Here is a 56,600-nt window from a genome sequence, read left to right on the forward strand (position 1 = left end):
CGGCGCCTGCGGGGCCGGCGCCGCGGGCGCCGCCGCTTCGAGCAGGCGCACCTTCACGCTCTGCACCGCCGCGGCCGGCCCCTGCGGGACCGTCGGCTCCCAGGGCACCGCCAGCAGCAACGCATGCGCGGCCACCACCACGGCCACGACCGGGCCCAGGCGACGCAGATCGTGCCTGCGCATGCCCACGCCGGGGAGGGCGGCGGCCACCCCGCTCACCGCCCTGCCCCGGAACTCAGTTGACCAGCTCTCGCCACGACGTCCGGCGTCCGGAAGCCGGTGGCGGCGGCGGCGGCGGCACGTCGTCCGTGCGCGGCACGCCGCGGTTGTCGATGATCACCGTGATGGTGCGGCCGGTGCCGGGGTCGGTGCTTCCGGGTTGCTGCAGGGTCAGGTAGCTCATGCCGACCACCAGCGTGCCGCCCAGCCACGTGCCGACCACGCTGTTGGTCGAGCCCTGCGGCGCCGAACCGGTGTTGAGGTCGAAGTAGTACAGGTACGAACTGCCGCCCGCCGTGCAGGCGTCGTTGTTGGGCGTGTTGGTGGCCACGGTCAGCGACTGGAAGATCAACTGCATGTCGACGTTGACCCGCTCGCCGGTGCCGATGAGGTCGACACGCCAGCCGTTGGCCGTGGTCCAGTCGACCGCGTTGTTGGTGATGGTCCGTGGCGAGGTCGGCGAGGTCTGCGACAGCGTCTGCGTAACGAAGGAACTGCTGGCACGCACGTCGCCCAGCGGCGTGTTGGTCAGCGGGTCCTTGATCGCGTAGACGGTCTGCAGCGCCGTGCTGCTCAGGTCGGACAAGCCCAGCATGCGCCCGGTGCCGACATAGACGACCGGGTACTGCGTCCCGCCATAGTCCACCAGGCCCAGGGCTGGCTGCGTGGTGATCGGCTGCGGCACGGACGGCGTGCCGGCCTGCAGATAGGCCAGGCGCAGCGCTGCGTTGTTCGGCGCCACCAGGTTGTCGATATCGAAGCGCCACAGATTGCCGAGCAGGTCGCCGGCGTAGTACCGCCGCGCGGTGTTGTCGATCGTCGACTCCACCCAGGCATTGAGCTTGCCCAGGCCGCTCGGCGTGCCGGTCGATCCGGCGGGCGTGGTGCCCGAGGTGTAGGTCTGGATCTCGGAGACGCGCTGGCCGGTGTTGGCATTGACCACGAAGAGCCGGCCGTTGCCGTCACCCGGCGACACGTTGTTGTAGCCCGAGGTGAAGGCCACCACCCAGGTACCGTCGGCGCGCTTGGTGATCACCGGGTTTCCGAAGCTCAAGCCCAGGTTGCCGTCGCCGCCGAGACTGTCGTTCCGGAACTCCCACAGGGCCTGGGGCGAATTCGGGTTGGTGATGTCCAGCGCGTAGTAGCCGCGACCACCCGCCCCCAGCCCGCCCACGAGGATGGTCTTCCACTGGCCCGGCGAGCCCGGCACCCAGATGTCGCCCACCACCGGCGCGCCGTTGACGAAGAACTCGTGCCGGTTGGCATAGTCGTTGTCAGCCAGGCGGTACATGCGGTCCATCACCATCGTCGGCACATAGGCCCACATCTCCTGCCCGGTGGCGCCGTCGAAGGCATGCAGCATGCCGTCGTTGGCGGCCACATACACGACACCGGTGCGCGAGGCGTTGTTGGTGACGAAGGTGGCGTAGTTGTTCTCGGTGTACTGGAAAGGCGGGCGCCGCACGTACACCGGGGCACCGCCGACGATGTCGCCGAGGATGTGCTGGCGGTTGCGGTAGATGGGGAAGTAGGTGCCGCGCAGGTAGTCCACCATGTTGGCGCCGCTGTTGGCGCCGGCCACGTCGTAGCCCGAGTCCGCGCACTGCGACAGCGGCACGGCCTTGGAGCAGGCATTCGAGAAGTTGCCGCCCAGCCCGTCGGCGTTCAGGTTGGAGTAGGTGAAAGAGCGCAGCGTGCCGGTGTTGGCGCTGCCCGACCGCTGCATGTAGTAGATGTTGCGCGGCGTGCCCGCAGCCACCCGGGCGTCGAGCAGCTGCTCGGCCGACCAGCTGTCGGTCGTGGAGATCGCGCCGGTCTGCGGGTCGATCGTGCGCGCCACCAGCTCGCCGGTCCAGTGCACGGTGGTGTACTTGGCGATGTACAGGAAGTTGTCGCCGGCCACCGGCTGCAGCGTCGACGCCGCCGCGCCCGAGCCGGAGCCCGTCTGCGCGTCGATCGCCGCCAGCGCCGTGGTCAGGCCGAGCGCCAGCGACGCCGGGTCGCGCGCGTTGAAGTACTGGCCGCGACCATTGACGGCGGCATGCCAGAGGTCGTCGATGTTGGCCGCCCCCCCGTTGGGCACCGGCCAGTCGCGGGTGCCCTGCAGGATGGCCTGGTAGTCGGCCGAGCCGCCCGATAGGTAGTTGTTGGCATAGGCCAGCGTGCCACTGACGCCCATGCCCACCGTGAACGTGGACATGTGCTGGTGCGTGGCGTTGTCGGTACCGCGCGGCGGCACGTTGTTGGTGCAGACGTTGGTGCCGCTGGCCAGCGTGCAGTTGCCCAGTGCCGTCGTGCGCAGGTCGGTCTCGTAGTAGTACATCGCCACGTCGGCCAGCGAGTTGCTGCTGCCGCCGCTGCTGCTCGACTGGCACTCGCGCGCCGTGCCCACGGTGAAGGGCGACGCGCTGGACCGGGGCTCAGCCGTGCAGGTCGCGACGTTGGACCAGGAGCTCCAGTTGGTGTACTGGCACTCGACGCCGGAACCGGTGGTGCAGGACGACACGTTGGTCCAGGCCGAGGTGTTCGTCACCGTCTGGCACAGCGTTGCGCTGGCCACGGTGTAGGGTGACGCCCCCGACGGCGGCGGCGAGGACGGCGTGCACGAGGCGACGTTGTTCCACACCGGAGTCGTGTACCGGCACTGGACGGCGTTCGTGATGGACCATGTGCCCGAGGTGCCGGTGTTGCCCGCCACGGTGCACGACGACGCATTGGACCAGGCACCGTAGTTGTAGCGGCACTGGCGCCGGCTGCTGCCGCCGTTGTCCCAGGTGCACGACGACGTGTTGGACCACGACGACCAGGTCGACCCGCTGTTGCTGCTGGTACGGGTCTGCAACACGCCGTTGCTCTGCTGCAGCTGCACGACGGCTTCCTGGGTCTGCGTCGTCGTGGTGCGCTGCTGGAGGTTGCTGGTCCGGGTGCTGACCGTGACGGTGGCCCCGTCATACATCGGTCGCGGCGCGAGGGCGTCCTGCTGGCCGACGTCGGTGCGGTCGAGACGGTCCGGCCCGTAGCTGGTCCAGGTCGTCGAGTTGACTTCCTCCTGGGTGTTCCAGTAGCCGTCCGTCGTCAGGATCGCGAAGTTCTTCTGACAGGAGAACTGCACCGGGTCGTAGGACTGCGCCGTGCCGTCGGACTGGAAGCCCATGCGGGCGTAGTAGCGGCCCGCCTTGGACAGCGCGCCCCGCAAGGGCGTGTAGCCCCCGGGCGCGGCCGAGTTCAGTGCCGTGTAGAAGCTGCCCTTCTGGGTGGCGTCGAAGTCGGTGATGTTGAGGAAGTCGCTTCCGTCGACGTAGTTCGAGCTGATCGTCGTGTAGCCGACGCGGAACCGGTCCCCGATGGTGCGGAAGGCGAGCGAGGTGGCCGACTTGGCCATCTGCATCCGCGTCCGGTAGTAGGTGTACCAGTTGCGGTAGTTCTGGGTGATGGTCGACGGCGTGACGACCACCCTCGTGAACACGGCGCTGCCGGGCAGGGAGCCGACCACGCTGTTGCACTGCTGGTAGAACGTCGTGGTGGTGATCACCCCGCTGGTCGAGTAGGTGTAGGACAGTGCGGGCTGCGTGCCCGAGTAGGTGTAGTAGAACGGCCGCACGTCGCCGTCGCCGATGCGAGGGCTGGCCATCGAACCGCTGCCATGGGTCTCGGTCACATTGACCGTGATGACGCGGGTGGTGCCGTTCCAGGCGGTGACGGTGCCCACCATGTACTGGCCGGTCTGATTGGTGTTGCTGTACAGCGTGACGACCATGCCGACCGTGTAGCTGCCAGCGGAGCCGCTGCTCAGCGTCAGCGTAAAGCTGCCGGTGCCGATCGTCGGCGCAGCCGACGAGATCGACCGGATGTTGTTCAGGGTGGCGGGCGAAGGAAAGTTGTAGGTGCCTGCGGGCCGATCGGCACCCGTCGCATCCACCGGCACCTGGTACGTGCTGTCCGGGTTGTAGGCCAGGCCATTGCACTGAGACGCGTTGCGGCCGTAGGAGCCACCGGCCAGGCCGGCGACGTCGTCGGGCATGTAGTCGCTGCCCATCGAGCCCGAATCATCCAGGATGAAGAGCAGATTCGGCTTGACCTGGTTCGGCGCCGACGTCGTCAGCGGGTTCGACGCGATGTCCGTGAGCTGGGCGAACGCGGCGGGCGCGATGGCCAGCAGGGCCAGCGTGGCCATCGCGGTGCGCGCGGCGCGGCCCCGGCCCGGGCGCGGAAAGAGTTGCGGCATGGACATGTTCGTTTTCTCCGTTCCCTGATCAGTACAGCACCGTCTCGGTGAAGCTGACCGTGTTGCGACCGCTGACGGTGCGCACGATCACGCGGTAGTAGGGCACCTGGACCGACTCGTCGGGCCGTTTCTCGGTGCCCACGCGGATCTCGCCGCGTGCCTTCGCCGAAGACAACGCGGACGAAGCGGGCTGTGCACAGGCGTTGAGCGCGTTCACCGCGCCGGTGGCCGGACACAGCCGCGTGATGATGTAGCGCGCGCGCACCGCACCGCCGTTCAGCGAGATCTCGTTGGACGGCATGCGGTTGCACGAAGAGCAGGTCTGCGGCGACGAGCTCAGGCAGGCGCAGCTGTCGGAGTCGCCCCAGTTGACCACCGCCATCAGGTTGCTGGCCGACGTGAGGCGGCCGGTCGGGTCGAGGTTGTCCTGCGCAGTGGCGTAGTAGCCCTCGCCGGCCGGAGAGTCGGCCAGCAGGTTGCGACCGGGCGCCATCAGCCAGACGCGCGCCATCTCGGCCGCACGGTCGGCCGCCGAGGTGGCGTCCTGTTTGAAGCTGAGGTTGCCGATGACCTGGGTGCCCGAATCGACCGAACGCACCAGGGCCACCGCGGCCAGCGAGATCGCGGCCAGGGCCAGCAGGGCGAACAGCAGCGAGACACCGCGCTGCGTGCGGATGAAGAGGCTGCGGCTCATCACGAACTCCAGAGCATGTTGCGCAACGGGATCACGGTGTCGAACACCTTGTAGCGGTGATGCTTGGCCTCGACGTCGCCCGATGCGCCGGCGCCGACGTCGATCGTGATGCACTCGCCGGTGCCCGACGAACAGGTGGTCGCACCGGCCACGGCGGGCTCGGTGCCCACCGACCACTCGGGATTGGCGGGCGTGACCTGCTCCTTCTCCCAGGTCGAGCTGCGGGCGACCAGGATCACGCGCACGGCCAGCACGCGCAGCCAGCCGTCGTTGGAGGTGGGCGTGGTGGTGTCGAACACGTCGATGATGCCGTCGGCCGGCACCGACGTGTCGCGCCCGTAGAACGCGCGCAGGTTGACGATGTCGGGCTGGATCTCGCGGTCGATGCGTGCACTCGGCGTCGCCACGTTGAAGCTCGACGCCCACAGGGTCGTGGTGCCGTTGCGGATCTCGTAGCGGTTGTCCACCAGCGTGCCCAGGTTCATCATCACCGCGCCATCGCCATAGGCCACGTCCGGCGTGTTCGACGGGTTCCAGGCCGCGGTCGCGTTGCCGCGCGGCAGGGAGCGGGCCCCGGGCGCGCCGGTCACCTGGAACACCCAGCACGGCGACGTGCCGTTGGTACCCACCAGCGCCAGGTCGCCCTGCGAGAAGCCGACCGACGCGCGCACCGGGAACTCGTTGCCGCCGACGGCGTAGCCCGGCGGGATCACCCGGGTAGGGACCGAGAACGAATCCTTGGAACTGGCCAGCATGCGCACCGAGTCGCCCACGCTGCCGGAAGGGCGCGAGGCCTCGGGCGTGATGACCACCGGCGCCAGCGTGGTGGCGAAGCCCGTGGGCGTGGCGCTGTTGAAGCGCGCGTTGAGGGGGCAGCCGATGACGTTCGGGCTGCTGGCGATGCCGTAGCCCGCCATCTGCAGGTCGCGCTGCAGCGTGTACAGCGCCAGCGCACCGTTGACCTGCGCGTCGGAGCCGCCGGTGGCGGTGCGCTTCTGGCCTTCGGAGGTCAGCAGCACCTGGCTGATGAACATCACGGCGAACAGGCCGACGACCATGCCGACCATCACTTCGACGAGCGTCACGCCGCGCTCAGCATGCCGCCGGGCGGCTGGGGTGGGAACCGGGGAGTGCGATGTCATGTCGGGCTCTTGCTGGAGACGGACGACGTGGTGGTGTAGTTGCGGGTCTCCTCGTTGGGAGGCGTCCACGTGATGGTCACGGTGACGTCGGCGGCCACCACGACGCCGCTGACGGTGCCATCGGCCAGCGGCGTGACGTCGACGGTGGCGGTGCCGCCGGGCAGCGCGCGCGCCACCTCGTCGAGCCACTCGCTGCAGCGGGTGTGGCCGGCGCAGTTGGCGCCGCCGTAGCTGGCCAGCCCGCTGCGGTCGGACCACATGCTGGCGATCAGCCGCTGGGCCAGGAAGGACGCATCGGCACGGAACTTCGAGCCGGTCTGGGCCTTGGTCATCGCGGCCTGCAGGCCGACGATGCCGAGCACGCCGATCGAGAAGATCAGCAGGGCCACCAGCACCTCCAGCAGCATGAAGCCGCGGACGGCCTTGCCTGCGCCACGGGCGCGACGGGGAAAGGAGCGGGTTGTCATGAACATGCCGTGGCTCGCGTGGGGCAGAAACGGGCGTCGGTGGTGGCGGTGACCGCCAGGTCGCACATGCGCAGCGAGCCCCCGGGCGACACCTCGATGCGGAAGCGCCGGTAGTCGTTGGACAGGGTCTCGTTGGTGACGTCGATGAAGCCGATCGGCGTGGCGTTCTCGACCCGGCCGAAGCCGTTAAAGATCACCGTGTCGGCAGTCGCGCTGCCGTCGAGCACGTTGGCGCAGGTCACGACGTTACGGCCTCCCTGGCCGCCGGCGTTCTTGTCCACGATCATCGGGTCGTTGGCATCCGTGGCGACGTTGGACGGGAGGTACTGGCACTGGCTCGACGGGTCGCGCACGCTGACCACCCAGGACACGCCCGTGCTCGACAGCGCGCAGGTGTTGTTCATCACCGCGGCATCGGTGAGCGACACGAGGGAGAAGCGGATCGCCGTGTTGCGCCGGATCGCCTCGTTGCGCGCCACCTGCAGCCCCGCATAGATGGACGACGCGGTGTTGCGCACCTGCGTGTTGCGGATCCACACGCCCACGCTGGGCAGCACCGCGAACATCAGCAGCGCCAGCACGGTGAGCGCCACCGCCAGCTCGATCAGGGTGACGCCGCGGGCGCGGCGGCGGCCGGTCAGCATTCGTCGCCCTTGGACAGCCAGCAGCCGCGCGTCACCCCCTGGCCCTTGAACTGCGTGGTGGCGCGCTGGTTAGCGTGGGTCAGCGTGTAGGTGTGGCCCGCGGCCCGGCCGGCAGTTCCGTTGGCCGTGAGGGTGTAGCCCTGCCCCGAATCGGTGACTTCGCAGGCGAAGGTGAAGAACTGGGCCCCCGGATAAAGAAGCGTGCCACCCGTGCCGCGCCATGCCGGCGGCGTGTCGTCAGCGCAATTGGGGCCATTGGCGGACCCGTACCTCCGACGATCCTGGTAGTACTGCTCCATCTTCACGCGCAGGTCCGCCATGCCGGAGAACGCTTCCGGCAACTGACCGCGGCGCACGTAGTCGCCATAGGCCGGCAGCGCCACGGCCGCCAGGATCCCGACGATGCCGATGACGATCAGCAGTTCGAGGATGGTGAAGCCCCGCGACAGTGCGCGGGCAGTGACGTGCGGCAGGCAGCGGGGCATCGGGCGGTACCGTCGATGGCGGGCGTGGTTTCGGGTGCTGCATGGTGCAGCCAGCGCCCTGGCGCGTGGTGTGAGTTACTGCACGCGCGCCCCCTGGCCCGACGGGCGGTCAACGCCCACCGACGAGTGGCGCGCCCCCGCGCCACACCGCCCCCGGATCGGGGGCTGCCACACGTAACCGGATGCAAGCGGCGGCCCGCGCGGAGCGGGCCGGGGCCCGGTCAGCGCGGCAGGTCGCTCTCGCCCATCAGGAACTCGTCGACCGCACGCGCGGCCTGGCGACCCTCCCGGATCGCCCAGACCACGAGACTCTGGCCGCGGCGCATGTCGCCCGCGGCGAACACCTTGTCGACACCGGTGCGGTAGCCGCCGGTGAAGTCGGTGCCGGCCTTGGCATTGCCGCGGTTGTCGCGCTCCACGCCGAAGGCGTCGAGCACCGACGCGACCGGGCTCACGAAGCCCATCGCCAGCAGCACCAGGTCGGCCTTCCATTCCTTCTCGGTGCCGGGCACCTCGACCATCTTGCCGCCCTGCCACTGCACGTGCACCGTCTTCAGGCCGACGACGCGGCCCTTGTCCTTGCCGGTGCCGGCCACGAACTCCTTGGTGGCGATGGCGAACTCGCGGCTGCAGCCTTCCTCGTGGCTGGAGCTGGTGCGCAGCTTGGTCGGCCAGTAGGGCCACACCAGCGGCTTGTTCTCCTGCTCGGGCGGCATCGGCATCAGCTCGAACTGCGTCACGCTGGCCGCGCCGTGGCGGTTGCTGGTGCCCACGCAGTCGCTGCCGGTGTCGCCGCCGCCGATCACGATCACGTGCTTGCCCGTGGCCATGATCTGGCCCTTGACCTTGTCGCCGGCCACCACCTTGTTCTGCTGCGGCAGGAACTCCATCGCGAAGTGCACGCCGTCGAGCTCGCGCCCGGGCACCGGCAGGTCGCGCGACTGCTCGGCACCACCGGTCAGCAGCACGGCGTCGAAGGCCGCCTTCAGTTCGGCCGCCGACACCGTCTCGCGCGCGTCGTTGGTGACCTTCGAGCCCTCGGGCATCGCGCCCACCAGCACGCCGGTGCGGAAGGTGACGCCCTCGGCCTTCATCTGCTCGACGCGGCGGTCGATGTGCGACTTCTCCATCTTGAAGTCGGGGATGCCGTAGCGCAGCAGGCCGCCGATGCGGCTGTTCTTCTCGAACACCGTCACGTCGTGGCCGGCGCGCGCGAGCTGCTGCGCCGCGGCCAGACCCGCCGGCCCCGAGCCGACGACGGCGACCTTGCGGCCCGTCTTCGCCTTGGGCGGCTGCGGCTTCACCCAGCCCTCGGCCCAGGCGCGGTCGATGATCGCGTGCTCGATCGACTTGATGCCCACCGCGTCGTCGTTGACGTTGAGCGTGCAGGCGGCCTCGCAGGGCGCCGGGCAGACGCGGCCGGTGAACTCGGGGAAGTTGTTGGTCGAGTGCAGCACGCGGATCGCGTCGGCCCAGTCCTGCGGGCGGCCGCGGTAGACGAGGTCGTTGAAGTCCGGGATCACGTTGTTGACCGGGCAGCCGCTGTTGCAGAACGGCGTGCCGCAGTCCATGCAGCGCGCGCCCTGCACCTTGGCCTGCTCGGTGCTCAGGCCGATGACGAATTCCTTCCAGGTCTTCAGCCGCTGGGGGACGGGCTCGTAGCCCTCTTCGAGTCGCTCGTGTTCGAGGAAGCCGGTGACTTTGCCCATGGTGATCTCGTCCTGTGCTTACTTCGCCGGCACCGCGGCCTTGGTCTTCGCCTTCGCGATGGTCGCGTCGGCGGTCTGCGTCGCGTTCATCTGCTTGAGCGCGCGCGCGTACTCGTGCGGGAACACCTTCACGAAGCGCCCGCGCGCCTCGGCCCAGGTGTCGAGGATGTGGCGCGCGCGCAGGCTGCCCGTCCAGCGGTGGTGGTCGTCGATCAGCTTGCGCAGCAGCGCCTCGTCGGCCTGGCCGCGGTGGAAGGTGGACGGGTCCTGCTCGTCGCGCGGCACCACCTTGTCCAGCGACACCATGCTGGTGTTGCAGCGCCGGGCGAACTGGCCGTCCTCGTCGTAGACGAAGGCCAGTCCGCCGGACATGCCGGCCGCGAAGTTGCGCCCGGTGCGGCCCAGCACGACCACCGTGCCGCCGGTCATGTACTCGCAGCCGTGGTCGCCCGTGCCTTCCACCACCGCGGTGGCGCCCGACAGGCGCACCGCGAAGCGCTCGCCGGCCACGCCGCGGAAGAAGGCTTCGCCGCTGGTGGCGCCGTACAGCGCGGTGTTGCCGATGATGATGTTGGCGGTGGCCTCGCCGCGGAAGTCGATGCTCGGCCGCACCACGATGCGTCCGCCCGACAGGCCCTTGCCGGTGTAGTCGTTGGCGTCGCCGATCAGGTACTGCGTGATGCCCGAGGCCAGGAACGCGCCGAAGCTCTGGCCGCCGGTGCCTTCCATCTGCATGAAGATGGTGTGGTCGGGCAGCCCCTCGGGGCGGTGCCGCACCAGCTCGCCCGACAGCATCGCGCCCACCGAGCGGTTGACGTTGCGCACGTCCTGCATGAACTGCACCTTCTCGCCGCGCTCGATCGCAGGCCGGCACTTCTCGATCAGCGTCACGTCGAGCGCGCGGTCGAGGCGGTGGTCCTGCTCGTCGACCTGGCGCCGCGGCACGTCGGCCGGCACGGCGGGCAGGTGGAACACGCGGCTGAAGTCCAGCCCGCGCGCCTTCCAGTGCGCGACGCCCTTGCGGGTGTCGAGCAGGTCGGCGCGGCCGATCAGGTCGTCGAAGCGGCGGATGCCCAGCTGCGCCATGATCTGGCGCGCCTCCTCGGCGACGAAGAAGAAGTAGTTGACGACGTGCTCGGGCTTGCCCGAGAACTTGGCGCGCAGCACCGGGTCCTGCGTGGCCACGCCCACCGGGCAGGTGTTCAGGTGGCACTTGCGCATCATGATGCAGCCCTCGGCCACCAGCGGCGCCGTGGCGAAGCCGAACTCGTCGGCGCCCAGCAGCGCGCCGATCACCACGTCGCGGCCGGTCTTCATCTGGCCGTCGGCCTGCACGCGGATGCGGCCGCGCAGGCGGTTCAGCACCAGGGTCTGCTGCGTCTCGGCCAGGCCCAGCTCCCAGGGCGTGCCGGCGTGCTTGATGCTGCTCCAGGGGCTGGCGCCGGTGCCGCCGTCATGGCCGGCAATCACCACATGGTCGGCCTTGCACTTGGCCACGCCCGCGGCCACCGTGCCCACGCCCACCTCGCTGACCAGCTTGACGCTGATCGACGCGCGCGGGTTGGCGTTCTTCAGGTCGTGGATCAGCTGCGCCAGGTCCTCGATGGAGTAGATGTCGTGGTGCGGCGGCGGGCTGATCAGGCCGACGCCCGGCACGCTGTAGCGCAGGAAGCCGATGTACTCGCTGACCTTGCCGCCGGGCAGCTGGCCGCCCTCGCCCGGCTTGGCGCCCTGGGCCATCTTGATCTGGATCTGGTCGGCGCTGACGAGGTACTCGGTGGTGACTCCGAAGCGCCCCGAGGCCACCTGCTTGATCTTGCTGCGCAGGCTGTCGCCGTCCTTCATCTCGTAGTCGGCCTCGATCACCTTGGCGCCGATGACGTCACTGACCTTGGTGCCGGCGGTGATGCGGATGCCCTTGAGCTCGTTGCGGTAGCGCGCCGGGTCCTCGCCGCCCTCGCCGGTGTTGCTCTTGCCGCCGATGCGGTTCATCGCGATGGCCAGCGTGGAGTGCGCCTCGGTGGAGATCGAGCCGAGCGACATCGCGCCGGTGGCGAAGCGCTTGACGATCTCGGCCGCGGGCTCCACCTCGTCGAGCGGAATCGCCTTCGACGGGTCGAGCCGGAACTCGAACAGGCCGCGCAGCGTCATGTGGCGGCGGCTCTGGTCGTTGATGATCTGCGCGAACTCCTTGTAGGTGTCGAACTTGCCCGCGCGCGCGCTGTGCTGCAGCTTGGCGATCGCGTCGGGCGTCCACATGTGCTCCTCGCCGCGCACGCGCCAGGCGTATTCGCCGCCGGCGTCGAGCATGCCCTCGAGCACCGGGTCGTCGCCGAACGCGGCGCGGTGCATGCGCAGCGCCTCCTCGGCCACCTCGAACACGCCGATGCCGCCCACCTGCGTGGCCGTGCCGCGGAAGTACTTCTCCACCAGCGCCTTGTCCAGGCCCACGGCCTCGAAGATCTGGGCGCCGCAGTACGACATGTACGTGCTGATGCCCATCTTGGACATGATCTTCGACAGGCCCTTGCCGATGGCCTTGACGTAGTTGTAGATCGCCTTGTCGGCCGACAGGTCACCCGGCAGTTCCCGGTGCATGTCGACCAGGGTCTCCATCGCCAGGTACGGATGCACCGCCTCGGCACCGTAGCCCGCGAGCACGGCGAAGTGGTGCACCTCGCGGGCGCTGGCGGTTTCCACCACCAGGCCGGCGGTGGTGCGAAGGCCCTCGCGCACCAGGTGGTGGTGCACGGCCGACAGCGCCAGCAGCGCGGGAATCGCCACCTGGGTGCGCGACATCGCGCGGTCGGTCACGATCAGGATGTTGTGGCCGCTGCGCAGCGCGTCCACGCTTTCGGCACACAGCGACGCCAGCTTGGCCTCGATGCCCTCCTTGCCCCAGGCCAGCGGGTAGGTGATGTCGAGCTCGTAGCTCTTGAACTTGCCGTTCGTGTGCTTCTCGATCGCGCGCAGGCGCGCCATGTCGTCGAAGTCCAGGACCGGCTGCGTCACCTCCAGGCGCATCGGCGGGTTCACCGCGTTGATGTCCAGCAGGTTCGGCTTGGGCCCGATGAAGCTGTTGAGCGACATCACGATGGCCTCGCGGATCGGGTCGATCGGCGGGTTCGTCACCTGGGCGAACAGCTGCTTGAAGTAGTTGTACAGCGGCTTGTTCTTGTCCGACAGCACCGCCAGCGGCGAGTCGTTGCCCATCGAGCCGATGCCCTCCTCGCCGTTGGCGGCCATCGGGCTGAGCAGGAACTTGATGTCCTCCTGCGTGTAGCCGAAGGCCTGCTGGCGGTCGAGAAGGCTCTCGGCGTGCGGCAGCGGCGCGGCAGGATCGATCTCGATCGCGTCGAGCTTGACGCGCACGTTCTCGATCCACTGGCGGTAGGGCTTGGCGAAGGCGAACTGGTTCTTCAGCTCCTCGTCGTCGACGATGCGGCCCTGCTCCAGGTCGATCAGGAACATCTTGCCCGGCTGCAGGCGCCACTTCTTGACGATGCTCGGCTCGGGGATCGGCAGCACGCCGGACTCGCTGGCCATCACCACGAGGTCGTCGTCGGTGACGATGTAGCGCGCCGGGCGCAGGCCGTTGCGGTCGAGCGTGGCACCGATCTGCTTGCCGTCGGTGAACACCATCGCCGCCGGGCCGTCCCACGGCTCCATCATCGCGGCGTGGTACTCGTAGAACGCGCGGCGCCGCACGTCCATGCCCTCGTGCTGCTCCCAGGCCTCGGGGATCATCATCATTGCCGCGTGCGCGAGCGGGTAGCCCGACATGGTCAGCAACTCGAGTGCGTTGTCGAAGGTGGCCGTGTCGCTCTGGTGCTCGAAGCTGATCGGGTAGAGCTTCTTCAGGTCGGCGCCCAGCACCGGCGACTGCATCACGCCCTCGCGCGCACGCATCCAGTTGAAGTTGCCCTTGACCGTGTTGATCTCGCCGTTGTGGGCGACCATGCGGTACGGGTGCGCGAGCGGCCACTCGGGGAAGGTGTTGGTGGAGAAGCGCTGATGCACCAGCGCCATTGCGCTGACCACGCGCGGGTCGGCCAGGTCGCGGTAGTACACGCCCACCTGGTCGGCCAGCAGCAGGCCCTTGTAGATGACCGTGCGGCAGCTCATGCTGGGCACGTAGTACTCGCGGCTGTGCGTCAGCTTGAGCGCCTGGATCGCTGCCGACGCCGTCTTGCGGATCACGTACAGCTTGCGCTCCAGCGCGTCGGGCACGATCACGTCGGGGCCGCGGCCGATGAAGATCTGGCGGATCACCGGCTCCTTGGCGCGCACGGCCGGGCTCATCGGCATGTCCCGGTCCACCGGCACGTCGCGCCAGCCCAGCAGCACCTGGCCCTCGGCCTTGACGGCGCGCGCCAGTTCCTGCTCGCAGGCCAGGCGCGAGGCGTGCTCCTTGGGCAGGAAGATCATGCCCACGCCGTACTCGCCGGGTGGCGGCAGTTCCACACCCTGGGCCGCCATCTCGGCGCGATAGAACTCGTCGGGCACCTGGATCAGGATGCCGGCGCCGTCGCCCATCAGCTTGTCGGCCCCGACCGCGCCGCGATGGTCCAGGTTCTCCAGGATCTTCAGGCCCTGCTCGACGATGTGGTGCGAGCGCTGGCCCTTGATGTGGGCCACGAAGCCCACGCCGCAAGCGTCATGCTCCTGACGGGGGTCGTACAGGCCCTCGGCGGCGGCGAGTTCTCGTTCTTGGTGGCTGGCGGTGCTCATGCGGCTCTCCAGGAGGACCGATTCGGGGACGGCGAGGTTACTGCAGTGCAGCAATCAAGCCAAGCTGAATTAAATGGGGTCAGACTCGGTAAACAGCCGCCCCGAAACGATGACCCAGTTAAATGGGGTCAGTCTTTACGAGGCGCGGTCGACCTCGGGGTCGTGCCGTCAGCGGCCGGTCCGTCTGTTCCGCCAGCCTTGCAAGAAAGGCGCCGTCGCCGAGGGCATGGCCGCGCCTCAACGCAGACTCCAGGGCGTCGGTGCTCGCCGCAGCCATGCCCTCTTCCAGCAGGCGAGCGTGCGCCAACTCCCGGTCGAACGGCGTGTTGCCAAGGCTCCAGTACCGGGGATGCTCGGTCACCAACGGGTCGCGGCGCGCGCCGACATGGTGCATCGCGCTCGACCAGGGCCAGTCGGCCGGCGCCGCCGCCAGGCCAGCCGCCACCGGCAGGCTTTCCAGCCGCACCGTGGCGGGCATCAGCCAGGCCGGCGCGTCGACCACGCAGGACCTGAACCGGCCTTCCCACAAGGTGCCGCGCCGGCTGTGCCGCCGGTTGTAGGCCAGCACGTAGCGTCGACCCAGGGCCTGAACCAGCCGGCCGAGCGCTTCGGCCCGGGCCGGCGTGGCCAGCAGACGCACCTCGGCGTCGAGCAACACGTAGGCATGGATCGCCACCCCGTGATCGCTAGCCGCCTGGCGCAGCATCGACATGAAGGTGTCGCGATCGGCGTCGTCGACGAACACCGGTGCGCCGTTGTGGCCCGTCAGTGCCAGCAGGTGCAACTCGCCATCCAGCGCCAGTCGGGTCAGGCGCGCCATGGCTCAGTCCCGGTCGAACGCGCGCTCGCCGGTCAGGCGGCGGTACTCGCGCGCGGCGAAGCGGTCGGTCATGCCCGCCACGTAGTCCGCCAGCGCGCGATGGCCGTCGCGCTCGAAGGCGGCGCGGTGCTCGTCGGGCAGTTCGGCCGGGCGCTGCGCGTAGGCTGCGAACACGGTGCGCAGCACCTCGCGGGCGCGGGCGGTGGTGCGCTCCACCTGCGGATGCCGGTACAGCGCCGCGAACAGGAAGCGCTTGAGCACGGTGGCCTGCTCGCGCATCCCCGGCGAGAACCGCACCAGTGGCGGCGCCGCGCGCACCGCGTCCACCGAGTCCGGCGCCTGCGCGGCGAGCAGGCCGCGCGTCGTCTCGATGATGTCGCCCACCTGCGCCGACAGCAGCCGGCGCAGCGTCTCGGCGAGCAGGCGCCGCTCGGCCGCGCCGGCCAGCGACGGGTGCTGCGCCAAGGCCTCGGCCCGGTGGCGGGCCACCAGCGGCACCTCCTCCAGCTGGGCCAGCGTGAGCAGCCCCGAGCGCACGCCATCGTCCAGGTCGTGCGCGGCGTAGGCGATCTCGTCGGCCAGGTTGCACAGCTGCGCCTCCAGGCTCGGCTGTCCGCCGTCGAGGAAGCGTCGTGCCACGCCCTGCGGGTCGTCGGCCTCGATCCGCGCCGCGGCGCTGCGCGTGCAGTGCTTCAGGATCCCCTCGCGCGACTCGAAGGTGAGGTTCAGGCCGTCGAAGGCGGCATAGCGCTGCTCGAGGCGGTCCACCACGCGCAGGCTCTGCAGGTTGTGCTCGAAGCCACCGTGGTCGCGCATGCAGTCGTCGAGCGCGTCCTGCCCCGCATGGCCGAAGGGCGTGTGGCCGAGGTCGTGCGCCAGGGCCACGGCCTCGACCAGGTCCTCGTTGAGCTGCAGCGCGCGGGCGATCGAGCGGCCGATCTGCGCCACCTCCAGCGAGTGCGTCAGCCGCGTGCGGAACAGGTCGCCCTCGTGGTTGACGAACACCTGGGTCTTGTAGACGAGACGGCGGAAGGCCGTGCTGTGCACGACGCGGTCGCGGTCGCGCTGGTGCTCGTTGCGCGGCGGTGCCGCCGCTTCGGCCACGCGGCGCCCGCGCGTGCGCGCGGGGTCGCACGCATACGGCGCCAGCGCGCTCACGGGCCGGGCTCGCAGCAGGCGGCCAGGGTTTCGCGCAGCACCGCTTCGGGCACCGGCCGCAGCGTCGCGCGGCCCAGGCCGTCGATCAGCACGAAGCGCAGCTCGCCGCCCTCGGCCTTCTTGTCCACGCTCATCAGATCGATCCAGCGCCCGGCGCCGCCCAGGTGCGGCGCCTGCACAGGCAGGCCGCAGCGCTGGCACAGGGCGCGCAGCCGCTGCACGAAGCCGGGCGGCACGAGGCCGAGGCGGGCCGACAGGTCGGCCGCCATCACCATGCCGCAGCCCACGGCCTCGCCGTGCAGCCAGGTGCCGTAGCCCAGGCCGGCCTCGATGGCGTGGCCGAAGGTGTGGCCGAAGTTAAGGATCGCGCGCAGCCCGGCCTCGCGCTCGTCGGCGCCGACCACGCCGGCCTTGATCTCGCACGAGCGCCGCACCGCATGGGCCAGCGCGTCGCGGTCGCGCGCCATCAGCGCGTCGGCGTTCGCCTCGATCCAGTCGAGGAACGCCGGGTCGGCGATCGGGCCGTACTTCACCACCTCGGCCAGCCCCGCCGACAGCTCCCGCTGCGGCAGGGTGTCCAGCAGCGCCAGGTCGCACACCACGCGCAGCGGCTGGTAGAACGCGCCGATCATGTTCTTGCCGCGCGGGTGGTTGATCGCGGTCTTGCCGCCCACCGACGAGTCCACCTGCGCCAGCAGCGTGGTGGGCACCTGCACGAAGGGCACGCCGCGCATGTAGCAGGCGGCCGCGAAGCCGGTCATGTCGCCGACGACGCCGCCGCCCAGCGCGAACAGCGTGGTGCGGCGGTCGCAGGCCTGCGCGAGCAGACGGTCGAACAGCCTGTCGAGCGAGGCCCACTCCTTGTGGCTCTCGCCGTCGGGCAGGTCGACGCCGATCACCTGGGCGTACAGGCCGCCCAGCGCCGCATGCAGCGCCGCACCGTGCAGCGCGGAGACGGTCGGGTTGCTCACCACGACCGCCGCGCGGGCGGCCGGCAGGCCCTGCCAGGTGGACGCATCGCCGATCAGCCCGTCGCCGATCAGGATGTCGTAGCTGCGCTCGCCGAGCGAGATCGGCACGCGGCAACGCAGGTGGGCGCGGCTTGGCGCGCTGACGAGGGACGGTCCCGGCATGCGCCGAGTTTAAGGTCGGGCCGTCGCGTCGCCGGAGGCCCGGCCCAGGCCCGCCAGCTCCACCTGCATCAGCACCATGTTGACCAGCGCATGGACCGACGGACGCTGGGCCTCGATCACGAAGTGCGCGGCGCGGCGGTACAGCGGGTCGCGCTCCTGGAACAGCTGGCGCAGCCGCTTGGCCGCGTCGCCCGCGCCCTGCAGCAGCGGCCGGTGCGTGTCATTGCGCAGGCGCCGCGCCAGGTCGTCGGGTGTCGTGCGCAGGTACATCACGGTGGTCCGCGCCCGCAGCAGATCGCGATTGGCCTCGCGCAGCACCACGCCCCCGCCGGTGGCCACGACGCCGACATGCGGCATGGCCGTGGCCTCGGCCACCACCTCCTGCTCCACGTCGCGGAAGGCGGGCTCGCCGTGCAGTTCGAAGTACTCGCGGATCGAGCAGCCGATGCGCTGCTCGATCAGGTGGTCGGTGTCGACGAACTCCAGGCCCAGCTGCCGGGCGACATGGCGCCCGACCGTGGACTTGCCGCTGCCCGGCATGCCCACGAGGGAGATCACGACGAGGCCTCTCGTGCCGGGCTAGTTCGGCGTGCACTCCGCGGCAGTGCCGCCGGCGTTGGGGTTCTGGGGTTCATCGGCACGCCAGCGGTTATACCTGTACAGCGTCATCGTACAGTCGGCGCCGATCTGCAGGTCGAACACGTGCCACCACAGGGACGAGCCTTCGCCGGGCGGCGGGGAGAACACCACCGTGCGGCCCGCGTAGTTCAGTTCCAGGCGGGTCGGCGAGCCGGTCATGCCGGGGCTGAAGGTGCGCGAGAAGTTGTGCAGGTAGAAGCGGTAGATGCCGACCTTGGGACGACGGATCGTGGTCACCTCGGGGCCGAATCCGGTGACGTCGTCGACGTCGAGACTGGCATACGGCTCGCCCGCGAGCGAACCCTGGTTCACGTAGTAGACGTGCGTGCCGCCCGGCGTGCGCAGGTGCGAGTCGATGTCGCTCGGGTTCGCGCCCCAGGTCAGCCGCATCGTGGCCGCATTCGACGTGGGGATGGTCAGGCAGTTCGTGAAGGTCACCGGCGATGCGCCCACGCTCACCGAGCGCGCATTGGTGAGGAACGCGCCGCGGCGGCCCTGGATCGCGACCTGGCTGTTGGGCAGGGCACGGATCGTGAACTGGCCCGCGCCGTCCGTGGTGGCCGAGTCGACGCTCGAATACGACACGCCGTCGCCCGCCATTCGCACGTTGGCCGCGGGCGCGCCGCTGTCGTCGATGACGCAACCGGTGACCGTGATGGGCGAGTTGACCGCGGAGCCGACCATCCACTGCGCGAAGCGCGTGACGGCGACCTCGTAGTAGGGCGTCGCCCCGCTGACGAGCGTGGCGGCACCGTCGGCCACCCAGCGGCCGGTGGCCGTGTCGAAGTAGTAGGCGGTGGCACTGGCCGGCGTGGTGGCACTGCGGGTGCTCACCGGCACGCGTAGCGTCAGGCTCTGGCCGCTGACCACTTCCACGTCGACGGAGGGCGTGATGGTCACGGCGCCATAGGACTGCAGCAGTGTCCCGCCCGCCTCGGTGTAGTCGCCCGACAGCAGGTTGCTGTCGCTGCCGACGTCGACCGGCGACACGCGCACGTCGAGCGTGACAGGCGCCGCGCCGCCGCCGGAAGACAGCAGGGCCGACGCCGGCACGGCCACCGACGCGCCGGACGCGGTATCGCTGACGGTGCCGCCGCTGGCCACGGTCAGCGCCGAGGTGATGCCGTAGGGCGTGAGCCGCAGCACGCTGACGGACGGCACGGTGCCCAGCACCTGGGTCACGCCATAGAGAGGTTCGAAATTGGCCGCGGCCGCTTCGATGACCAGGCGGGGGATCGGCGCCGAGTTGGCCTGCGCGAACAGGCCCTGGGCATCGGTGGTGAGCGAGGCTCCCGTGAACACGACCGACGCGCCGGAAATGGGGTTGCCGTTGGCGCCGCTGAGCACGGAGCCCTGGATCGCGTCGTTGCTGACGACCACCGGTGGATCGGCCGCGGGACGCGGGCCGTCGCCGACCGCCCCCGTGCCGCCCCCGGAACCACTGCCTCCGAACGGAGGCGAGCCCGAGCCGCCGCTGTTGAAGCCGCCGCTGCCCGAGCCGCCGCTGTTGAAGCCGCTGCTGCCCGAGCCGTCGCTGGCAAAGCCACCGGTTCCGCCGCCACCGCCGCCACAGGCGACGAGCAGGGCCAGACCTGCCGCGGGCCAGAGGCCGCGCCAGGCGGCCCTGCGTGTTCGCGCGCCCATGATCAGCGGACCGCGGCCTTCTCGGTGACGACCTTGGGCGTCAGGAACACCAGCAACTCGGTGCGGGTGGAGTCCTGCGTCTTGGTCTTGAACAGGTTGCCCAGGTAGGGCACGTCGCCCAGCAGGGGCACCTTGCTGACCGAGTCGGAGGACTGCTGTTCGTAGATGCCGCCGATGACCACCGTACCGCCGTTCTCGACCAGCACCTGCGTCTTGACTTCCTTGATGTTGATCTCGCGGCCCAGCGCGGTCAGCGTGCCCAGGCTGTCCTTGTTGATCTTCACGTCCATGATGATGTTGCCTTCCGGCGTGATCTGGGGCGTGACTTCGAGCTTCAGGCTGGCCTCGATGAATTCCACCGCGGTGGCACCGGAACTGGTGGCGCGCTGGAACGGCACCCGCGTGCCCTGGCTGATGAAGGCCTTGACCTGGTCGGCCGTGACGATTCGCGGGCTCGACACGATCTTGCCGCGGCCGTCGGCTTCGAGGGCCGAGATCTCCAGGTTCAGGAACCGGTTGGAAGAGGCACCGAAGATCGACAGCGCGAACGACGCCGGGTCGTAGCCGCCCTGGCCGACGGCCGGCAGGTTCACGAACTGCTGGTTGGTGAACGCATTGCCGGTATCGGGCGTCTGCAGCGTGATCTGGCCGGCGCCGACATAGTTGCCGCCCACCGCCACGCGGTTGTTGCCGCCCACGCTCCAGCCCGGCGTGCCGCCGCGCACACCGCGCAGGTCGACGAAGCCGAGCTTGGCGCCAAGCGACTTGCCGAAGGTGTCGCTGGCCTCGACGATGCGGGCCTCGATCAGCACCTGGCGCACCGGGATGTCGATGCGCGCCACCAGCGTCTGCACCTCTTCCAGCTTGGACGGGATGTCGGTCACGAAGAGCTGGTTGGTGCGCTGGTCGGAGATGACGCTGCCGCGAGACGACAGGATCCGCGTGGCCGCGCCGCCACCGGCACTGCCCTGCCCCGCGAGGCCCTTGGCCACGTCCTCGGCCTTGGTGTAGTTGAGCTGGAACGACTGCGTGCGCAGCGGCTCGAGTTCGGTCTTCTTTTTGCCCGCCTCGAGGTCGGCCTGCTCCTTGATGGCGAGCTCGTCCTTCGGCGCGATCCAGATCACGTTGCCGCTCTTGCGCAGCCCGAGGCCCTTGGCCTGCAGGATGATGTCCAGCGCCTGGTCCCAGGGCACGTCCTTCAGGCGCAACGTGAGGTTGCCGGTGACCGTGTCGCTGGTGACGACGTTGAAGTTGGTGAAGTCGGCGATGACCTGCAGCAGCGAGCGGACCTCGATGTTCTGGAAGTTCAGGCTCAGCTTCTCGCCCTGGTAGCCGGGGCCCTGCGTCAGCTTGTTCGGGTCGACGCGGACCGGGCGCACCTCGACGACGAACTGCGTGTCGCTCTGGTAGGCGCTGTGCTCCCAGTTGCCGCGCGGCTCGATCACCATGCGCACGCGGTCGCCGCTCTGCGACACGGTGACGGTCTGCACCGGGGTGCCGAAGTCGGTGACGTCCAGGCGCCTGCGCAGGTTGTCGGGCACCGTCGAGCGCGGGAACTCGACCAGCAGACCCGTGCCCTGCTGGCGGATGTCCACGCCGACCTGGCTGCTCGGCAGCGTGACGATCACGCGGCCGGCGCCATCGACGCCTCGGCGGAAGTCGATCTCGCGCAACGACTGCGTCTCGCGGTTCTGGCTCGGCGCAAAGGTGGCCGGCGCCGCGGCGGGAGCCGCCGCCGTGGCCGCGGCCGCCGGGGCCGCCGAGGCGGCTGCCGGACCGGCGCTGTCCACGACGATCAGCAGGGCCTTGCCTTCGATCTGGGCGCGGTAGGTGGCGGCCTGCTTCAGGTTGAGCACCAGGCGCGTGCGGTCACCGGCCTGCGCGACGTTCACCGAGCGCAGGTTGCCCTGGTTGACGTCCACACTGGGGCGCGGCAGCGCACTGCCCACGCCCGGCAGGTCGATCGCGATGCGCGGCGGCTGCTGGATCGCGAAACCCGCCGGCACCGCCGACAGCGCTTCGCTCAGCTCGATGCGCACGACGTCCGCGCCCGCTTGCTGCGTGCTCGTGATCGACTGGATCACGCCCTGCGCCAGCGCAGCCGGCGCGCACACGGCCAGCATGGCGGCCATCCCCCACGTACGCCACATCGTCATGATGCGTATCTCCTTCGGATTCTTCATCGTCCCGCCCGTTGTTCGACCAGTTGCAGCGACGTGTTGCGCTCGATCCACTCGCCGGCGGCATCCTGCACCACTTCGCGCAGGACCAGCTCGGTCTCGGACACCTTGAGGATCCGGCCGTAGTTCTGGCCGATGTATTCGCCTGCCCTGACCTGGTACAGCAGACCCTCGACGCGCAGCAGCGCGTAGGGCTGGCCCAGGCGGTTCATGCTGCCCACCATCGTCATGCTGTCCAGCGGGTAGGCCTCCAGCGGCTCCTTCCGGCGCTTGAGCTCGGCGGCCAGCAGCGAACTGGGGGCGCGCTCGTCGCGCTTGAGCGCCACGGCGAGCTTCTGGTTGCTGAACGGGTCCACGGAGTCGGCTGCCGCATAGGGCTGCGGATCGAACTTCTTGGGCGGCGTCAGCGGCGGCACATTGGGCTTGACCTCGCGCTTTTGCTGGTCCATCCAGGCCTGCAGCTCGTCGAGCTCGGCGCCGCAGCCCGACAGCGCGAGCGCGGCCACGGCCGCACCCAGCATGCCCGGCACGCGACGAAGGAAGGTCTGGGCGTGCATCATTTCTTCGCTCCCACGGCCTTCTTCTTCTGGCCGGCCTGCGCCGCCACCTCGCCCGCGTCGAGATAGCGGTAGGTGCGGGCGGTGGCTTCCATCGACAGCAGGCCGCTGTCCTTCTGGCCGGCCGGCGGCGCCACCGTCAGGTCGTGCAGGGTCACGATGCGTGACAGGTTGGCCACGTCGGCGGCAAAGGCCCCGATGTCGTGATAGCGGCCGGTGACGCGCACCGAGATCGGCAGCTCGGCGTAGTAGTCCTTCACCGACACCGAGCCGGGGCGGAACAGTTCGAACTGCAGGCCGCGGCCGATGCCCGCCTGGTTGATGTCCGACAGCAGTGCGTCCATCTCGGCCTTGCCGGGGAGCTGCTTCTCGAGCTGGGTCACGTACTCCTCGACCTGCTGCTTCTGCTTGCGCAGTTCGGGCAGGTTGACCGCCTGGCCCAGCTTGCCGCGGTAGTCGGACTTGAGCGTCGGCTCCTTGCTGCGCTCGGCCTCGAGCTCGTCGTTCTTGGCCGACAGCATCAGGAACCAGCTCAGCAGCACGACCACCGCCGCCAGCAGGACCCAGGAGCCGATCTTGGGCAGCAACGGCCACTGGCCGGGCTGCCGCGTGTCCAGACCGCGGAACTGGGCCGCGGCCTGCTCGAACATGGTGCTCAGCTCGAAGCTGCGCGAGTTGGGGCTTTGCGTGGCCATGTGGGCTACCTCAGGAGGCCTTCGCACCGGCGGGCGCGGCCTTCGCGCCCGGAGGGCTGGCACCGTCGACGGGCGCCTGCGGGCGCTTGATCGACACGCGCATCGAGAAGTCGAACAGGCGGCTGGTGGAAGCGCGGTCGCGCGGGGCCACCGCCGCCTTGATCTCGATGAGCTCCGGCTTTTCGAGCCAGGGCGAGTTGTACAGCGTGTTGCGCAGGAACTCGGACACGCGCTCGTTGGTCTGGGCCACGCCGGTCACGGTGACCACCTGACCGGCCTGCTTGATGCTGACCAGGTAGACGCCCTCGGGGGTCTGCTTGACCAGTTCGTTGAGCAGGTGCACGGGGACGTTGCGGTCTGCCTGCAGGTCCTCGACGGCCTTCTGGCGCGCCTTCAGCGCGTCGATCTCGGCGCGCAGGTTGGCGATGTCCTTGATCTGCGCCTCGAGCTTCTTGATCTCGGTGCCCAGGTAGGCGTTGCGCTCCTCCTGGGCCGACTTCATGCGGTCGAGCACCGCGAACCACAGCGCGGCGATCACCACGCCCGCCACGGCCGACAGCGCCAGACCGGTGAAGTAGGCCGTGCGGCGGCGCTTGCGCTTTTCTTCCCGGTGGGGAAGCAGGTTGATGAGGATCACTGCAGGAACCTCCGCATCGCGAGGCCGGTGGCGGTGAGGTACGAGGGCGCTTCACGTCGCACCTTGCTCTCGCGCACCGAGCCGCCGAGCTTCATGTGTTCGAACGGGTTCACGACCATCGACGCGAAGCCGGTGAGGTCGGTGACACGCTCCTTCAGGCCGGCCAGCGTGGCCGTGCCGCCAGCCAGCATCACGTAGTGCACCTTGTGGTGCGGCGTGCTGGTGAAGAAGTACTGCAGCGCGCGGCCGATCTCCTGCGACAGGCTGTCGACGAAGGGGGTGAGGATCGCGGACTCGTAGTCCTCGGGCAGGTCGCCGCCGAGCTTCTTGGCCTCGGCCTCCTCGAAGGAGAAGCCGTACTGGCGAGAGATCAGCTGGGTCAGCTGCGAGCCGCCGAAGGCCTGGTCGCGGTCGTAGAGCAGTTCCTCGTCGCGCAGCACCTTCAGGCTGGTGGTGTCGGCACCGATCTCGAACAGCGCCACCAGCGCGTCACGGCCCTCGTTGGGCAGGGTCTTGACGATGCGGCTCATCGCCAGGCGCGAGGCGTGGCTCTCGATGTCGAGCACCATCGGCTTCAGGCCGGCGGCCTCGGCCAGGCCCTGGCGGTCCTGGACGCGATCCTTGCGCGACGCCGCGATCAGCACTTCGACGTCGCCCACCGACGTGGCGCTGGGGCCGACGACGCAGAAGTCCAGGCTCACCTCGTCGAGCGAGAACGGGATGTACTGGTTGGCCTCGCTCTCGACCTGCAGTTCGAGTTCCTCCTCGCGCAGGCCGGCCGGCAGCATGATCTTCTTGGTGATCACGGCCGACTGGGGCATGGCCATGGCCACATGCTTGGTGCGCGTGCCGCTCTTGGACACCACGCGGCGCACGGCCTCGGCCACCTCGTCGAACTTCTCGATCTGGCCGTCGGTGATCCAGCCCTTCTCGAAGGGCTCGGAGGCGAAACGCTCGACGATGTACTCGCCGGATGCACTCTGGCCCAACTCCACCAGCTTGACGCTCGAGGTGCTGATGTCCAGACCGATCATCGACGCATGTTTGCGGCCGAGCAGAGCGTCCAGAAAGCTCACGTCGTTACCCCCCGGGCGCCTTGCAGCAGGTGTGTCAGATGGCGCACTGGATAGTTAAGAAGTTACTTGAATGCTAGCAGTAAAGCCATTGAGCGCCCAAGGTTTGCGAGCGCTGCGATGGCGGGTCGCGTTGTGTAACACCGACGCGACCGGGACCCGATGCACAGCACCATACGGCATTGCCGACGCCACCGTTAGAACGCATCGCGGGCAGCTTGAGCATGAGTTCACACTTGGTCGCGTCGGGTGACACCGCATTCCTATAATCCGACGCGACCGCCGAGCCGGCGCGGTCCCGCGGCCATCGAACGCGATCCGGCGCGTTTACAACTTCATTGAGCCCGACGACCCGACTACCACCGTGGGCCCCCTGGGTCTTGAGGCCCCTGGCCTGGCTGGCCGCCGGCGTGCTGGCACTGGCCGCGACCGCCGGCACGCTGCTGGCCGTGGCGCTGGCCGTGGCCTGGCCCAACCTGCCCTCGATCGACAGCCTGACCGAGTACCGCCCGAAGCTGCCGCTGAAGGTGATCTCGTCGGACGGCGTGCTACTGGGCGAGTTCGGCGAGGAGCGGCGCAGCTTCACGCCGATTGCCCAGGTGCCGAAGGTGATGCGCGACGCGGTGCTCGCGATCGAGGACGCGCGTTTCTACGACCATGGCGGCGTGGACCTGGTGGGCATCGCGCGGGCCGCGCTGGCCCAGCTGTCCGAGGCCCGCAGCCAGGGTGCGTCCACGATCACGATGCAGGTGGCGCGCAACTTCTACCTGTCGTCCGAGAAGACGATCACGCGCAAGATCTACGAGATCCTGCTCACGTGGAAGATCGAGAGCCAGCTCAGCAAGGACCAGATCCTCGAGGCCTACATGAACCAGATCTTCCTCGGACAGCGGGCCTACGGCTTCGCCGCCGCCTCGGAGATCTACTTCGGCAAGCCGCTCAAGGACGTGACCATCGCCGAGGCCGCGATGCTGGCCGGCCTGCCCAAGGCGCCGTCGATCTACAACCCGATCGTCAACCCGAAGCGGGCGACGACGCGCCAGCAGTACATCATCGACCGCATGGTCGACAACCGCTTCATCACCGCCGAGCAGGCGGCGGCCGCCAAGGCCGAGAAGCTGCGCTACCGCACCCAGGCCGACCAGTCGGTGCATGCCGAGTTCGTCGCCGAGACGGCGCGCCAGCTGGTGTTCAGCCAGTACGGCGAGGAGGCCTACACGCGAGGGCTCAACGTCACGGTGTCGGTCAACGCGGCCGACCAGATGGTGGCCTACCGCGCGCTGCGGCGCGGCCTGCTCGACTACGAGCTGCGTCAGGTCTACCGCGGGCCGGAAGCCTTCGTCGACCTGCCCAGCGAACCCGCGGCGCTGGACGCACGCATCGCCGACGTCCTGGCCGACCACCCAGACAACGACGACCTGCGCGCCGCGGTGGTGCTGGAGGCGTCGCCGCGCAAGGTGGTGGCGGTGCTGTCCGACGGCGAGTCGATCACCGTCACCGGTGACGGCCTGCGCCCGGTGACCTCCGGCCTGGCCGAGAAGGCCCCGGCCCAGAAGAAGCTGCGCCGAGGCGCGGTGGTCCGGGCCACGCAGAACGCCAAGGGCCAGTGGTCGCTGACCCAGCAGCCCGAGGTCGAAGGCGCCTTCGTCGCGCTCGACCCGCGCACCGGCGCGATCCGCGCCCTGGTGGGCGGCTTCGACTACCGCAAGAGCAAGTTCAACCACGTGACCCAGGCCTGGCGGCAGCCGGGCTCGAGCTTCAAGCCCTTCATCTATTCCGCCGCCCTCGAGAAGGGCTTCACCTCGGGCTCCGTGATCAATGACGCGCCGCTGTTCTTCGACGCCGGCACCACCGGCAGCCAGCCCTGGGAGCCGAAGAACTACGACGGCACCTTCGAAGGCCCGATGCCGCTCAAGCGCGCCCTGGCCCGGTCGAAGAACATGGTGTCGATCCAGGTGCTGCAGGCGGTCGGTCCGGCCGAGGCACAGCAGTGGGTGTCACGCTTCGGGTTCGAAGCCGACAAGCACCCGCCCTACCTGACCATGGCCCTCGGGGCCGGCTCGGTGACGCCGCTGCAGATGGCCAGCGCCTACGCCGTGTTCGCCAACGGCGGCTATCTGGTGGCGCCGCGTCTGATCGAGCGCGTGACCGACCAGAAGGGACGCGTGCTGATCGAGGCGCCCAAGGCGCAGCTCGACGAGTCGATGCGCGCGATCGACGCCCGCAACGCCTTCGTGATGACGGACCTGCTGCAGGAGGTGACGCGCTCGGGCACCGCGGCCAAGGCGCAGGGCACGCTCAAGCGGCCGGACCTCTACGGCAAGACCGGCACCACCAACGACTCGATGGACGCCTGGTTTGCCGGCTGGCAGCCGAGCCTGGTGGCCGTGGTGTGGATCGGCTACGACAACCCGCGCAAGCTGGGCGACCGCGAGACCGGTGGCGGGCTGTCGCTGCCGGTGTGGATCGAGTACATGGCCCATGCACTGAAGGGCGTGCCGGTGGCGGAGGCCCGCGCGCCCGATGGCGTCGTCAACGTCGGCGGCGACTGGACCTACGAGGAGTACGCGCAGGGCCGGGGCGTGACCAGCCTGGGCGTGGACGCGGCGCCCCCGCCGGAACCGCCGACCGAGGCCGAGAAGAAAAGCATCCTCGACCTGTTCAAGAACTGAAGTCGAGCGCCTTGCCGGCCTGCGCGCTGGCCTCGCGCGACAGGCGCGCGAAGAACTCGGTGCCGTCGCGCGTGTCGCGCCAGGCGCCGTCCGCCCAGCGGAAGTGATAGCCGCCCGCCCGCGCCGCGAGCCACAGCTCGTGCAGCGGCGGCTGCGTGTTCAGCACGATCTTGCTGCCGCCGGGAAACGACAGTTCCAGCAGGCCGCCAGTGCGCTGCGAGTCGATGTCGATGACATCGTCCTGCAGCCAGCGGTCGAGCATCGACTCCACCTGCGACAGTGCGGCGCTGGCGCGCTGGTGGTACTCGGCGTCGGAGAGCGTGTCGGTGGGCATCGCTGGCTAGAATCGATCGCATGAAAGGCATGCGGCGGTTCAGTGTAGCGGCGGCGCTGGCGGCACTGGCCGCATCGCACCTTGGTGCTTGTGGGCAAAAGGGCCCGCTCAAGCTGCCGGCCCCGGCGTCGACGCCGGCACCCGCGTCACCCGCGTCGGCTCCGCGATGACGGCACCCACGCTTCCCGGCGCGCCCTTCCTGGCGTGGCGCGGCACCGAACTCACCCTCGACGGCCATGCGCTCGACGCGCTGGCGCGCGAGTTCGGCACGCCGCTGTACGTGTACTCGCGCGCCGCGATGCGCCATGCGCTGGCGTCGTACGCCCGCGCCCTGGCCGGGCGCGACCACCTGATCTGCTATGCGATGAAGGCCAATTCGTCGCTCGCGGTGCTGCAGACCTTCGCCCAGGCCGGCTGCGGTTTCGACATCGTGTCGGTCGGCGAGCTCGAGCGGGTGCTGGCCGCCGGCGGCCTGGCCTCGCGCGTGGTGTTCTCGGGCGTGGGCAAGCGCCCGGACGAGATGCGCCGCGCGCTCGCCGAGGGCGTGCGCTGCTTCAACGTGGAGAGCCTGCCCGAGCTGCGCACGCTGTCCGAGGTGGCCGTCTCGATGGGCCTGCGCGCGCCGGTGAGCCTGCGCATCAATCCGGACGTCGACGCCGGCACGCACCCCTACATCTCCACCGGCCTGAAGGGCAACAAGTTCGGCATCGCCCACGACGAGGCCCTGGCGGCGTACCGCCTCGCGGCGAGCCTGCCGGGCCTGCACGTGACCGGCATCGACTGCCACATCGGTTCTCAGATCACCGAGGTGGCGCCCTACCTCGACGCGCTCGACCGCCTGCTCGACCTGGTGCAGGCGATCGAGGCCGAGGGCACCCGCATCGAGCACATCGACGTCGGCGGCGGCCTGGGCATCACCTACACCGACGAGGCGCCGCCGGACGCCGGCGTGCTGGTGGCGCGCCTGCTCGAGCGCATCGACGCGCGCGGCCACGGACATCGGTCGATCCTGCTCGAGCCCGGGCGCTCGCTGGTGGGCAATGCCGGCGTGCTGCTGGCCGAGGTGCTGGTGCTCAAGCCCGGCGCCGAAAAGAACTTCTGCATCGTCGACGCGGCGATGAACGACCTGGTTCGCCCGGCGATGTACGGCGCCACGATGGGCATCGTGCCCTGCACGCTGCGCGACCTGCCGCCGCAGGTGTACGACGTGGTGGGCCCGGTGTGCGAGTCGGGCGACTGGCTCGGCCGCGACCGCGCGCTGGCGGTGCAGCCGGGCGACCACCTGGCGGTGCTGTCGGCCGGCGCCTACGCCATGGCGATGGCGAGCAACTACAACAGCCGCCCGCGCGCCGCCGAGGTGATGCTCGACGGCAGCCGTGCGCACCTGATCCGCGAGCGCGAGACGCTGCGCGAACTGTTCGCCAACGAGCACCTGATCGGCTGACGGGCGCGCGGCGCGCGCCGGGGCCCGCCGCTCAGGCGCGCCCCTCCTCCACCGCGTGGCAGGCCACCTGGATGCCCTTGAAGGCCTTGAGCACCGGCCGCTCGGTCGAGCAGCGCGCATTGGCCAGCGGGCAGCGCGGGTGGAAGGCGCAGCCGGTGGGCGGCTGCAGCGGGTTGGGCACCTCGCCCTGCACCGGCGTGCGCTGCCGGCCCGACATCCGGATGTCCGGGATCGCGTCGAGCAGCATGCGCGTGTAGGGGTGGCGCGGCTGCGAGAACAGGTCGGCCTTGTCGGCCAGCTCGACCAGCCGGCCGAGGTACATCACGCCGACCTGGTCGGACACGTGGCGCACCACGGCCAGGTTGTGCGAGATGAACAGGTAGGTCAGCCCGCGCTGGCGCTGCAGGTCCTTCATGATGTTGAGGACCTGCGCCTGCACGCTGACGTCGAGCGCGGACGTGGGCTCGTCGCAGACCAGGAACTCGGGCTGCGTGGCCAGCGCGCGCGCGATCGAGATGCGCTGGCGCTGGCCGCCCGAGAACTGGTGCGGGAACTTCTCCGCGTCGGCGGCGGCCAGCCCCACCGAGGCGAGCAGCTCGCCCACCTTGGCGCGCTGTTCGTCGGCGTCGGTCACGAGGCCGTGCTCGCGGATCGGCTCGGCCACGATGTCGAGCACCTTCCAGCGCGGGTTCAGGCTCGCGAACGGGTCCTGGAAGATCATCTGCATGCGCCGGCGCAGCGTGCGCAGCTGCGCCGGGTCGAGGCTGCGCACGTCGACGCCGTCGAAGCGGACCGTGCCCCGCGTGGGCGCGTACAGGCCCACCAGCAGGCGCGCCACGGTGCTCTTGCCGCAGCCCGACTCGCCCACCAGCGCCAGCGTGCGGCCCTTGCGGATCTCGAAGCTCACGCCGTCGACGGCATGCACGAACTGGCGCGGCTTGCGATCGATGACGCGGTTGAGCCAGGGGGCCGACACGTCGAAGATCTTGGCCAGGTCGTCGACCTGCACCAGGGGCGCGCCCGGGGTCTGCTGCTGCGTGCTCATCGCGGCTCCACGCGCCAGCAGGCCGCACGCGTGGCCCCGGCGTCGATCAGGTCGGGGCGTTCGCTGCGGCAGCGGTCGAACACGTTGGGGCAGCGCGGGTTGAAGGCGCAGCCCTTCGGGATCGCGTTCAGGCGCGGCATCGCGCCGTCGATCTGGGCCAGGCGCTCACGCTCGGCGTCCATCGACGGGATCGATCCCATCAGGCCCACCGTGTAGGGATGCGACGGCCGGTGGATCACGTCGGCCACCGGGCCGATCTCGGCCACGCGGCCGGCGTACATCACGGCCACGCGATCGCAGGTCTCGGCGATCACGCCCATGTCGTGCGTGACCAGCATCACCGCCGCGCCGTGCTCGCGGCACAGGCGCCGCAGCAGCGAGATGATCTGGGCCTGGATCGACACGTCCAGCGCCGTGGTGGGCTCGTCGGCCACGATCAGCTTCGGCTCGGCGGCCAGCGCCAGGGCGATCACCACGCGCTGGCGCATGCCGCCGGAGAACTGATGCGGGTAGTGGTCGATGCGCGCCTCGGCCGCCGGGATGCCGGTTTCCTGCAGCAGCCGGATCGCGCGCTGCCGCGCCTCGTCCTCGCTCACCGGCAGGTGGGTGCGGATCGTCTCGATCAGCTGGCGCCCCACGGTGTAGAGCGGATTCAGCGAGGTCAGCGGGTCCTGGAAGATGGCGCCGATCTGGCGCCCGCGGATCTTGCGCATCGCCTCGTAGGGCAGGTTGTCGATGCGCTGGCCCGCCAGCAGCACCTGCCCGCCGGCGATTCGCCCGGGCGGCTCGAGCAGGCCGATGATGGCCGCGCCGGTGAGCGACTTGCCGGCGCCCGACTCGCCCACCACGCCGAGGATCTCCCCCGGCGCGATGGAGAACGACACGTCGTCCAGCGCAAGCAGCGTGCCGCGACGCGACGGGAACTCCACCCGCAGGTTGCGGACTTCGAGCAGCGGTGTGGCGTCCATCAGCGCAGCCTCGGGTTCAGCGCGTCGCGCAGCCAGTCGCCCAGCAGGTTGACCGACAGCGCGATCAGCACCAGCGCCAGCCCCGGATAGACGGTGATCCAGGTCTCGCCGGAGAACAGGAAGTCGTTGCCGACGCGGATCAGCGTGCCCAGCGAGGGCTGCGTGGGCGGCACGCCCACGCCGAGGAACGACAGCGTGGCCTCGGTGAGGATGGCGGTGGCGACCTGGATCGTGGCCAGCACCAGCACCGGGCCGAGCACGTTGGGCAGCACGTGGCGCGCCATGATGCGCAGCGGCGCGACGCCGGTCACGCGGGCGGCCTGCACGTACTCCTTGTTGCGCTCCACCAGCGTGGAGCCGCGCACGGTGCGCGCGTACTGCACCCACCCGGGCAGCGCGATGGCCAGCACCAGCACCGCGAAGGCCAGGGTGTCGTGCGCGTCGGGGAACATGGCGCGCCCCACACCGTCGATCAGCAGTGCGATCAGGATCGACGGGAAGGACAGCATCACGTCGCACACACGCATGATGAAGGCGTCGGTCTTGCCGCCGACGAAGCCCGACAGCAGGCCCAGCGACACGCCCACCAGCACCGACAGCACCACCGACGCGAAGCCCACCAGCAGGGACACGCGCGCGCCATACATGATGGCCGACAGCACGTCGCGCCCCTGGTCGTCGGTGCCCAGCAGGTACTTCGTCGACCCGCCCTCGTTCCAGGCTGGCGGCGTACGCGCGTCGGCCAGCTCGAGCGAGGCCAGGTCGAACGGGTTGTGTGGTGCCACCCAGGGCGCGAACAGGGCGCAGAACACGCACAGGAAGGCCACCGCGGCCGCCCCCATGGCGACCGGCGAACTGGTGAAGCTGAACCAGACGTCGCCGTCGAAGAAGCGCCGCAGTGCGCCCGGCGCCTGGGGAGTCGCAGTGGTCATCGGCTCACTTGCCCTTGACGCTGATGTACTTGAAGGGCATGAAGTTGTCCGCCAGCTGCACCAGGGACACGTTCTTCTTCATCGCCCAGGCCAGCGCCTGCTGATGCAGCGGGATGTGGCCGATGTCGTCGGCGTGCAGCTTGAACGCCTCGGCGATCATCGCGTTGCGCTTGGCCTGGTCGGTCTCGCCCTGGATCTTCAGCGTCAGCTCGTCCACCTTGGCGTTGCTGTAGCTGCCGAGGTTGAACTGGCCCTGGCCCTTGTCGGTGGGCGTGGCGATCAGGTTGGACAGCGCGTTGTGCGAGTCGTAGGTGCCCGGCGTCCAGCCCAGCAGGTAGAAGCTGGTGTCGCGGCGCAGGATCTTGGGGAAGTAGGTCGCCTTGCTCTCGGCCTGCAGGTTGACCTTGACGCCCACGCGCGCCAGGTTGGCGGCCACCGCCTGGCAAATCTCGCCGTCGTTGACGTAGCGGTCGTTCGGGCAGTTCATGCCGACCTCGAAACCGTTGGGGTAGCCGGCGTCGGCCAGCAGCTTGCGCGCCGCGTCCGGGTCGTAGGGCAGGCGCTTGTTCATGTCGGCCACAAAGCCCTTGATGCCGGGCGCCACCATCAGCGCGGTGGGCGTGGCGGCATTGCGCATCACGCGGGTCTTGATGGTCTCGATGTCGATGGCCTGGTAGAAGGCCTGGCGCACGCGCTTGTCCTTGAACGGGTTCTTGCCCTTCACGTTGGAGAACTGCAGCTCGTCGCGCTTCTGGTCCATGCCCAGGAAGATGGTGCGCAGCTCGGGGCCCTGCATCACGGTGATGTTGGCGTTGGACTTCAGGCGCTCGACGTCCTGCAGCGGCACCGGCTCCATCATGTCGACCTCGCCCGACAGCATCGCGGCCACGCGGGTGGCGTCGTTGCCGATCGGCGTGAAGATCACCTCGTCGACGTTGCCGTCGACCTTGCCCCAGTAGGTCGGGTTGCGCACGAAGGTCGTGCGGGTGGTGGGCTGGCGTTCGCGCACGCGGTAGGGACCGGTGCCGTTGGTGCGGAAGGACGCCGTGTTCTCGATGCCCTTGCGGCGGTCCACCGGCTTCTCGGCCTTGTTGTCCTCGCACCATTTCTTGCTCATGATGTACACGAGCGAGATCACGTCGGGAAGGATCGGGAACGGCGCGGTGGTCTCGATCTCCACGGTGTGGTCGTCGACCTTGCGCACCTGCTTGATCGACGAGGTGTAGCCCTTCATGTCGGAGCCGTCGCCGGCGGCGCGGCCGAAGCTGAAGACCACGTCGTCGGCCGTGAAGGGCGTGCCATCGTGGAAGCGCACGTTGCGGCGCAGGTCGAAGCGCCACACGGTGGGCGAGGTCTGGGCCCACTTGGTGGCCAGGGCCGGCTCGAGCGCGAGCTTGCGGTCGCGCCCCACCAGCGGCTCGTACACGTTGCCGGTGATCGACAGCTGCAGCGACTCGTTCAGCGAGTGCGGGTCGAGCGAGGTGGCATCGCCCTGGTTGGCCACGCGCAGCGTGGCGGCCGAGGCCAGGCCGCAGGCCAGGGCCAGGGCGGCAGCGAGAAGGGTGGGACGGAAGCGCGTCATGGTGTGGCTCCTCAGGAAGTGCGGGGGCTTGGGGGCGTGGGCGGCAGGGACCGCTCCACCAGGCCGGCGAAGAGCGCCGCCCCGAGCGGCAGCACTTCGTCGTTGAAGTCGTATCGGGTGTTGTGCAGGAAGGCGCCGCCGCCCTGCCCCAGCCGCAGGTACGCACCCGGCTTGACCTGCAGCATGAAGGAGAAGTCCTCGGCGCCCATCGACGGCGGCAGGTCGCGCGTGACCTTGTCGCCGCCGACGAGGTCGGTGGCCACGCCGGCCGCGAACTCGGCATGGCGCGGGCTGTTGATCGTGGCCGGGTAGGTGCGCTGGTAGTGCAGCGTGGCCGTGGCGCCGAAGGCCACCGCCACGGAATCGACCAGGCGGGCTAGGCGCTCCTCGACCATGTCCTGCACCTCGGGGCGGAAGGTGCGCACGGTGCCCACCAGCCGCGCCTCGCGCGGGATCACGCTGAACGCGCCCGGGTCGCCGGCCTGCATCGAGCACAGGCTGATCACGGCGCTGTCCACCGGGCTGACGTTGCGCGCGACGATGCTCTGCGCCGCGGTGATGATGTGCGCCGCCACCAGCACCGGGTCGACCGCGAGATACGGATGGGCACCATGGCCGCCCTTGCCGTGGACCACGATCTCGATGCGGTCGGCCGCGGCCATCATCGGCCCCGGGTTGACGCCGATGTGTCCCGGCGGCAGCGACGGCCAGTTGTGCATGGCGTAGATCGCCTCGACCGGGAAGCGGTCGAACAGGCCGTCGTCGATCATGGCCTTGGCCCCGGCGAAGCCTTCCTCGCCGGGCTGGAACACCAGCACCGCGGTGCCATCGAAGCGGCGCGTCTCGGCCAGGTAGCGCGCAGCGCCGACCAGCATCGTGGTGTGGCCGTCGTGGCCGCAGCCATGCATCAGGCCGCGCGAGCACGAACGCCAGGCGAAGTCGTTTTCCTCGGTCATCGGCAGCGCGTCCATGTCGGCGCGCAGGCCGATCAGGCGCCCGCTGGCGCGCGTGGCGCCGTGCACCAGCGCCACGACGCCGGTGCGGCCGATGCCCTCGTGGACCTCGTCCACGCCGGCCGCCCGCAGCGCGGCCACCACGCGCCCGGCGGTGCGCCGCTCCTCGAAGCCGAGTTCGGGATGGGCGTGCAGGTCACGCCGGAACGCCGTGAGTTCGTCGTGCCAGCCGGCAAGACGCCGGTAGGCCCCGTTGTCGTTGCGTGCAACGGCCGACAGCATCGCCGCCCCCTCAGTGCCCCGCCGCCGAGCGCTCGATGCGCAGGCGCGGGTCGACCGCGAAGTAAAGCAGGTCCACCACGAGGTTGATGACGACGAAGATCAGCGCGATCAGGCACAGGTAGGCCGCCATCACCGGGATGTCGGCGAACTGCACCGCCTGGATGAACAGCAGCCCCATGCCGGGCCACTGGAACACGGTCTCGGTGATGATCGCGAAGGCGATCAGCGCGCCGAGCTGAAGGCCGGTGATGGTGATCACCGGCACCAGCGTGTTCTTCAGCGCATGGCCGAAGTAGACGCTGCGGTCGGACAGGCCCCGCGCACGCGCGAACTTGATGTAGTCCGTGCGCAGCACCTCGAGCATCTCGGCGCGGACCAGCCGCATGATCAGCGTGAGCTGGAAGATGCACAGCGTGACCGACGGCAGGATCAGGTGCTTCCAGCCGTCGGCCGTCAGCAGCCCGGTGGTCCATGCACCGATGGCCACCGTCTCGCCGCGACCGAAGCTGGGCAGCACCTTGAAGGTGACCGCGAACACCAGGATCAGCAGGATGCCGATCAGGAAGGTGGGCAGCGACACCCCGAGCAGCGAGAACATCATCAGCGCCTGGGACAGGAAGTTGCCCCGTTTCAGCGCCGCATACACGCCCATCGGAATGCCGAACACCAGCGCCAGCAGGGCCGCGCCGAAGGCCAGCTCAAGCGTGGCCGGGAAGCGCTCGACGATCAGCGACGACACCTTGCGCCCCTGGCGCAGCGACAGGCCGAACTCGCCCTGCACGGCGTTGCCGACGAAGGCGGCGAACTGCACCGGGAAGGGCTTGTCCAGGCCAAGGTCGGCCCGCAGTTCGCGGCGCTGCTCGGGCGTGGCGTCCTGGCCCAGCAGGTTGGTCACCGGGTCGCCCACGTACTGGAACAGCATGAAGGCGATGAACGCCACCGTGAGCATCACCATCACGGCCTGCAGGAGGCGGCGGAGAATGAACGCAAGCATCCCGGGTCAGCCGAGCGGTCGAAGGAAGAGGTGCCGGGACAGGATCAGTTCACCTTCACGCTGCGCATGTCGATGCGGTTGTCCGCACGGTGATACATGTCGATGTTCTTCTTCATCGCCCAGGGGATCACCTGGTTGTGCAGCGGGATGTGGGACACGTCCTGGTGCGACAGCAGGAGCGCCTGCTCGATCAGCGCATTGCGGTTCTTCTGGTCGACTTCCTTCTTGACGCGCTCGACCAGGGCGTCCATCTGCGGGTTGCTGTAGCGGCCGACGTTGTAGTTGCCGTCGCCCTGCGCGCCCACGGTGCGCACCAGGGACTGCAGCGAATACAGCGCGTCGAAGGTCGGCACGCCCCAGCCCAGCATGTAGATGCTGGCCTCGTAGCGCTGGATCATCGGGAAGTAGGTCGTCAGCGGCAGCGTGCGCAGCTTGGCCTTCACGCCCACCTTGGCCCACATCGCAGTCACCGACTGGCAGATCTCCTCGTCGTTGATGTAGCGGTTGTTGGGGCAGGCGAAGTCGACCTCGAAGCCCTGCGGATAGCCCGCCTCGGCGAGCAGCTTCTTGGACGCCTCGACGTCGTAGGGCCAGCGCGCATCGGCCTTCTTGGTCCAGCCGTTGACCTGGGGTGCGATCAGCGTGCCGGTGGGCTGGGACAAGCCGCGCATCGTCACGCGGTTGATCGTCTGGATGTCGATGGCCTGGTAGAGCGCCTTGCGCACGCGCACGTCCTTGAGCGGGTTCTTGCCCTTGACGTTGCTGCCGGGCAGTTCGTCGCGGAACTGGTCCATGCCGAAGAAGATGGTCCGGTTCTCGGCGCCGTCGAGCACCTTCAGCGCCGGCGCCGAGCGCAGCCGGGCCAGGTCGGCCGGCGACGGGTCGAGCACCATGTCCACCTCGCCCGACAGAAGCGCGGCGATGCGCGTGGCCTCGGACTTGATCGGCGAGTAGACGATCTCGGTGACGTTGCCTTCCAACTTGCCCCACCAGTTGGGGTTGCGCGTGAGCACCAGCTTGACGTCCTGCTCCCAGCTCTTGAGCATGAACGGGCCGGTGCCGTTGGCATTGCGGTGGGCGAAGTTCTCGTCCTTCGTCTTGATGTCCTTCGGCTCGACCGACTTGTTCTTCTCGGCCCAGCCCTGGTCCATCATGCGCAGCTCGGTCATCTGGCGCAGCAGCACCGGATTCGGGCCCTTGGTGAAGATGTCGATGGTGTAGTCGTCCACCTTGACGACACGGTCGATGCCCTGCGTGTAGACGCCGTAGTTGGACGTCTTGGACATGGCGCGCTCGATCGAGAACTTGGCGTCGTCGGCGTTGAACACCGCACCATCATGGAACTTCACGCCCTGGCGCAGCGTCATGCGCACTTGGGTGGGGCTCACCTGCTTCCAGCCGGTGGCCAGCACCGGCTCGAGCTCGAACTTCTTGTTGTAGTAGATCAGCGACTCGTAGACGGACGCGTGAACGCCGTTGCCCAGCGCGTTGTTCTGCGAGTGGATGTCCCAGGTGGGGATGTCGCTGGCGCTGGACCACTTGAACGTCTTGGCAAAGGCGGGTGCCGCCGCCAGCGAGGCGGCCAGGACGATCAGAGCGAACGGGCGATGGGTTTTCAGCATGGAAGGCAGGCTCCAGGGGAATGTGAACTCTTCGTCATCATGCGCACGACGCGTGCCCGGTGCCAACAGGGGAAGCCCGGGCGCAGCGGCCGGGGCCGCATGTCAACGAAACTCGATGTCGCTGTATCGCGTGACGAGCCGTGACTGGGTGTTGTCGCCGTCGGTCATCACCGCCACCGCCATCAGTGGCCCCGGCGGCTCGCCGAAGGCCAGGTGGTAGTCGGCCGCCAGCGAGCGGCGGTAGCGCCGCCACTGCTTCAGGCCCCCGTGGCCGGACTCGACGACGATCTTGCGGATGCGGTCGTTGCGGGGATGCGTGATCACGGTGCCCACCGGCGCCGTGGCGTCCCACACGTAGACCAGGGTGGCATAGGGCAGCGCCTCGCCGGTGAGCATGCGGGCCAGGTCGGACTGCGCCCGCGTGCGCGCCGGCAGCCGCGACATGTCGCCGTCGAACGCGAACATGACGCGGGCCGCGGCGTCGGTCCTGCCGGGCTCGGACAGGTCGGCGCCCGCGGGCAGGGCCTGGGCCCACCAGCCGAACTCGACGTCGCCCAGTTGCTCCGCCGGGCGGCGCACGTGACGGCGAAATGCTGAAGCCGACCCGTCGGCCTTGGCCACGAGCTCACGCTGACCGGCACGCCCCTCCCAGCGGTACTGGGTACGCACCTTGCCCGGTAGCGGCACGTCGTGCCAGGCCGCCGCGTCCGCCTGTGGCGCGGGCGGCTGCACGCCGGCGCAGGCCGCGAGCAGGCCGGCCAGGGCCAGAAGGGCGGTGCGGCGGGGCCAGTGACGCGGGTTCATGGAAAAGGTTGACGGATCGATCGGCGGTCGCCACAACGGACAAGGGCCGCGCAAGGCGGCCCCTGGTTCGGGCGGTGGAGGTCAGAAGCGGTGACGGACACCCAGGGCGAGACTGTTCGAGTCCGTGCCGGCGCTGCGGGTGAAGCCCCCCAGGAAACCGGCCTGGCCCGGTGCCGCCTGCGCCAGGTTCTTGTTGTCGAAGTGGGTCAGCACCGCATTCAGGTCGGTGCGGCTCGACAGCGCGTAGGTGTAGGCCACGCCATAGGAGGCCACGTCCGCGTTCGGCGCACGCTTGTCGTTGAAGGCGCTGTAGGCGACGTAGAGCGTGTTCTTGCCCACGGGCATCTTGTAGCCCAGGTGCATCAGGGTGCCGTCCTGGCGCAGCGCGTTCGTGAAGGCACCCTGGACCAGGGTGGCGCCGGCGGAACCCACCAGCGGCGTCAGGCCGGAGGCGATGGCCGACACGCCCGACGGGTTGTCGTCCTCGATCGTGCCATAGATGCCGCTCAGCGTGCCGGGGCCCAGGTTCGCGGAGGCGCCCACGATGGTGGACTTGAGCGACTTCTGGCCGATGTCGTTGTTGCGCTGGTTCATGCCCAGGCCCACCGCGAACTGCGGCGTCTTGTACATGACCATCGCGCCGCCGAAGCGGTTGGCCTTGCTGTTGGCGGTGTTGCCGCCGAAGGCGTACATCGCCGACGCGGTCAGGCCGCCCAGCACGATGCGGTACTGCACCGCATTGCTGACCCGGATGTCGACGCTCGACGGCACCGACGCCACCTGGCCGGCGGACAAGCTGGACTGGGTGCCGAGGGTGTCGAACGTGGCGTTGATCTCGTAGGCCGGCGTGTACTGCCGGCCCGCGAGGATGGCGCCCACGGGAGTGACCAGGCCGACGAAGGCCTGGCGATCCCAGAAGGCATTGCTGAGGTTGACGCCCAGCGTCTGGGCGATGCTGCCGGACACGCCGGTGACCGCCGGCTGCAGGGCCGTCGGCAGACCCAGCAGAGCCGCCTGACCCAGGCGATCGGGCACCTGCAGGCCGGACGGCGGGCGGTTGGCGACCGTGCCGTTATTCAGTTCCAGCCGGTGCTCCAGCGTGAAGATCGCGCGGAAGCCACGGCCGATGTCCTCGTTGCCGCGAAGGCCGAAGCGCGAGCCTTCCATGATGCCGCTCACCAGCTGGTGCTTGCCGGCGGCTACCCCGGTGGTGTGGGTCACGCCCGCGTCCAGGATGCCGTAGACGGTCACGCTCGGGGGGGTGGACTGGGCCAGGGCCCCGCCGCAGACAGCCGCCAGCGCGGCCAGGACGATCGAATTTCTTTTCATGGATGTCTCCAAGGCACGGTCTCTAACCCCGTGATCTTGAACGAAGGCCAGCACCCCGGCGGCCCCTGTTGCACCGCGCCAACGCTGTGTTTTCCCTTACCTCCCCCTGGCCGAGTGGACAAAAAAAAGCCGCCCCGAAGGGCGGCTCTTGCTGATGCGGCAGACGCCGATCAGAACTTGTGCCAGACGCCCACGTCGAACTGGGCCTTCTTGGCGTTCGAGTTCGTGGTCGCGTTGGAGCTGAAGGTGCCGCTCTGCTTGGCCACGTCGGCGTACACGATGGTGCGCTTGGACAGGTTGTAGTCGAGGCCCAGACCGAACTTCTTCTGGTCAACAGCGCCGACACCAGCCACGATCGCATCGCTCTGATTGCGATAGCCAACCTTGATCACCGAAGCGCCCATCGGAATGCGCGCGCCGATCGAGTAGACGGTCGAATCAGCGGTGGCGTTGAGATCGCCGTTCTCGTATTGGCCCATCACTTCCGCGACGCCCAGGTTGTAGGCGGCGTAGATGCCCTTGGTCTTTTCGTCGCGGGCGTTGCGGTCATAGGCCACGGCAAAGCGCAGCGGGCCGGCGGCGTAGATCGCGCCCAGGCCGATCGGACGCTCGTTGCTCGGGTTGAACGACGTGCCGGTCAGGATCTGGCTGTCGCCAGCAGCGATGTTGGCGTGCACTTGCAGGCCGCCGAGGCGGGGCGAACGGTAGTAGATGGCGTTGTTGAGGCGCGCGCTACCGGCGATACCGGCGTTCAGGCCGCCCGAGTGGGTGCTACCCACGGTCTCGGTGCCGAACGGGTCGAAGCCGCCGTTGAACTCTTGCAGCACCGGCAGCATGCGGCCGAGGCGCACGTCACCGAAGCCGCCGCCCAGACCCACCCAGCTCTGACGCCAGAAGCTGCTGGACGTGTAGGCCGAGGTGCCCTGGCCCGTGCCCGCGTTGAAGCGGTAGTTCAGGGCGAAGAAGGCGTTCATGCCGCCACCCAGGTCCTCGCGGCCCGACAGCGTGAAGGCGCTGCGGCCGGAGTTGCCGGTGGACATGTTCCACTGACCGTTCGTGCGCTGGACGGCCATGTCGATGCCGCCCGACAGGGTGACCGACGACTGCGCCGACGCGGCACCGGCGAACGCGCTCAGCACGGCGAGAGCGAGCAGAGATTTTTTCATTGCCAATATCTCCAAGGTTGAGATTTAAGGGGTCCCGATCTGGTAACCGACGGTACCGACCCGAGGGCCGAGGCCTTGCAGTCGATCAGGCCAACCTCCTTACGCGGAAGTTGCACGTATTCCACCAGAGGGCCCGCAGGGGTGCAAAGGCTTCACGGACAATTCGAACCCGCATGTTGTCCGGGCACAACGAAGACAAATGCGTTGTCAGTGACAACTTCGCCGATGAATCAACCCAGCACACGATCACGACCTGACATGATCGATCCCTTCGACAGGTTTCTGGGCTCCCTGGATGCCGCGCTGCGGACCCTTTCGGGCCAGACACGGGCCCGCCGGCCCGCGCCCACGGTCCCCGACGCCGGACCGTTGGCGGCGCCGGACCGGGCGTTGTCCGGCGCGCTGATGCGGGTCAATCACGTCGGGGAGGTGTGCGCCCAGGCGCTGTACCAGGCCCAGGCGCTCACCGCGAGGACACCGGCGCTGCGCGAACAGATGACGGAGGCCGCGCACGAGGAACTCGACCACCTGGCCTGGACCGAGCAGCGCCTGCGCGAGCTCGATGCGCGGCCCAGCCTGCTCAATCCGCTCTGGTTTGGGGGCGCGTTCGCGCTCGGCCTGCTGGCCGGGCGCGCCGGTGACCGCTGGAGCCTCGGCTTCGTGGTCGAGACCGAGCGCCAGGTCGAGGAGCACCTGGCCGGCCACCTGGAGCGCCTGCCCGCCGCCGACCATGCCTCGCGCGAGATCGTCGCGCGCATGAAGGAGGAGGAGGCCCGGCACGGCCGCCACGCGCAGGAGGCCGGCGCCGCGGCGCTGCCCGCGCCGGTGCGCTGGGCCATGCGGGGCGCGGCGAAGGTGATGACGCGCACCGCGCATCACCTCTGAGCGGGATGGCGCCGGCCGGCACAGCCGCCAGACCGGTGCCGGCAGGCCGGCGCCCGCTCAGCCCTCGACGATCTCGTGGCTGATCTGGATGTCGGCCGTCTTGCCGAGCATGGCTGTCGCGGAGCAGTACTTCTCGTGCGACAGCGCCACCGCGCGGGCCACCGCGTCCGCGTTGAGCTGCCGCCCGGTGACGACGAAGTGCATGCCGATGCGGGTGAAGACCTTGGGGTCGGTGGCGGCGCGGTCGGCCGTGAGCTTGACCCGGCAACCGGTGACCGTGTGGCGCCCACGCTTGAGGATCAGCACCACGTCGTAGGCCGTGCAGGCGCCGGTGCCGGCCAGCACCGTCTCCATCGGGCGCGGTGCCAGGTTGCGGCCGCCGCCGTCGGGCGCGCCGTCCATCGCGATCAGGTGACCGCTGCCCGTCTCCGCCACGAACGCCATGCCGCTGGCGCCCATCCAATCCACCGTGCACTCCATCGCGCTGCCTCCTTGCCTGAGCCGGCCGTGATTGTGCCGGCGGCCCGCCTATCATCCGGCGCGACGGGACAAGCACGGGACGGAGCCCAGGACCCATGACCGACAAGGCCGGCCGCCGCAGGCGAGCGCCGAACGACTATCTGCAGCGCATCCTCACCGCGCGCGTCTACGACGTGGCGGTGGAATCGGCGCTGGAACCCGCGCGCACGCTGTCGCGCCGCATCGGCAACCAGGTGCTGCTCAAGCGCGAGGACCAGCAGCCGGTGTTCAGCTTCAAGCTGCGCGGTGCCTACAACAAGATGGCGCGGCTGGCGCAGGCCGACCGTGACCGCGGGGTGATCTGCGCGTCGGCCGGCAACCATGCGCAGGGCGTGGCGCTGGCCGCACGCCGCCTGGGCTGCAGCGCCACGATCGTGATGCCGGTGACCACACCGCGGCTGAAGATCGACGCCGTCAAGGCGCTCGGCGGCGACGTGGTGCTGCACGGCGACAGCTACTCCGACGCCTACGGCCACGCCAAGACGCTGGAAGCCGAGCGCGGGCTGACCTTCGTGCACCCCTTCGACGACCCGGACGTCATCGCCGGCCAGGGCACGGTGGCGATGGAGATCCTGCGCCAGCACCAGGGGCCGCTGGACGCGGTGTTCGTCGCCATCGGCGGCGGCGGCCTGATCGCGGGCGTGGCCAGCTACATCAAGGCGCTGCGGCCCGAGGTGAAGGTGATCGGCGTGCAGATGAACGACTCCGACGCGATGCTGCGCTCGGTGCGCGCCGGCAAGCGCGTCACGCTGCCCGACGTGGGCCTGTTCTCCGACGGCACGGCAGTCAAGCTGGTGGGCGAGGAGACCTTCCGCCTCGTGCGCGACCTGGTCGACGACTTCGTCGTGGTCGACACCGACGAGGTGTGCGCCGCCATCAAGGACGTATTCCAGGACACGCGCAGCATCCTCGAGCCGGCCGGCGCGATGGGCGTGGCGGCCATCAAGCAGTACGCCGCGCGCCACAAGGCCAAGGGGCAGACCTTCGTCACCGTGACCTGCGGCGCCAACATGAACTTCGACCGCCTGCGCTTCGTGGCGGAGCGGGCCGAGTTCGGCGAGCAGCGCGAGGCGCTGTTCGCGGTGACGATCCCCGAGGCCCGGGGCTCGTTCCGGCGCCTGTGCGAGCTGATCGGATCGCGCAGCGTGACCGAGTTCAACTACCGCATCTCCGACGCGCACGAGGCTCATGTGTTCGTGGGCATCGCGATCTCGCAGCGCGACGAGGCCGACCGCATCGAGCGCAACCTCGTGCGCCACGGCTTCGCCACGGTCAACCTCACGGACGACGAACTGGCCAAGGAGCACGTGCGCCACATGGTCGGCGGCCGCAGCGCCCTGTCGCAGGACGAGCGGCTGTACCGCTTCAACTTCCCGGAGCGGCCGGGCGCGCTGATGCGCTTCCTGGACGCCATGCACCCGGACTGGAACATCAGCCTGTTCCACTACCGCAACCAGGGCGCGGACTACGGCCGCATCCTGGTCGGCCTGCAGGTGCCGCGCAAGGACGCGCGCGCGCTGCGTGCCTTCCTCGACGGCCTGGGTTACCCCTACGTGGACGAAAGCGCGAACCCCGTCTACGGGCTGTTCCTGCGCTAACGCGCGCTGCGAACCCGCCTACACTGCCCTCCCGCCGACACACCGCCGCCATGCAGCAGACCGCCCCCTCGCTGATCGCGCCCACCGCCAATCCGCTGCTCGAGCGTGCGCTGCGCGACAAGCTGCAGCGCCGCGGCGAGACGATCGGCAGCCTGGGCGAGCTCGAGCCGCTGGCGGTGCGCATCGGCCTGATCCAGAACACCCTCAAGCCGCGCTTTCGCGACTCGCAGCTGGTGCTGTTCGCCAGCGACAACGGCCTGGCCGTGGAAGGCCTGCCCACGCCGCCGGGCCACGGCACGTCCGAGCGGGTCTGGCAGGCGCTCAAGGGCCAGCTGCCGATGTCGGCGTTCGCCTCCAGCCACGGCATGAACCTGTCGGTGGTGGACGCCGGCGTGGCCGAGCGGCTGCCGCCGCACGAGCGGCTGCTGATGCGAAAGATCGCCCACGGCACCCGCAATGCGCGGGTGGGCGCGGCCATGTCGGTCGAGCAGGCGCACGCCGCCATCCGTGCCGGCATGGAAATCGGCCAGTCGCTGCCCGGCAATGTGCTGGCCTGCGCCGGCCTGGGCGTCGGCGGCCAGGAATGCGCGGCGCTCATCCTGTCGCGCCTGACCGGTGCGCCGCTGCGCGAGTTCCTGCAGTCCAGCCCGCAGATGGACGGCAACCTGCTGACCCACCTGCTGGTCGTGACCCAGGGCGCCCAGGGCCGTCACCGCGACGTGACCGACCCGGTCGAGGTGCTGGCCGCGTTCGGCGGCTTCGACATCGCGATGATGGCCGGCGCCATGCTCGTGGCCGCGGGTCGCCGCCACCTCGTGATGGTGGACGGCCTGCCCGCCTGCGCCGCGCTGATGGTGGCCGCGCGCATTGCCGCGCCGGTGACCGACTACTGCGTATTCTGCCGCAGCCACGGCCATCACGGCCTGGACTACGCCCTGAACCAGTTCCATGCCTCGGCACTGCTCGAACTCGGCATGGAAAGCACCGACGGCACCGGCGCCACGCTGGCCTGGCCGCTGCTGCGCGCGGCGGCATCGCTGCTCACCGAAGTGGCCGAGGGCGAGGACCCGGGCCCGTCGCGGCCGGGCGAACTGGCGCCGGCCGCCCGCATCGACGCCTGATGCGACGCCGGGCGCTGCGCGAAGCGCGCAGCGCAGAAACCTAGCGCGGCGCAGCGCCGGGGGGCGGCGGCACGGGCCGGGGCGGCTCCTGGCCTTCAGCGCCCGCGCTGGGCAGCTGGGCCGGCGCGGGCACCATCGGCGGCGCGCCCGAACCCACCGGCCCCATGCCCGGCAATGCCAGACCCGGCGCCACCGTCGGCGCGCTGCCCGGCGGGCGGCTCGACGTGGCCGGCCCCGGCAGCGGCGGCAGTTCGAGCGTGAGCTGCGCTGCGGCGCCCGACGGCCCGAGCGAGGCCCCGCGCGCGCTGACCGACTGCAGCACGATGGTGCCGTCGACCGGCGCGCCGACCCGGAACCCGCGTGCCGGCTTGCCGTCGACGGCGATCAGCGCCACGCCGACCTGGTCACCGTCCTGGCGCGGCGCGGCCACGCCGAGCAGCTTGAAGCGCGCCGCCAGGGCCGGCTCGCTGACCACCGGCGTGCCGGCCGGCGCCTGCGGCGGCGCGCCGAGCACGCGCGCCAGGTCGCCGCGCGCGGTGGCGGTGGTCGCCACCGTGACGGTATGCGCAGGAGCCGTCGGCGAAGTCGCAACCAGACGCAACAGCCAGAACACCGCGCTGGCCGCCACTGCGGCCCACACCACGAAAGCCGTGAGGCGTGCACTCATGGACTCATTATCATTGAACGATCCCCTCACGCGCGGCCCCGCCGCGGTCATCGATGCGATCCATCACACGCCTTCGCCGCGCCCGCGGCTTCACGCTGATCGAACTGCTGGTGGTGCTGGTGATCATCGGCGTGCTCGGCGCGCTGATCGTGCCCAACCTGTTCTCCAGCGTCGACGACGCCCGGCGCACGGCGGCGCGCACCGACGTCAACACGCTGATGCAGTCGCTGCAGCGCTACCGGCTGGACAACCAGCGCTACCCGAGCGCCGAGCAGGGGCTGCAGGCCCTGGTCACCAAGCCCACTACCGGCGCGATCCCGCCCAACTGGCGGCCCTACCAGCCCAAGCTGCCCAACGACCCGTGGGGGCGCCCGTACCAGTACGTGAACCCGGGCGTGAAGGGCGAGGTCGATGTCTTCAGCTACGGTGCCGACGGGCAGCCCGGCGGCGAGGGCAACGATGCCGACATCGGCTCCTGGCAGTAGTCCGCAGGGACGCCCAGGCGCCGCGGCGGGCGCGCGTGGCTTCACGCTGATCGAGCTGCTGGTGGTGCTGTTCATCGTGGCGCTGGCCAGTGGCCTGGTCGCCGTGTCGCTGCCCGACCGCGCCCAGGGCCGGCTCGACGAGGACGCCGAACGCCTGGCCGCGCTGCTGGAGACCGCACGCGCCGAATCGCGCGCCTCGGGCATCGAGGTGCGCTGGGAGCCGCTGGCGCCCACCCCCGAGGGCAATGCCGACTTCCGCTTCGCCGGCCTGCCGGCGTCGATGCAGCGCCATACCCGCTGGCTCACGCCCGGCATCAGTGCCGAGGTCGTCGGCGCGCGTGCGGTGCTGCTCGGCCCCGAGCCGGTGCTGCCGCCGCAGCGCATCGTGCTGCGGCTGGACGACCGCCGCGTGGTGCTGGCCAGCGACGGCCTTTCGCCCTTCGCGCCTGCCGGCGCCGAAGGCGCCGCCCCATGAAGCGCTCGCGCGGACGCGGCTTCACGCTGGTGGAGGTGCTGGTCGCGCTGGCGATCGTGGCCGTGTCGCTGGGCGCCGGCTTCCAGGCCGCGGCTTCGCTGGTGGACAACGCGTCGCGCCTGGGCGACGTGAGCAACGCCCAGTGGTGCGCCGACAACTACCTTGCCAACCTGCGCCTGTCGCGCCAGTTCCCCGGCGTGGGCGACAGCGAGTTCGCCTGCCAGCAGCTCGGCCGCAGCTACACCGGGCGGGTCACCGTGAGGCCGTCGCCGAACCCGAACTTCCGCGTCGTCGACGCCCGCGTGCTCGACGACGCCGGCCGCCCCGTGGTGTCGCTGATGACCGTGGTGGGGCGCTACTGACGATGCACCGGCCCCCGCGCCCCGCCCGCCCGCCGCGCCGCAGCGCGGGCTTCACCCTGGTCGAGGTGCTGGTGGCCCTGGCCCTGATGGCGCTGCTGGCGGGCATGGCCTGGCAGGGGCTGGCCAGCGTGGCCGATGCGCGCGAGGTCAGCACGCGCAGCGTCGACCGCACGCTGCAGGCGGGCACCGTGGTCGCGCAGTGGGAGCAGGACCTGGCGCGCATCCACGACACCGGCGTCGTGCCCGCGATCAGCTTCGACGGCGCCACGCTGCGCCTGGTGCGGCGCCAGGCCGGCGGCGTGCAGGTGGTCGCCTGGGCCTTGCGCGCCGGCCGCTGGACGCGCTGGGTCTCGCCCGTGGTCACGCGCGGCGGCGCCCTTCAGGAGGCGTGGCTGCGCAGCCAGCAGCTGCTGGGCAACGAGCCCGAGCAGCTGGCGATGTGGGACGGCATCGAGTCCTGGCAGATCTACTTCTACCGCGGCAACGCCTGGAGCAACGCCCAGTCCAGTGCCGACGTGGCGCCGCCGTCGGGCGCGGCCTCGGCGCCGGTGCGCCTGCAGTTGCCCAACGGCGTGCGCCTGGTGCTGTCGCTCAAGGGCGCGGCGCAAGGCCAGCCCGGCGTCACGCTCACGCGCGACGTGGTGCTGCTGCCGCAGGGGGCCTGACGCGATGGCCCGCCCCCGCGCGCAACGTGGTGCCGCCCTGCTGGTGGCGCTGCTGATCCTGACCCTGGTGTCCACGCTGGCGGCGGGCATGGTGTGGCAGCAGTGGCGGGCGATCCAGGTCGAGGCGGCGCAGCGCGCGCGCACCCAGTCCGCGTGGATCCTCGGCGGCGCGCTCGACTGGGCGCGCCTGATCCTGCGCGAGGACGCGCGCACCGGCGGCGTCGACTCGCTCAACGAGCCCTGGGCGCGCGAGCTGAAGGAGGCCAAGATCACGTCCTTCCTCGCGCTGGACCGCGACAACAACAGCGCCGCCGAGACCGGCGTGGACGACGCGTTCATCTCGGGCTCGATCACCGACGCCCAGGCGCGCTGGAACCTGCGCCGGCTCATCGACGCCACCGGCAAGGTGGTGCCGGCGGAACTGCGCGTCTTCCAGCGCCTGTGCGACACCGCCGGCGTGCCCTCGGGCACCGCCGAGACGGTGGCGGCGGCCCTGGCCCGGGCCTGGGGCCCGGTGGGCGGGCTGGACCGCGAGGCGCGCGACGGCGTCCCGGTGGCGCCGGTGCGGCTGTCGCAGCTGGTCTGGCTCGACGTCGAGCCCGCCACCATCGAGCGCCTGGAGCCCTACGTCGTGCTGCTGCCGGCGGCCGACACCACCGTCAACGTCCTGACGGCTCCGGCCGAGGTGATCGCCGCCGTGGTCGAGGGCATGTCGGTGGGCGCCGCGCAGCGCCTCGTGCGCGAGCGCGTGCGCTTCGCCGAGAACGGCACCAACCTGGAAACCGTGCGGCCGTACTTCCCGGCCGAGCCGGCGCCCGACTTGGGCGGCATCGGCCTGACCACCCGCCACTTCGTCGTCCAGGGCCGGCTGCGCCAGGGCGACCGGGTGCTGGAAGAACGCAGCCTCGTGCAGCGGCGCCAGCTCGAGGTGGTGGTGCTGCAGCGCGAGCAGATCAACCTCCGGGACGGGTCGTGACAGGCGCCCTCATTTCGTCAACGAGCGCCCACTACACTTGCCCGGACTCCATCCCTGGCGGGACGGGCGCCCTCGCACGGCCGTCCTGCCGCTAGCCTTCCGACGCCGACCCCCGCATGGCCACCCTCGTCATCCAGCTGCCCGCGCGACCCCGCCTCGGCGCGGGCACGCCGCCGGCAGCGCGCGAAGGCAACGCCGAGCTGGCCTACGTGCTGACCCCGGACGGCATCAACATCAGCCGCCAGGGCCGCGCCGCGCCTGCGCTGATGCCCAAGGCCGACGCTGCGGTGGTGGTGCTGTCCGACCACGACGTGAGCTGGCACCGGCTGACCATTCCCAAGGCGCCGCCGTCGCGTCTGCGGGCCGCAGTGGCCGGCGCGCTCGAGGAGCAGTTGCTGGAAGACCCCGAGCAGCTGCACTTCGCACTGGCCCCCGGCTTCTCGGGCGGCCAGCCCGGCTGGGTGGCAGTGGTGGACAAGGCCTGGCTCAAGGGCGAGCTGGCCGCGCTGGACAAGGCCGGCATCGGCGTCGAGCGCGCGGTGCCGGTGGCCTGGCCCGAGGACACGCCGCTGGGCCACTTCGGCGCACCCTTCGGCGACGACGCCGCCGCGCCGATGGAGCTGACCTGGTCCGACGCCAATGGCGTGGTCTGCCTGGGCGTCAACGGCGCGCTGGCGCGCCAGATGCTGCCGCAGTGGGCGGCGCAACCCGCGCGCTGGACCGCCCATCCGGCCGTGGCCGCGCCGGCCGAGCGCTGGCTCGGCGGCAGCGTGATGGTGCTGGGCGACGAGCAGCGCACGCTGCAGGCCATGCGCTCGCTGTGGAACCTGCTGCAGTTCGACATCGCGCCCAAGCACCGCGGCACCGTGGCGCTGCGCGACGCGATGCGGCGCTGGAAGAGCGCCAGCTGGCGCCCGGTGCGCTGGGGCCTGGCGGCGCTGGTTGCGGTGCAAGTGGCCGGCCTGAACCTGTGGGCCTGGCACCTCGACCGCCAGGTCACCGCCCGGCGAGATGCAATGACCGCGCTGCTGCGCAGCACCCACCCCCAGGTGCGCGCCGTGCTCGACGCGCCGGCGCAGATGCTTCGCGAGACCGACCTGCTGCGCGCCGCCGCCGGCCGCACCAGCGACGCCGACCTCGAGACCCTGCTCGGGCTGGCCGCCGCCGCCTGGCCGGATGGCCAGGCCCCGCTGTCCAACCTGCGCTTCGACAACGGCCGCCTGTCGTTTGCCGCCACCGGCTGGAACGACGCGCAGATCGCCCAATTCCGCAGCCAGATCGGCGGCGACTGGAGCGTGTCGCAGGACGGCACCACGCTCACCATCGCGCGCGCTGCCGCGCCGGCCCGCTCCTGATGAACACCGCCACCGCCCGCTGGACCGCCGCCCTCGCCCCCCTGCAGGCCCGCTGGCAGGCGCTGGGCGCGCGCGAGCGCCTGCTGCTGGTGTGGGCGGCGCGGCTGCTGGCCGTGGCCCTGGTGTGGTTCGTGGCGGTGCAACCGGCCTGGCGCACAGTGCGCGCTGCGCCGGTGCGGCTCGACCAGCTCGACGCCCAGCTCGCGCAGATGCAGCGCCTGGCCGGCGAGGCGCGCCAGCTGCGCGGCGCGCCGGCCGTGGGCGCGGTGCAGGCGCAGGCCGCCGTCAAGGCCGCCTGCGACGCCCTCGGCGGCGCGGCCCGGCTCCAGCTCGGGGGCGACCGGGCCACGGTCACCTTCACCAACATCGCCGGCCCGCAGCTGCGCGAGTGGTTCGACGAGGTGCGCGCTTCGGCGCGCGCACGTCCGCTCGAGGCGTCGCTGACGCGCGGCACCCAGGGCTACAGCGGCACCGTGGTGCTGGCCCTGCCCGGCGGGGGCTCCTGATGGCGCTGTTCCGCCGCCACCGGGCCCCGGCGCGCTTCGCCCGCACCGGCTTCGCCGAGACCACGCTGGCCGAGCTGGCCTGGCAGCGCACCCGCACCTCGGCCCATCGCTGGGGCGCCTTCGGCGCGGCGGCGGGCGCCCTGCTCGCCCTGGTGGCCTTCATCCCCGCAGGCTGGGTCGCCAGCGCCGTGGCGTCGGGCACCGGCGAGCGCGTGCTGCTGGCCGACGCCCGCGGCACGCTCTGGAACGGCAGCGCGCAGCTCGTGTTCACCGGGGGCCCGGGCAGTCGCGACGCCACCGCCCTGCCCGACCGACTCGAATGGAAGCTCGGCCTGGCCGGCCTGGCGCCGGAACTGCGCCTGCGCCAGGCCTGCTGCCTGCGCGGCGAGGTGCGCGCGGCGGTCACGCCGGGCTGGGGCCGGCTCAACGTGCGGGTGCGGCCGGACCAGGGCACCACCCTCGGCCAGTGGCCCGCGGCCGTGCTGTCGGGCCTGGGCACGCCGTGGAACACGCTGCAGCTGGGCGGCACGCTGCGCCTGACCTCGCCTGGCCTGGAGATCGAGTCGGTGCAGGGCCGGCTGCGCTTCACCGGCGACGCGGCGCTGGACATCGCCCATGCGTCGTCGAGCGTGTCCACGCTGGACACGCTGGGCAGCTACCGGCTGACGCTGCGCGGCGACGCAGACGCCAGCGCCGGGGCCCGGCTCGAACTGGTCACGGTGGGCGGCGCGCTGCAGCTGTCCGGCACCGGACAGTGGTCCGGCGGCGGGCTGCGCTTCCGCGGCGAGGCCTCGGCCGCCGAGGGCAGCGAGCCGGCACTGAACAACCTGCTGAACATCATCGGGCGGCGCCAGGGCGCGCGCTCCGTCATCTCGATCGGATGAACCCATGAAGCGACCCTCGCCTTCCCTCCTGACGCCGGTGATCGCCGCGGCCCTCGGGCTCGCGACCGCCGGCACGGCGCCGGCGCAACCCGCCGCGCAGCCGGCATCACAGCCCGCGGCCAAGGCGCGCACCACGGCCCCGACGGCCTCGCTGCGGGGCGGCGCACGCGTCACGCTGAACTTCGTCAACGCCGACGTGGAAGCCGTGACGCGCGCGATGGGCGCCATGATGGACCGGCAGATCGTGGTGGACCCGCGCGTCAAGGGCACGATCACCGTCTACAGCGAGACGCCGCTGACCGTACGCGAGGCCTACGTCAACTACCTGGCCGCGCTGCGCGGGCTGGGCTTCACCGTGGTCGAGAACTCGGGCCTGCTCAAGGTGGTGCCCGAGGCCGACGCCAAGCTGCAGGCCGGCACCGTGTCCATCGGCGACACGAGCCGGCGCGGCGACCAGATCCTGACGCAGATCTTCCGGCTCAACCACGAGAACCCGAACAACCTCGTGGCGATCCTGCGCCCGCTGATCAGCCCCAACAACACGATCAACGCGAACCCCGGCAACAACTCGCTGGTCATCACCGACTACGCCGACAACCTCGCGCGCATCGGCAAGATCATCGCGGCGCTGGACCAGCCCTCGGCGAGCGACATCGAGGTCGTGCCGCTGCAGCACGGCGTGGCCGCGGACCTGGCGCCGATGGTGCAGCGCCTGGCCGAAGGCAGCGCGGCCACCGTGCCGGGCGTGCCGGCGCAGGGCAGCGGCGCGGTGTCGGTGATCGCCGATTCGCGCAGCAACTCGCTCATCGTGCGCGCCGGCAACCCGGCGCGCCAGCAGCAGGTGCGCTCGATCATCGACAAGCTCGACCGGCCGGCCCAGGGCGGCGGCCCGGCCGGCAGCGTCTGGGTGGTGCACCTGAAGAACGCCGACGCGACCCGGTTGGCCCAGGTGCTGCGCGCCGCCTTCGGCGGCGGCAGCGGCGGCGGCTCGGGCAGCAGCGGCGCCAGCCTGGCCCAGCCGACGATCAGCACCGTGCCCACCGCGCCGGGGGCGCAGGGCCAGGCCGGTGCCACCTCCGCGGCCGCATCGCCGATCCAGGCCTCGCAGGGCCCGTCCACCGGCGGCTTCATCCAGGCCGACCCGTCGACCAACTCGCTGATCATCACCGCCGCCGAGCCGCTTTACCGGCAGGTGCGCTCGATGATCGACCAGCTCGACACGCGGCGCGCGCAGGTCTACATCGAAAGCCTGATCGTCGAGGTCAAGGGCGACAACGCGGCCGAGTTCGGCATCCAGTGGCAGGGCCTGTCGGGCAACCGCGGCGACAACTACATCGGCGCCGTCGGCACCAACTTCAGCAACACCAGCGGCGGCAACATCCTCGACCTGACCGCGGCCACCGTCACCGGCGGCCGCACCGCCGACCCGAGCATCGTCGGCGCCGGCCTGAACATCGGCATCCTGCGCAACATCGCCGGCAGCTATGGCGTGGCCGCCATCGCGCGCATGCTGCAGACGCAGACCAACACCAACATCATGTCCACGCCGAACCTGATCACGGTGGACAACGAGGAAGCCAAGATCGTCGTCGGCGACAACGTGCCCTTCATCACCGGCCAGTTCACCAGCACCGGCACCGGCACGACCAACCCGTTCCAGACCATCGAGCGCAAGGACGTCGGCATCACCCTGCGCATCAAGCCGCAGATCGGCGAGGGCGGCACGGTGCGGATGCAGATCTTCCAGGAAAGCTCCAGCGTCGCCACCCAGGCCACCGGAACCTCTGGCACCGGCCCGACGACGCGCAAGCGCTCGATCGAGTCAAACGTGATCGTCGACGACGGCTCGATCCTGGTGCTCGGCGGCCTGATCGAGGACAAGTTCGAGGACACCAAGAGCAAGGTGCCGCTGCTGGGCGACCTGCCATGGGTGGGCAACCTGTTCCGCAGCGAGACGCGCAAGAAGGAGCGCACCAACCTGCTGGTGTTCCTGCGCCCGATCGTGATGCGCACCCCGGAGGACGCGAACAAGCTGTCGCTGGACCGCTACGACATCATCCGCGCCCAGCAGAAGGACGCGCAGCCGGGCTCGCACCTGCTGCTGCCGATCAACGAATCGCCGGTGCTGCCGCCGCAGCGCGCGGCCAGCCAGCCCGCCGGGACGGTGCCGCTGGGCGGCGCGCCCAAGGCCCCCTGAGGTCGCAGCCGATGGGCGCCCGCCACCCGCTGCCGTACGCCTTCGCCAAGGCGCACACCCTGCTGCTGGAGGACGACGGCCAGCAGCTCACGCTGTGGGCCGGGGAGCATGCCTCGGCCACCGCGCTGTCCGAGGTGCTGCGCGTCTACGACGTCAAGCGCTTCGAGCGTGAGCCGCTGGGCACGCTGGCGCAGCGCATCGCCGCGGCCTATGCCGGCGGCGAGGGCAGCGCGGCGGCGGTGGTCGGCGAGGTGGAGAGTGCGGTCGACCTGTCGCGCATGATGCAGGACCTGCCCGCCGTGGAGGACCTGCTCGAGGCCGCCAACGACGCGCCGATCATCCGCATGCTCAATGCCCTGCTGACGCAGGCGGCCAAGGACGGCGCGAGCGACATCCACATCGAGCCCTACGAGCGCAACTCGTCGGTGCGGTTCCGCGTCGACGGCACGCTGCGCGAGGTGGTGCAGCCCAACCGCGCACTGCACGCCGCGCTGATCTCGCGCCTGAAGATCATGGCCGAGCTGGACATCGCCGAGAAGCGGCTGCCGCAGGACGGCCGCATCAGCCTGCGCATCGGCGGGCGCGCCATCGACGTGCGCGTGTCCACCCTGCCCAACGCCCATGGCGAGCGCGCCGTGCTGCGCCTGCTGGACAAGGGCGAGGCCAAGTTCTCGCTCGAGTCGCTCGGCATGAGCGGCGAGGTGCTCACCAGGTTCAAGCAGCTGGTGCAGCAGCCGCACGGCATCGTGCTGGTCACCGGCCCCACCGGCAGCGGCAAGACCACCTCGCTGTACGCCGCGCTACAGACCCTGGACACCGCCACCACCAATGTGCTGACGGTCGAGGACCCGATCGAATACGAGCTGCCGGGCATCGGCCAGACGCAGATCAACACCCGCATCGACCTCACCTTCGCCAAGGCGCTGCGCTCGATCCTGCGCCAGGACCCGGACGTGATCATGATCGGCGAGATCCGCGACTTCGACACCGCGCAGATCGCGATCCAGGCCTCGCTCACCGGCCACCTGGTGCTGGCCACCGTGCACACCAACGACGCGCCCTCGTCGGTGACGCGCCTGATCGACATGGGCGTGGAGCCCTACCTGCTGTCGTCGTCGCTGCTGGGCGTGCTGGCGCAGCGCCTGGTGCGCAAGCTGTGCCCGCACTGCAAGCGCCAGGACGAGCGCGGCCGCTGGCATCCGGTGGGCTGCGACGAGTGCGGCCGCACCGGCTACAAGGGCCGCACCGGCGTCTACGAGCTGATGACCGCCGACGACAAGGTGCGCGCGCTGATCCACAGCCGCGCCGCCGAGAGCCAGCTCTTCGTCGCGGCCGAGGCCGCCGGCCTGAAGCCGATGCGCGAGGACGGCGAGCGTCTGGTGGCCGAGGGCGTCACCTCGCCCGAGGAAGTGATGCGGGTGACGCGCGAATGACGCCCCGCCTGCCCGCCGCACGGGGCTGACCCATGCCCGCCTACAAGTTCGAGGCACTCGACGCCGACGGCCGCTCCAAGAGCGGCCTGATGGAGGCCGACAACGTCAAGTCGGCGCGCGCCCAGCTGCGCGCGCAGTCGCTGGTGCCGCTGGAGGTGGCACCGGTGTCGCAGGCCGCCAACGACGCGCAGGCCTCGCGCTTCTCGCGCCGGGTGTTCACCAGCACCACGCTGGCGGTGTGGACGCGGCAGATGGCCGGCCTCGTCGGCTCGGGCCTGCCGCTGGAGCGCGCGCTGACCGCGCTGATGGAAGACTGCGAGGACGCGCGGCAGCGCGAGCTGATCGCCCACCTGCGCAGCGAGGTCAACGCCGGCAACACCTTCGCGCGCGCGATGGGCACGGTGTCGCGCGAGTTCGACGACGTCTACCGCGCCGTGGTCGCCGCGGGCGAGCAGAGCGGCGCGCTCGGCCCGGTGCTCGAGCGCCTGGCCGACGACCTCGAAGCGCAGCAGGCGCTCAAGTCCAAGCTGATCGGCGCCACGCTCTACCCCGCCATCGTGTCGCTGATCGCGGTGGTGATCGTGGTCTTCCTCGTCACCTACGTGGTGCCGCAGGTGGCCAGCGTGTTCGAGGGCAGCAAGCGCGCGCTGCCGCTGCTGACGGTGCTGATGCTGGGCGTCAGCAGCTTCGTGCGCAGCTGGGGCTGGCTGGTGCTGCTGGCGCTGGCCGGGGCCGGCGGCCTGCTGGCGCTGTCGCTGCGCAACGAGGAGTTCCGCGAGCGCTTCGACGCCTTCTGGCTGACCCTGCCGCTGGTCGGGCGCCTGGCGCGCGGCTACAACGCGGCGCGCTTCGCCGGCACGCTGGCGATGCTGGCCAGCGCCGGCGTGCCAATCCTCAAGGCGCTGCAGGCGGCCGCCGAGACCCTGTCCAACCGCGCGATGCGCGCCGACGCGATGGCCGCGCTGGTGCAGGTGCGCGAGGGCGCGCCGCTGGCCAACGCGATGTCGTCCAAGAAGCGCTTTCCGGGCCTGCTGGCGATGTTCGCGCGGCTGGGCGAGCAGACCGGCACGCTGCCCAAGATGCTGCAGCGAGCGGCCGACCAGCTCGGCAGCGAGGTCCAGCGTCGCGCGATGGCGCTGGCGACGATCCTGGAGCCCCTGCTCATCGTGGGCATGGGCGGCGTGGTGATGATGATCGTGCTGGCGGTGCTGCTGCCGATCATCCAGCTGCAGAGCTGGGTGCGCTGAAGCGGTCGGCGCGACGCGCCGGCGGCCCGCGGGCCGGGTCAGCCCAGCGGCGGAATCACGGCGAAGGCCACCCCCAGCAGGGCCACTCCGAGCGGCAGCCAGCCCTGGAGCCGGCGCAGGCGGCGCAGCGGGCGCGGCGCGGGTGGCTCGGCGGGCGGCGCCACGAAGCCGGCCAGGTCCTCGGCGAAGGCCTCGCTGCGGTACAGGACGATGCTGGGGTCGGTGGTCATGACGGTCGGCTGGAAG

General features: G+C 70.4%; 49 protein-coding genes (1 of these 49 cut by a window edge). 16 read left to right on the plus strand and 33 right to left on the minus strand.

The window, feature by feature from the left end; all coding sequences use genetic code 11:
* The 19 genes from AC2EAQ_RS07640 to AC2EAQ_RS07730 all read right to left on the minus strand — a co-directional run.
* Positions 1–210, minus strand: partial view of a hypothetical protein gene (locus tag AC2EAQ_RS07640; RefSeq protein WP_484641544.1) — the beginning only. It extends 495 nt beyond the left edge of the window; the window shows 210 of its 705 coding nt (coding positions 1–210); the start codon lies at positions 208–210; the stop codon falls past the left edge of the window.
* A gap of 25 nt (positions 211–235) precedes the next feature.
* Entirely contained in the window at positions 236–4,450 is a 4,215-nt protein-coding gene (locus AC2EAQ_RS07645; RefSeq protein ID WP_484641547.1) for a PilC/PilY family type IV pilus protein, read from the minus strand.
* A 22-nt stretch (positions 4,451–4,472) separates the two neighbouring features.
* Complete coding sequence (locus AC2EAQ_RS07650; protein ID WP_484641549.1) at positions 4,473–5,138, minus strand: pilus assembly PilX family protein; 666 nt, start codon at positions 5,136–5,138, stop codon at positions 4,473–4,475.
* Positions 5,138–6,223 (minus strand): PilW family protein, encoded by a 1,086-nt coding sequence (locus AC2EAQ_RS07655; RefSeq protein ID WP_484641553.1) that lies wholly within the window; start codon positions 6,221–6,223, stop codon positions 5,138–5,140. Before AC2EAQ_RS07655 ends, AC2EAQ_RS07650 begins: the two co-directional genes overlap by 1 nt.
* 53 nt (positions 6,224–6,276) lie before the next feature.
* Positions 6,277–6,747 (minus strand): type IV pilus modification PilV family protein, encoded by a 471-nt coding sequence (locus tag AC2EAQ_RS07660; RefSeq protein WP_484641557.1) that lies wholly within the window; start codon positions 6,745–6,747, stop codon positions 6,277–6,279.
* Entirely contained in the window at positions 6,744–7,391 is a 648-nt protein-coding gene (locus tag AC2EAQ_RS07665) for a pilus assembly FimT family protein (protein ID WP_484641562.1), read from the minus strand. The genes AC2EAQ_RS07660 and AC2EAQ_RS07665 overlap by 4 nt, the downstream gene beginning before the upstream one ends.
* A complete protein-coding gene (locus AC2EAQ_RS07670; RefSeq protein WP_484641567.1) occupies positions 7,385–7,876 on the minus strand; it encodes a type IV pilin protein in 492 nt (163 codons plus the stop codon). The genes AC2EAQ_RS07665 and AC2EAQ_RS07670 overlap by 7 nt, the downstream gene beginning before the upstream one ends.
* Positions 7,877–8,097: 221 nt before the next feature.
* A complete protein-coding gene (locus AC2EAQ_RS07675) occupies positions 8,098–9,585 on the minus strand; it encodes a glutamate synthase subunit beta (RefSeq protein ID WP_484641570.1) in 1,488 nt (495 codons plus the stop codon).
* An 18-nt stretch (positions 9,586–9,603) separates the two neighbouring features.
* Positions 9,604–14,316 (minus strand): glutamate synthase-related protein, encoded by a 4,713-nt coding sequence (locus tag AC2EAQ_RS07680; RefSeq protein ID WP_484641574.1) that lies wholly within the window; start codon positions 14,314–14,316, stop codon positions 9,604–9,606.
* Positions 14,317–14,434: 118 nt separating this feature from the next.
* Positions 14,435–15,136 (minus strand): transposase, encoded by a 702-nt coding sequence (locus AC2EAQ_RS07685; protein ID WP_484641579.1) that lies wholly within the window; start codon positions 15,134–15,136, stop codon positions 14,435–14,437.
* Positions 15,137–15,139: 3 nt separating this feature from the next.
* Positions 15,140–16,294, minus strand: a complete 1,155-nt coding sequence (locus AC2EAQ_RS07690) for a deoxyguanosinetriphosphate triphosphohydrolase (protein WP_484641584.1) — start codon at positions 16,292–16,294, stop codon at positions 15,140–15,142.
* Positions 16,291–17,427 carry a 3-dehydroquinate synthase gene (gene aroB, locus AC2EAQ_RS07695; RefSeq protein ID WP_484641587.1) on the minus strand — a complete coding sequence of 379 codons (1,137 nt, stop codon included), beginning with the start codon at positions 17,425–17,427 and terminating at the stop codon, positions 16,291–16,293. Before aroB ends, AC2EAQ_RS07690 begins: the two co-directional genes overlap by 4 nt.
* 9 nt (positions 17,428–17,436) lie before the next feature.
* Positions 17,437–17,985 carry a shikimate kinase gene (locus AC2EAQ_RS07700; protein WP_484641591.1) on the minus strand — a complete coding sequence of 183 codons (549 nt, stop codon included), beginning with the start codon at positions 17,983–17,985 and terminating at the stop codon, positions 17,437–17,439.
* Positions 17,986–18,006: 21 nt separating this feature from the next.
* Entirely contained in the window at positions 18,007–19,710 is a 1,704-nt protein-coding gene (locus tag AC2EAQ_RS07705) for a DUF2135 domain-containing protein (RefSeq protein ID WP_484641595.1), read from the minus strand.
* Positions 19,711–19,712: 2 nt separating this feature from the next.
* Positions 19,713–21,866, minus strand: a complete 2,154-nt coding sequence (locus tag AC2EAQ_RS07710; protein WP_484641599.1) for a type IV pilus secretin PilQ — start codon at positions 21,864–21,866, stop codon at positions 19,713–19,715.
* Positions 21,867–21,889: 23 nt separating this feature from the next.
* Positions 21,890–22,447: a pilus assembly protein PilP gene (locus AC2EAQ_RS07715; protein WP_484642764.1), complete on the minus strand. Its 558-nt coding sequence runs from the start codon at positions 22,445–22,447 to the stop codon at positions 21,890–21,892.
* Positions 22,447–23,142: a type IV pilus inner membrane component PilO gene (locus AC2EAQ_RS07720; protein WP_484641605.1), complete on the minus strand. Its 696-nt coding sequence runs from the start codon at positions 23,140–23,142 to the stop codon at positions 22,447–22,449. Before AC2EAQ_RS07720 ends, AC2EAQ_RS07715 begins: the two co-directional genes overlap by 1 nt.
* Positions 23,143–23,152: 10 nt before the next feature.
* Positions 23,153–23,779 (minus strand): PilN domain-containing protein, encoded by a 627-nt coding sequence (locus tag AC2EAQ_RS07725; RefSeq protein WP_484641610.1) that lies wholly within the window; start codon positions 23,777–23,779, stop codon positions 23,153–23,155.
* Positions 23,776–24,813: a pilus assembly protein PilM gene (locus AC2EAQ_RS07730; protein WP_484642766.1), complete on the minus strand. Its 1,038-nt coding sequence runs from the start codon at positions 24,811–24,813 to the stop codon at positions 23,776–23,778. Before AC2EAQ_RS07730 ends, AC2EAQ_RS07725 begins: the two co-directional genes overlap by 4 nt.
* A gap of 419 nt (positions 24,814–25,232) precedes the next feature.
* Between AC2EAQ_RS07730 and AC2EAQ_RS07735 the strand changes: the two genes are divergently transcribed.
* Positions 25,233–27,524 carry a penicillin-binding protein 1A gene (locus AC2EAQ_RS07735; RefSeq protein WP_484641616.1) on the plus strand — a complete coding sequence of 764 codons (2,292 nt, stop codon included), beginning with the start codon at positions 25,233–25,235 and terminating at the stop codon, positions 27,522–27,524.
* Here the strand turns inward: AC2EAQ_RS07735 and cyaY are convergent.
* Positions 27,514–27,858: an iron donor protein CyaY gene (cyaY, locus tag AC2EAQ_RS07740; RefSeq protein ID WP_484641619.1), complete on the minus strand. Its 345-nt coding sequence runs from the start codon at positions 27,856–27,858 to the stop codon at positions 27,514–27,516. The two genes, AC2EAQ_RS07735 and cyaY, sit on opposite strands and share 11 nt — an antisense overlap.
* A gap of 166 nt (positions 27,859–28,024) precedes the next feature.
* Between cyaY and lysA the strand changes: the two genes are divergently transcribed.
* Positions 28,025–29,302 carry a diaminopimelate decarboxylase gene (gene lysA / locus AC2EAQ_RS07745; RefSeq protein ID WP_484641621.1) on the plus strand — a complete coding sequence of 426 codons (1,278 nt, stop codon included), beginning with the start codon at positions 28,025–28,027 and terminating at the stop codon, positions 29,300–29,302.
* A 31-nt stretch (positions 29,303–29,333) separates the two neighbouring features.
* On the opposite strand, the gene AC2EAQ_RS07750 is transcribed toward lysA, so the two are convergent.
* The 10 genes from AC2EAQ_RS07750 to AC2EAQ_RS07795 all read right to left on the minus strand — a co-directional run bounded on the left by AC2EAQ_RS07750 (position 29,334) and on the right by AC2EAQ_RS07795 (position 40,994).
* A complete protein-coding gene (locus AC2EAQ_RS07750; RefSeq protein WP_484641623.1) occupies positions 29,334–30,347 on the minus strand; it encodes an ABC transporter ATP-binding protein in 1,014 nt (337 codons plus the stop codon).
* Complete coding sequence (locus AC2EAQ_RS07755) at positions 30,344–31,315, minus strand: ABC transporter ATP-binding protein (protein WP_484641625.1); 972 nt, start codon at positions 31,313–31,315, stop codon at positions 30,344–30,346. The genes AC2EAQ_RS07750 and AC2EAQ_RS07755 overlap by 4 nt, the downstream gene beginning before the upstream one ends.
* Complete coding sequence (locus tag AC2EAQ_RS07760) at positions 31,315–32,247, minus strand: ABC transporter permease (protein WP_484641630.1); 933 nt, start codon at positions 32,245–32,247, stop codon at positions 31,315–31,317. The genes AC2EAQ_RS07755 and AC2EAQ_RS07760 overlap by 1 nt, the downstream gene beginning before the upstream one ends.
* 4 nt (positions 32,248–32,251) lie before the next feature.
* Positions 32,252–33,829, minus strand: coding sequence for an ABC transporter substrate-binding protein (locus AC2EAQ_RS07765; protein WP_484641635.1), 1,578 nt, complete (start codon positions 33,827–33,829; stop codon positions 32,252–32,254).
* An 11-nt stretch (positions 33,830–33,840) separates the two neighbouring features.
* Positions 33,841–35,064 carry a M20 aminoacylase family protein gene (locus tag AC2EAQ_RS07770; RefSeq protein WP_484641639.1) on the minus strand — a complete coding sequence of 408 codons (1,224 nt, stop codon included), beginning with the start codon at positions 35,062–35,064 and terminating at the stop codon, positions 33,841–33,843.
* 10 nt (positions 35,065–35,074) lie between these two features.
* Positions 35,075–36,058 carry an ABC transporter permease gene (locus AC2EAQ_RS07775; RefSeq protein ID WP_484641642.1) on the minus strand — a complete coding sequence of 328 codons (984 nt, stop codon included), beginning with the start codon at positions 36,056–36,058 and terminating at the stop codon, positions 35,075–35,077.
* 44 nt (positions 36,059–36,102) lie between these two features.
* Complete coding sequence (locus tag AC2EAQ_RS07780) at positions 36,103–37,680, minus strand: ABC transporter substrate-binding protein (RefSeq protein WP_484641644.1); 1,578 nt, start codon at positions 37,678–37,680, stop codon at positions 36,103–36,105.
* Between the two features lie 102 nt (positions 37,681–37,782).
* On the minus strand, positions 37,783–38,484 hold the full coding sequence (locus AC2EAQ_RS07785) for a DUF3047 domain-containing protein (RefSeq protein ID WP_484641646.1): 702 nt from the start codon (positions 38,482–38,484) through the stop codon (positions 37,783–37,785).
* A gap of 81 nt (positions 38,485–38,565) precedes the next feature.
* Positions 38,566–39,813, minus strand: coding sequence for a porin (locus tag AC2EAQ_RS07790; protein ID WP_484641652.1), 1,248 nt, complete (start codon positions 39,811–39,813; stop codon positions 38,566–38,568).
* Between the two features lie 170 nt (positions 39,814–39,983).
* A complete protein-coding gene (locus AC2EAQ_RS07795) occupies positions 39,984–40,994 on the minus strand; it encodes a porin (protein WP_484641654.1) in 1,011 nt (336 codons plus the stop codon).
* A gap of 243 nt (positions 40,995–41,237) precedes the next feature.
* Here AC2EAQ_RS07795 and coq7 point away from each other — a divergent pair, with 243 nt between their 5' ends.
* Entirely contained in the window at positions 41,238–41,864 is a 627-nt protein-coding gene (gene coq7, locus AC2EAQ_RS07800; protein ID WP_484641660.1) for a 2-polyprenyl-3-methyl-6-methoxy-1,4-benzoquinone monooxygenase, read from the plus strand.
* A gap of 57 nt (positions 41,865–41,921) precedes the next feature.
* Here coq7 and AC2EAQ_RS07805 read toward each other — a convergent pair whose 3' ends face one another.
* On the minus strand, positions 41,922–42,344 hold the full coding sequence (locus tag AC2EAQ_RS07805; protein WP_484641663.1) for an OsmC family protein: 423 nt from the start codon (positions 42,342–42,344) through the stop codon (positions 41,922–41,924).
* A gap of 95 nt (positions 42,345–42,439) precedes the next feature.
* Here AC2EAQ_RS07805 and ilvA point away from each other — a divergent pair, with 95 nt between their 5' ends.
* Positions 42,440–43,981 carry a threonine ammonia-lyase, biosynthetic gene (gene ilvA / locus AC2EAQ_RS07810; RefSeq protein WP_484641667.1) on the plus strand — a complete coding sequence of 514 codons (1,542 nt, stop codon included), beginning with the start codon at positions 42,440–42,442 and terminating at the stop codon, positions 43,979–43,981.
* Positions 43,982–44,031: 50 nt separating this feature from the next.
* A complete protein-coding gene (locus AC2EAQ_RS07815) occupies positions 44,032–45,102 on the plus strand; it encodes a nicotinate-nucleotide--dimethylbenzimidazole phosphoribosyltransferase (protein ID WP_484641672.1) in 1,071 nt (356 codons plus the stop codon).
* A 40-nt stretch (positions 45,103–45,142) separates the two neighbouring features.
* Here the strand turns inward: AC2EAQ_RS07815 and AC2EAQ_RS07820 are convergent, their stop codons facing one another.
* Entirely contained in the window at positions 45,143–45,769 is a 627-nt protein-coding gene (locus tag AC2EAQ_RS07820; RefSeq protein WP_484641678.1) for a type II secretion system protein N, read from the minus strand.
* Between the two features lie 53 nt (positions 45,770–45,822).
* Between AC2EAQ_RS07820 and gspG the strand changes: the two genes are divergently transcribed.
* The 11 genes from gspG (at position 45,823) to gspF (ending at position 56,354) form a co-directional block, all read left to right on the plus strand.
* Complete coding sequence (gene gspG, locus AC2EAQ_RS07825; RefSeq protein WP_484641683.1) at positions 45,823–46,254, plus strand: type II secretion system major pseudopilin GspG; 432 nt, start codon at positions 45,823–45,825, stop codon at positions 46,252–46,254.
* Positions 46,229–46,729 carry a prepilin-type N-terminal cleavage/methylation domain-containing protein gene (locus tag AC2EAQ_RS07830; protein ID WP_484641687.1) on the plus strand — a complete coding sequence of 167 codons (501 nt, stop codon included), beginning with the start codon at positions 46,229–46,231 and terminating at the stop codon, positions 46,727–46,729. Before gspG ends, AC2EAQ_RS07830 begins: the two co-directional genes overlap by 26 nt.
* A complete protein-coding gene (gspI, locus tag AC2EAQ_RS07835; protein WP_484641689.1) occupies positions 46,726–47,091 on the plus strand; it encodes a type II secretion system minor pseudopilin GspI in 366 nt (121 codons plus the stop codon). Before AC2EAQ_RS07830 ends, gspI begins: the two co-directional genes overlap by 4 nt.
* Positions 47,092–47,093: 2 nt before the next feature.
* On the plus strand, positions 47,094–47,756 hold the full coding sequence (locus AC2EAQ_RS07840) for a prepilin-type N-terminal cleavage/methylation domain-containing protein (RefSeq protein WP_484641693.1): 663 nt from the start codon (positions 47,094–47,096) through the stop codon (positions 47,754–47,756).
* Positions 47,757–47,760: 4 nt separating this feature from the next.
* A complete protein-coding gene (gspK, locus tag AC2EAQ_RS07845) occupies positions 47,761–48,732 on the plus strand; it encodes a type II secretion system minor pseudopilin GspK (protein ID WP_484641696.1) in 972 nt (323 codons plus the stop codon).
* A 116-nt stretch (positions 48,733–48,848) separates the two neighbouring features.
* Positions 48,849–50,087: a type II secretion system protein GspL gene (gspL, locus tag AC2EAQ_RS07850; protein ID WP_484641697.1), complete on the plus strand. Its 1,239-nt coding sequence runs from the start codon at positions 48,849–48,851 to the stop codon at positions 50,085–50,087.
* A complete protein-coding gene (locus AC2EAQ_RS07855; RefSeq protein WP_484641701.1) occupies positions 50,087–50,593 on the plus strand; it encodes a type II secretion system protein M in 507 nt (168 codons plus the stop codon). Before gspL ends, AC2EAQ_RS07855 begins: the two co-directional genes overlap by 1 nt.
* Positions 50,593–51,477, plus strand: a complete 885-nt coding sequence (gene gspN / locus AC2EAQ_RS07860; protein WP_484641707.1) for a type II secretion system protein N — start codon at positions 50,593–50,595, stop codon at positions 51,475–51,477. The genes AC2EAQ_RS07855 and gspN overlap by 1 nt, the downstream gene beginning before the upstream one ends.
* A gap of 4 nt (positions 51,478–51,481) precedes the next feature.
* Positions 51,482–53,674: a type II secretion system secretin GspD gene (gene gspD / locus AC2EAQ_RS07865; protein WP_484641712.1), complete on the plus strand. Its 2,193-nt coding sequence runs from the start codon at positions 51,482–51,484 to the stop codon at positions 53,672–53,674.
* Between the two features lie 11 nt (positions 53,675–53,685).
* Positions 53,686–55,107 (plus strand): type II secretion system ATPase GspE, encoded by a 1,422-nt coding sequence (gene gspE, locus AC2EAQ_RS07870; protein WP_484641714.1) that lies wholly within the window; start codon positions 53,686–53,688, stop codon positions 55,105–55,107.
* A 32-nt stretch (positions 55,108–55,139) separates the two neighbouring features.
* Positions 55,140–56,354, plus strand: coding sequence for a type II secretion system inner membrane protein GspF (gene gspF / locus AC2EAQ_RS07875; protein WP_484641719.1), 1,215 nt, complete (start codon positions 55,140–55,142; stop codon positions 56,352–56,354).
* 38 nt (positions 56,355–56,392) lie between these two features.
* On the opposite strand, the gene AC2EAQ_RS07880 is transcribed toward gspF, so the two are convergent.
* A complete protein-coding gene (locus tag AC2EAQ_RS07880; protein WP_484641723.1) occupies positions 56,393–56,584 on the minus strand; it encodes a hypothetical protein in 192 nt (63 codons plus the stop codon).
* Positions 56,585–56,600 lie beyond the last annotated feature (16 nt).

This window comes from Aquabacterium sp. T101 (genome assembly GCF_057219775.1).

Coding starts and splice junctions, on each gene's coding strand:
- AC2EAQ_RS07685 (WP_484641579.1), bottom strand. CDS start 15,136: ATGGCGCGCCTGACCCGACTGGCGCTGGATGGCGAGTTGCACCTGCTG.
- lysA (WP_484641621.1), top strand. CDS start 28,025: ATGACGGCACCCACGCTTCCCGGCGCGCCCTTCCTGGCGTGGCGCGGC.
- AC2EAQ_RS07720 (WP_484641605.1), bottom strand. CDS start 23,142: ATGGCCACGCAAAGCCCCAACTCGCGCAGCTTCGAGCTGAGCACCATG.
- AC2EAQ_RS07675 (WP_484641570.1), bottom strand. CDS start 9,585: ATGGGCAAAGTCACCGGCTTCCTCGAACACGAGCGACTCGAAGAGGGC.
- AC2EAQ_RS07730 (WP_484642766.1), bottom strand. CDS start 24,813: ATGATCGGTCTGGACATCAGCACCTCGAGCGTCAAGCTGGTGGAGTTG.
- AC2EAQ_RS07665 (WP_484641562.1), bottom strand. CDS start 7,391: ATGCTGACCGGCCGCCGCCGCGCCCGCGGCGTCACCCTGATCGAGCTG.
- AC2EAQ_RS07765 (WP_484641635.1), bottom strand. CDS start 33,829: ATGACGCGCTTCCGTCCCACCCTTCTCGCTGCCGCCCTGGCCCTGGCC.
- AC2EAQ_RS07660 (WP_484641557.1), bottom strand. CDS start 6,747: ATGACAACCCGCTCCTTTCCCCGTCGCGCCCGTGGCGCAGGCAAGGCC.
- gspK (WP_484641696.1), top strand. CDS start 47,761: ATGGCCCGCCCCCGCGCGCAACGTGGTGCCGCCCTGCTGGTGGCGCTG.
- coq7 (WP_484641660.1), top strand. CDS start 41,238: ATGATCGATCCCTTCGACAGGTTTCTGGGCTCCCTGGATGCCGCGCTG.
- AC2EAQ_RS07670 (WP_484641567.1), bottom strand. CDS start 7,876: ATGCCCCGCTGCCTGCCGCACGTCACTGCCCGCGCACTGTCGCGGGGC.
- AC2EAQ_RS07880 (WP_484641723.1), bottom strand. CDS start 56,584: ATGACCACCGACCCCAGCATCGTCCTGTACCGCAGCGAGGCCTTCGCC.
- ilvA (WP_484641667.1), top strand. CDS start 42,440: ATGACCGACAAGGCCGGCCGCCGCAGGCGAGCGCCGAACGACTATCTG.
- gspF (WP_484641719.1), top strand. CDS start 55,140: ATGCCCGCCTACAAGTTCGAGGCACTCGACGCCGACGGCCGCTCCAAG.
- AC2EAQ_RS07750 (WP_484641623.1), bottom strand. CDS start 30,347: ATGAGCACGCAGCAGCAGACCCCGGGCGCGCCCCTGGTGCAGGTCGAC.
- AC2EAQ_RS07785 (WP_484641646.1), bottom strand. CDS start 38,484: ATGAACCCGCGTCACTGGCCCCGCCGCACCGCCCTTCTGGCCCTGGCC.
- AC2EAQ_RS07715 (WP_484642764.1), bottom strand. CDS start 22,447: ATGCACGCCCAGACCTTCCTTCGTCGCGTGCCGGGCATGCTGGGTGCG.
- gspE (WP_484641714.1), top strand. CDS start 53,686: ATGGGCGCCCGCCACCCGCTGCCGTACGCCTTCGCCAAGGCGCACACC.
- AC2EAQ_RS07755 (WP_484641625.1), bottom strand. CDS start 31,315: ATGGACGCCACACCGCTGCTCGAAGTCCGCAACCTGCGGGTGGAGTTC.
- gspI (WP_484641689.1), top strand. CDS start 46,726: ATGAAGCGCTCGCGCGGACGCGGCTTCACGCTGGTGGAGGTGCTGGTC.
- AC2EAQ_RS07710 (WP_484641599.1), bottom strand. CDS start 21,866: ATGACGATGTGGCGTACGTGGGGGATGGCCGCCATGCTGGCCGTGTGC.
- AC2EAQ_RS07680 (WP_484641574.1), bottom strand. CDS start 14,316: ATGAGCACCGCCAGCCACCAAGAACGAGAACTCGCCGCCGCCGAGGGC.
- cyaY (WP_484641619.1), bottom strand. CDS start 27,858: ATGCCCACCGACACGCTCTCCGACGCCGAGTACCACCAGCGCGCCAGC.
- AC2EAQ_RS07820 (WP_484641678.1), bottom strand. CDS start 45,769: ATGAGTGCACGCCTCACGGCTTTCGTGGTGTGGGCCGCAGTGGCGGCC.
- AC2EAQ_RS07790 (WP_484641652.1), bottom strand. CDS start 39,813: ATGAAAAGAAATTCGATCGTCCTGGCCGCGCTGGCGGCTGTCTGCGGC.
- AC2EAQ_RS07760 (WP_484641630.1), bottom strand. CDS start 32,247: ATGACCACTGCGACTCCCCAGGCGCCGGGCGCACTGCGGCGCTTCTTC.
- AC2EAQ_RS07805 (WP_484641663.1), bottom strand. CDS start 42,344: ATGGAGTGCACGGTGGATTGGATGGGCGCCAGCGGCATGGCGTTCGTG.
- AC2EAQ_RS07840 (WP_484641693.1), top strand. CDS start 47,094: ATGCACCGGCCCCCGCGCCCCGCCCGCCCGCCGCGCCGCAGCGCGGGC.
- AC2EAQ_RS07830 (WP_484641687.1), top strand. CDS start 46,229: ATGCCGACATCGGCTCCTGGCAGTAGTCCGCAGGGACGCCCAGGCGCC.
- AC2EAQ_RS07770 (WP_484641639.1), bottom strand. CDS start 35,064: ATGCTGTCGGCCGTTGCACGCAACGACAACGGGGCCTACCGGCGTCTT.
- aroB (WP_484641587.1), bottom strand. CDS start 17,427: ATGCCGGGACCGTCCCTCGTCAGCGCGCCAAGCCGCGCCCACCTGCGT.
- AC2EAQ_RS07705 (WP_484641595.1), bottom strand. CDS start 19,710: ATGGGCGCGCGAACACGCAGGGCCGCCTGGCGCGGCCTCTGGCCCGCG.
- gspG (WP_484641683.1), top strand. CDS start 45,823: ATGCGATCCATCACACGCCTTCGCCGCGCCCGCGGCTTCACGCTGATC.
- AC2EAQ_RS07780 (WP_484641644.1), bottom strand. CDS start 37,680: ATGCTGAAAACCCATCGCCCGTTCGCTCTGATCGTCCTGGCCGCCTCG.
- gspL (WP_484641697.1), top strand. CDS start 48,849: ATGGCCACCCTCGTCATCCAGCTGCCCGCGCGACCCCGCCTCGGCGCG.
- gspD (WP_484641712.1), top strand. CDS start 51,482: ATGAAGCGACCCTCGCCTTCCCTCCTGACGCCGGTGATCGCCGCGGCC.
- AC2EAQ_RS07650 (WP_484641549.1), bottom strand. CDS start 5,138: ATGAGCCGCAGCCTCTTCATCCGCACGCAGCGCGGTGTCTCGCTGCTG.
- AC2EAQ_RS07815 (WP_484641672.1), top strand. CDS start 44,032: ATGCAGCAGACCGCCCCCTCGCTGATCGCGCCCACCGCCAATCCGCTG.
- AC2EAQ_RS07645 (WP_484641547.1), bottom strand. CDS start 4,450: ATGTCCATGCCGCAACTCTTTCCGCGCCCGGGCCGGGGCCGCGCCGCG.
- AC2EAQ_RS07775 (WP_484641642.1), bottom strand. CDS start 36,058: ATGCTTGCGTTCATTCTCCGCCGCCTCCTGCAGGCCGTGATGGTGATG.
- gspN (WP_484641707.1), top strand. CDS start 50,593: ATGGCGCTGTTCCGCCGCCACCGGGCCCCGGCGCGCTTCGCCCGCACC.
- AC2EAQ_RS07855 (WP_484641701.1), top strand. CDS start 50,087: ATGAACACCGCCACCGCCCGCTGGACCGCCGCCCTCGCCCCCCTGCAG.